We start from the raw sequence: 57,671 nt of genomic DNA, 5'->3' as shown, positions 1-57,671 counted from the left end.
TCACAAATAACCATGGTCTTGCATAACAAAGACATAATACGGGGAGAAAGAGAGTGCCATTCATTGATACGACTTTCAGCCTCTTTGCAGGTGGCTTAGGTCTCGGCAGTTTCTCCGCTATTCTATTATGGCTTCAACTCCCCGGTCAGACGCCTCAAATATCTTACCTCAACCCCACGTTAGCCAAGGGTTTGCTGGGCGTAACGGCCCTGCTTGCATGGAACCTTTGGGCCTATATTTTCGGCCCGATTGGTGCATTCTTCTGCCTCGGTGGCCTGACTATGGCCCTCTTATGCCTACTCCCCATTTGCTGGGCTATTCTTGACACCTATCGCTCATCGCTCTCCTCATGACGACGCCTAACACTCCTTTATGGCGGCGTATCACCATCGGGATAGCATGTTGCACCTTCATCATAGGAGGGAGCATCCCTATAGCAACATGGTTGAACATCCCTCATCATTATGGTGTCACTGGTAGCTCCCTATTTCTCCTCAGCAGCTGCTTTATCGCCCTTATGGGCCTTACAGCCCTCATTGGCACTGGGGTAGGGCGTAATATCCATCGTATCGCGCGCCGTTATCAAACACTCCATGGATGGATTGGCATTACCACAGGCAGCCTCTTAGCAATGGGGTTCCTTGCTGGAGCTCTTACATTATTTGCAGCCCCATTACAGCAATGGAGCATAGCCCGCCTACCTCCTCCCTCACCTCTTGAAACATCTCTCTTACCTCTTGATAAGACGACATTAGATACATTAGGGGTGCACACCCCCTTACAATATCGCATCACATTAACCAGCCCTACCACAGCGCAGCTAAGCCTCCCCCTTGCACCAGAACTCCCCTTAGCTTTACCAGCTGCTCAGATTCTTATACATCAAACCTCCCCTCACACTTCCTCCCTTTATTATCTTGCCCCTACACCAGCCCCTAGCTTTATTGGTGGGTTACATCGCCGCATGGGGCTCCCGCTACCAGAGCCTTGGGCGATGCCCATTATAGGGATTATATGCCTCTTTTATGGGCTGGCACTGCTATCAGGCGTCATTTTACTACTACCCGGCATGTGGCGTAACCTTATGACCGTACGCTTACACGGGCGCGCAAGACGGCGTTGGCTGGACTTACATAGCTTACTCGGCCTTTGCTCCATGCCATTTCACCTCATCATCGCTTTGACAACGGCCCTCTTTGCCTTCTTCCCACTCTTTTGCAGTATCTCTGACACTCATATCGTTTCGGAATCAAAACAAAATACCCACTCCCTCATCTCACCGGAGAGCGTTCTAACGCAGCTCCATACTCTTGCCCCTCACTTTCAACCTTACCGCTTAGACTATATTCTCTCCCCTATCACCGCCGATACATTAGCTGCACGTGTCATGCTCCATGCCCCGCTCTATAGCCCTAACCCTCTCTCATCTAAGCCTCTACAAACTTATCCTTCCTTATTTGTACAGGGTATAGATACTTACAACCCAATGATTGGTCGGGATCGTGCCTCCATCACACTGAACCCTTATACGGGGAGCGTTTTGGAGGAGACGAACTTATCCTCCCACCAAAGCCTTGCACGACGTTTGCTCACATGGTGCCTTGCTTTACATTTTGGAAGTTTCGGGGGCGAGTTTGTTCGATGGCTCTATATTATATTAGCTCTCTGCGGTGTGGGGTTCTTCCATACGGCCAATCAGCTATGGCTTAATACACATCGCAAAACCATAAAGAAAAAAAGCAGCCGACTTGAATCATCAATGACATTATGGCTTGACCGCATAACAGAGGGAAGCCTCATGGGGTGTTTACTTGGCTTATGTGGGGTTATCGCCCTTAGCCCCCTGACCACTCACCTCATCCCCCTTGGGAATATTACAAAAATGGCCAGCTTACCCTCTATAGCCCAAACATCTATGATGCGGCTTTATCAGCATATCACACTATTTTATTATACTTGTTTTGCTCTAAGTATTCTAAGTTGTGCTACTTTCCCACGCTATATCTACCGCGTTCTTATACTCATCTTATCAGCTAGCTTCCTGACCACAGCCCTTACCATCGTAACGCTACGCCACACGGCCATGCAAAACACAGCAACATGCAGTCTAACGCTAGCCCTCGCCCTAGCGACCATAAGCCTCTGGGCGAGTGCAGGCTTTATCCTTACAAAGAGGATGTCTTTTCTGCCTCATCTTTCGGTGAAAGACCCACCCACTCCTGAAGCATAAATTCAACAAGATAAAGCAGGGTCGGACCAACAAAGACACCAGCAAAGCCTAATGTAGCAATACCACCAAAGGCCCCAAACATAATAGTGATGACCGAAATCCTCACATAACGACGAATGACCAAAGCTTGTAAAAAATTGTCATTCGCTACGGCAATCAACGCAAAGACCAATAAAATCAGCGCGTGAGACAAAGGAGCTGTAAAATAAAGCCAAATCGTACTAGCAAATAATACCCACGCACCACCAAATTGTAAGACGCATGATATAAACATCACCGCCGCAATAACGCTACCCATCGGCATACCAGCCAGCATAAGGCCAAGCCAACCAAAAAGAGATTCCACAATGGCGGTTAAGGTTACCCCTAACGCAACACCACGCATTGTGATTTCTGCACGTTTTAGAAAATGACGACCCGCCTCTCCTGCCAAGCGCACGCTGATACGCTCTAGCACATCAATCAACTTTTCTGCATGGAGGAGGATAATCACCATAGCGATCAATGTCAGGCCAAACTCCACCAAAAGAGACCCAAAACTTCCCGCCGAAGAAAGGACCATGCTTATCAGCGTCTCAGGAGGAGGGATAATCTGCTTCAGCAAACTTGGCAGACTATTTTCACGCAGATGGTCCCACAGAGGTACAATATGACTTCCCAGATGCGGGATATGGCCCACCCACGCGGGAACCGCTGGTAACTGCCATGACGGTAATATAGAAATTAAGTGCGAAACATCCTTAACATGTTGCGCAAAAATGAGAGCGATTAGCGCAACGGGCATAAAAAAGACAATCAAGGCGGCTAAGGCTGTGCAAAATACAGCGGCAACACGACTACCAAATAACAGCTTGTGCAATTTTAGCACAAAAGGCCAGAACGTCACCGAGATAGTAATGGCCCCTAATATGGGCAGTAAGAAAGGCTTGAGCACCCATAAAGCCGCCAACAGCAACGTCCCCACCGCAAGGGCCGTCAAAACGGGCTTCAGCTGCCCCTCTGCTTGCTGACCTTGGAAGTTGGCCTCTGGCTGCGTAAAAAAAGACTTTAACCGCGTTATCATACCCTGTCCTTAACCGTGTGCTCCATTATACCATCCCACTATTTCTTTACCAGAGCTTTACTTTTCTTCTTAACAAAGCGTGACCTAGCGTTATAAAACCTGCTAAATGCTCCCAGGGCAGCCAACAGTGCTGTGTGGTTGCTATCATCGCCAGTTTATATGGAAGGAACAAACCGTTATGGCACAAAACGATGTAAACCCCGTTCGTAACATGACACGCGAAGACCTCATCTTTGCTCTTGTACAAGATGTTGTACGGATTGAGGGACCTAACACACAAATCGACCGAGCTTACCTAACAAAGCTCGTTTCCGAAATTGCACGCTCTGTTGACGGCAAATAAGCCTAGAACGGCTCTATAAAGCCGGGGCCCTTTTATAAGGCTCCGGCTTTTATAAGCTTTTACGAAGGCAGAATAAGAGAAATACCCTCACTGTTAAAGCGGTTCATCAAAGCCCCCATCACCGCTGTCGTTACCGCGTCACTACTCGTACCGCGAGCTATATAAACAGACAGTGTAGCTCCGATTGTCTCCCCTGCACTAGGATCAAGCAACGTTTGCGGGGCAGGGTCACGCAGAATGTTCGGTTGCTCATTAGCCACCTGCATGAAAATCTCCTGTATTTTATCCAGACTAACATTAGACGGCACAGCAACAACGAGCTTCACCTTCACAGGGTTTTGCCCAGCACTCCAATTTTGCACGTTGGAGGTAATAAATTGAGAGTTCGGCATAATCACTGTGGTCCCATCGCTCAGGCGGATATCCGTTGCCCGAACATTCACACGCTGAATAACACCTGTAGTCCCACTAATGCTAATTTTATCGCCCGCTTGTGCAGGCCGCTCAGCTAGCAAAATCAACCCAGAGATAAAGTCCTTCACGATGGATTGTAGGCCAAAACCCACACCGACCGATAACGCACTCACCACCCATGTTAGATTCTGAACAGAAATCCCCATCATGGATAACAACTTCAACCCTGCCACAATCCATAATGTATATGTCATGATGCTTAGAATAGATGTCCGCGCACCATTATCTAATGACGTTACGGGAAACAGGCGATTATTTAACCATTGTTGGAGAAACTTAATGCCATAAAATACGCCTATTATCAGCAGGGCGGCATTTACCAACATCCGTGGTGAAAAAGAAATCCCAAAAAAGATGTCTCCCGCAAAAATCTGTTGCAAACCGTCCCATGCACCACCAAAAGAGGCCCCATTTCTCCCCTGCAATAAGGCTACAAAAACCATCACCAACCCCAGACCAACAAGGGCCGTGCTGATAACCTCCACCTGTGCAAGACGGCGTGCGCTTAGGCCAAGCTCATTCCAAATACGCCCTAAATGACTTTGAGCCGAAAACACAAATTGCGCACAATCCCGCCATGCCTGCATGAGCAACATAACAATACCAGCAGCATAAAGCAGGGTCAGCACCCAGTCATTCAACAAAAAGGCAAAAGGAATATAACCACTTAATACAGCTAGGCCCGTTACTAATAGTAACAATGCTGAAACACCATGAAGCGGCAAATATTGGATTAACATTGCACCAATATCCTGAGCCATTCCCCCACCTAGCTCACTTATATCCTCACCGGCATGTTGCTGACGATTTTTCTCCACACGGCAAGGCACATAAAGAAAAATCGCTGATGAAAGAGCCAAAACGCCGCCCAATATGGCATCCAACCCCGGCCCAAGGCTTTTATTCAGCTCGGCTGTTCGTAACGCCCCACAAAAGAGAACCCCTGTGCCTAATAATAAGCTGCAAAGAGGGCAAATCTTCCCGCGGAGTGAGCGTTTTAACGAAACGCCAGCTCCCATCACAAACCCAAACACCGGTAAAGATCGTGTTAAATACTGCCCCGATAAAAGAGGCATCCCATCCTCACTAAACGCAATGAACCCCCACCCTTGCCAAAGAAGCTCCGCCAAAAAGGCGCATAAAATACCGAGCACCACACTCCCTACGGCGCGTTGCGTGCGAATAGCAGCAACCCACCGCATCCGGGCCAATGTGGTATTCAGCATTTTACCTGTTAACCAGCGCACAGCCTCTGCAAAAACAGAAACAAGCCCTATAACCCCTAAAGCCCCAAGGACGATATTTAACTCATCCCGCGTAAGACCTTTAAAGGCGGCGTACCCCTCGGCCCCGATTGTTTGCCAAAAACCTAGACTTAATGGTGTTTCCACATGACGAACGAGCGCACCTTGCTGCACACGGCGGCGCAAACCATCTAGCTGGCCTTCCAACTGGCGCGTCTGCAAATCACACACTCGCATCCGCACTTGCAAAGACGCAATGCCTAATGATGTCTTCCGTGCTGCCCCGCGCTGACGCGTAATCGTTGCATCCTCACCATCTTCAGCCTTGGTGCCGAGCACCTGCAACAAAGATGTGATAGAACCCTCATAAAATTGAATCTGGGCTAAGCCATCCGTAACATGTTGCCGCACAACCTTAACTTGCGCGCTATAAGCATCCAGAGCATTCCCACTAAGAGGGGTTTTTGCACGAGACAACTCCTCCCCAATGCTCCGCAATGTTGCTTGGTCTTGCTCTAGCTGGAGCCGCAAAGCACTTGCAACATTATTCCACCCAAAATCTCCTTCAGGTGTACCAATAACTAAAGGCGAGGCGGTATTGGCAACGGCTTTATCGGCGTCCGCTGCCCCAATGGAGGAAGCTGCCTGTGCAGGAACAACCAGCACAAGAATAAGCCCACATAACGCCCATAACCGAGCTATAACAAGCGGGAGGGGAGAACGATTCATAAAATCACTTGCCACTAATACGCTGCGCTGCACAGCTTCTGACTATAAAGTTAACCTAGCAGGCTCTTTTACAAGAGTGAAGCGTTCAGACGTTCTATGAACATCTCTTCATCATCTGCCCCATCTTCAATATGATGGCTACATTCTCAGCAACCCGGCGGAGGGAAGATGGAGCTTCCTCCAACACCGTTGTTAAATCTGCTGGATGCGAGACCGTATCAAAAACGGCATCAATACCGACCTGATGGACAAGCTCTACATCCTTCCCAGTAGAGCCAACAATGGCAATCACCGGCTTGCCAAAGCGTTTTGCAATCTGCGCAACCCCCATAGGGGCCTTCCCATGGACTGTCTGCCCGTCCATTCGCCCCTCACCAGTGATGATGAGGTCCATCTCTGCAAAATGCTCGGCTAAATGCAGCTGCTCAGCAATAATCTCCACACCCGGCCGTAAGGTTACGTGTGTAAAAGCCAACAGCCCACCACCAAGGCCACCTGCTGCCCCCGCCCCAGATATATGAGCGATATTACGTCCAGATTGAGATGCTAAGAGCGTTACATAATGTGTTAGGGCAGCCTCTAACTGTGCTACATCCTGTGGGGAGGCCCCTTTTTGTGGACCAAATATCGCCGAAGCCCCCTGCGGGCCTGTGAGAGGATTTGTAACGTCACAGGCTCCCTCCAGCGTGACATACGCTAATCGAGCATCCAAGCCAGAAGCATCTATCTGTGCGAGATGAGCCAAGGCAGCACCACCGGGAGGCAAATCACGCCCTCGCTCGTCTAACAATCTTACCCCCAGAGCCTGAGCAAACCCAGCCCCACCATCATTTGTAGCACTACCGCCTAACCCAATGATGATATGCTGGCAGCCATGATCCAACGCAGCACGCACCAACTCTCCCACGCCATAGGTTGTTGTCTGTAATGGTGCATACTCATCCGGTTTTAATAAAGGGAGGCCCGCCGCGGCGGCCATTTCGATCACGGCGGTGCGCCCATCCCCGCTCACGCCCCAAAAAGCAGAGACAGGCTTGCCCAATGGCCCTGTCACGCTGCATGCCATTATCTGCCCACCCGTCCCCTGGGCAAAAGCCTCCACTGTGCCTTCTCCACCATCTGCCATAGGGAGGCAAAGGTAATCAGCATGAGGGAAAATACGCGAAAATCCTGCTTTAATCTCCCGCGCGACCTCTAAGGTGGAAAGACTACCCTTAAAGGAATCACATACAATCGCAATCTTCATGCCAGCTCATCCCTTCAACCACATGCGCGGGATTATGAAACGTAAACGATGCGGCCCTTAATCATCCTCACCATAAAACTCCTCTCCCAAAACAATCGCCGGGCGACCTTTTGAGCGGCGGAAATTATTTGTATCCCGCAAAGAATAAGCACATCCACAATATTCTTGTTTATAAAAACGCTCGCGCTTGCTAATCTCAATCATCCGAGCAGAGCCGCCGCCTTTACGCCAATTAAAATCCCAATATTCTAACCCTTCATAGGGAGCTACAGCGCGCGCACCGCACTCATTAATCTGGGTCATATTCTTCCAACGAGAAATACCAAGGGAACTGGTCATAACGGGGAAGCCATGCTCATGCGCGTACAGTGCTGTACGCTCAAAGCGCATATCAAAACACATCGTACAGCGTATGCCTCGTTCTGGCTCCCACTCCATCCCTTTTGCACGCTCGAACCAATTATCTTTATCATAATCAGCATCAATAAACGGAATATTATGGGCATCTGCGAAGCGGATATTCTCATCTTTGCGTAAAAGATATTCCCGCTCTGGATGAATATTCGGATTATAAAAGAAGATGGTATAATCAATCCCGGATTCCGTCATGGCTTCCATCACTTCGCCAGAACACGGCGCACAGCAAGAATGTAGCAAGACCTTTTTTTGCCCACCGGGGGGCTGAAGTTGCTGACGGCCTGATGGTAATAGCTGAGGCCCCTTCCGGCGATTACGCCGCGCCGCATAGCCGCGTTTGGCCTCTGCTTCCTCCACCATTATGCTCTCCACTTCATTATCACTCATATGCTTTGCCATACTAAAGAATGGACCATGCTGTCGAGCAGCACTCTATGCTCCATGGTTTATTTTTTAGTCATCTCGTTACGATATGAAAACAAATCTCTTACTCAGAGACCGTAACGCCTGCTCGCAGCCATACCCAGCCCATCAAGGCCGCCATGAGAGAGCCGCTCAGAATACCAAGCTTTGCGGATAAGAGTAAATTAGACCCAGCAAATGAAAGGGAGGCCATAAAAAGACTAACGGTGAAGCCAATACCGCACAGCATAGATAAACCAAACACCATATACCATGATGTCTGGCGGGGCAGAGGGCTCAACCGGCAACGCACAGCTAGCCATGTTGCACTGAAAATGCCCGTTGTCTTACCCATAACCAACCCGACCGCTACAGCACAAACCAAACGTACATTCACCGCATGGAGAGGAAGGGTCAGTAACGGTATCCCCATAATCACAAAGCCAAATATAGGCAGAATCACCCATCTCACCCATGGTGTGACGTAATGCTCCATACGCTCTACAGGCGAGGGAAGCGTCTTCACTCGTGCAGGGAGGCACAAGCCTACAACAACGCCCGCTATGGTAGGATGCACCCCTGAGACCAACAAACATCCCCACAACAAACATCCCGCCACGCTATACGGCCAAAGAGCACGAATCCCACGCCTCCCCCAATAGACCAAGCATCCCACCAATACCGCACTAACGACTAAGGGCCCGCACCTTAACGTACCGCCATAAAATAATGCGATGATCAGAATCCCTAAAACATCATCAAAAATAGCAAGGGCCATGAGCCAAACACGCCCTCCTTCGGAAACATATCGTCCCAATGCCAATAAAATCGGCACCGTAAAAGCGGCATCCGTTGCTATCGGGATGGCCCAACCTGCCTGCAAAGCAGGCTCTGACGCGGCAATCACTCTGTATAAAAGAGCAGGCACAACGACCCCACCGAGTGCGGAGACACATGGTAATAAGCACTGACGTAATTGCGATAAATGCCCGCTAACAAGCTCCTTTTTAAGCTCTAAAGTGATAAGCAGAAAAAATAATGTCATCGGGCCAAGCGTGATGGCTTCAATAACGCTAGGTAATGTGAGGGACCATGTGCGCCCGTTCCATCCGGTAATGTGCACATCCCCCATAGGGTGAGCCAATAATGCGTAGTTAGCCTGCCAAGGCGAGTTCGCCGCTATGAGACCTGCAATTGCCATAAAAAGCAAAAGGGATGGGCCGGCTATATCGGCTGTTCGCCACCATGCTTTTTGCATCATGCACATATACTTAACATTACGACATGAACCCTACCTACGCCCCTTATCAGGTTAATAATGAGAGAATATTGCCCCTTGGAATAAATAAGCTAACTTTAGATAATAAGCATTTGTCTCCGCTATATTACGCCCTTCTACTGAATGGGAATAACGGGCTGTTATATTCCACGCGCTATTAATATTCCACATCAGCCCAACACCCAAAGCGACTTCACGGCTGCTTGTATTGGCTACATAATGCCGTAATGTATTATCGCGCAAGCCGGCATTATTCTGCCAATCCAACCCAAAGAATGGCTCCCAATGTGGGGAGGCCTTCCAGCTAAAGCGCAAATTGCTATGGAAGGCCGTTCCCGGATGATAGGAATGTTGGCCTTTATTATGCAACGTAGACGCCACAACCGCCCCTAAATCACCATCAAAGCCGAAATGCTTCCATTCATAATCGAACATAAAGCTTGAAAGATTGGACCAATAATTAGGGTTGAGGCGGTCCCGTGTCGCACTTGGGGTTTGCATAAAGGTCTGTATCCCGAAGGTGCTATGAGCGTTCGGCTTAAACCACACGGCAGGGCCGCTAATAGTTGGGCCTAACCCACCAAAATTAGTCCCATTGGCAAGCTGATAACTCTCTGTCTGAATCACCTCATAAGCAAAGCCAATTTTAGGAATGGATTTAAACGTCCAGAAATGAACATATTTGCTCATCCCTGACCATGTATGAGCCCCTTGGCCGGAATGACGCGCCCCTTGGCCATCATAATGGAAGGTGGCCGCATTACCGTCCCCATACTGCACAAAGACATTAAACGGCTTAAAATCAACCGGTAGATCATATTCATGCGGGCCAATAACAGCAAATGTTATATCCGCAGCTTTCGCGCAAGACACCCGCATAATGGTTGATAGAAGGATGACCCCCCATACAACACTAAGCCACGGACGTGATATTCTCCCACACAGCACGCGGCTCCCCCTCATAAAGCGATACTCCGCTCACAGCGTCTCTCACTCTATAAAAGAAGTATCGCCCCCTTAACAAGATAGGCTAATCATAAATATAAATGTACCTTATCAGTCCTTATTAGCCTCTCAGATTTAGGCCTTGCGCTGAAGGTGACGTACAAACCTATAATAGGCCCCGCCTGTTACAATCAAACTAACAATCCAAGAGATATCCACGCCATGAAGCAAAGGCACTAGAGGACCCGTGTAAGGGCCTGTCTTCATAAAGGGAAGCTCAACAAAGACACCTAATACATAAACCGCCACGGCAAGACCATTAAACCGCCCGTAAGGCCCGCCATCAGCGGCAAAAAACGCGGCAACATCATATTGACCATCGCGCAATATATAGTAATCGCATAGATTAATCGACGTCCACGGTACGAGAACAGCCATAAGAATATCCAGAAAGGACGTATAGGCCTTTAGGAAATCCCCCATCATGCCGAGGCTCATTATCAGCGCGATGGCGAGCAAGAGAAAGGTCATCAATAACCGTCCCCCTAAACCAGAACGCCAAGCAGGGCGGAAGGTTTGCACAAGGGTTAGGCTGCATAATGCGCCGCAATACACACTCATCGCATTAGCAAGAGGGATGGCCAAAGCCAACACCAACAATACAAGATTACCCACCCGTCCACCAGCATGGGCCAAAGCCCCAGCAAGAGGAAGTGAGGGATAGCTTAAAGAAAGCAAACTCCCCAAGACCATAGGCAAAACAGCCCCGATAACAGTCCCCCCATAGGTTGCCCAAAATGCCCGCCGACCAGAACTTGCCTCATCCGGTAAATAACGTGATGAATCAGAGACATAAGGCGCGTAAGCTATCTGCCACAATGCTGAGACTGAAAAAGCCCCAAAAAAGCCCGCTAAGGAGCCATGCGTATCCGCCAGCAAACTACGCGAGAAACCACCAAGCCCGCAGCCAATCGCATATACAACCGCAATGATAGAGACCCAGCTCGCAAAACGAGAACATATGTGAATCGCACGATAGCCCATCACGCAAGGGACAAGCGTTAAGATAGCGACCAACCACACCCCTTTGCTCCCGCTAAAAACTGGAAGAACATGTGCTAGGGCTCCCCCCCCAACCACGCAGTTAGACGCCGCAAAACCAATATACATCAACACAACGAGCAAAATGATCGGCACTGACCCGTAAATGCCGAACTGCCCGCGACTTTGCACCATTTGAGGAACGCCAAGCCTAGGGCCTTGGGCTGCGTGGAGGGCCATAAAGATAGCCCCCACCATGTTGCCTAACAGCAACGCTAAAACAGACCATAAAAATGAAAGCCCAAAAACGGCTGGACCTAAAGCCCCTGTAACGACCGTTAGCAGCGTCATATTCGCGCTAAACCATACAGAAAAGAGGTCTGCCACCCGCCCATAACGGTGCGTGTGGGGGATGGGGTGAATCGTGTGGGTTTCCAAATGGGTCGTCATAGCTCACTTCTCCCACACTACTCATAATTTTGCCAGCTCTCTGCTGGCTAGATTTTCATAATTATGTCGCCATAACAAACAGATAAGCTTTGATCTTCCTGTTAAAATTCTTTAGCTCTTCAGAGAGCGTTTTATGTTAGTCATCAATGCCTAAACAGCGTCTTTACAATACCGGGAGCCTTCATGACGATGTATCCTTTACGCCTTAATGGCATGAAGCCCTCTCGCCCCTCACGCTCATATATCAAGCTTATAAAGCATATTGCATTATCTACTCTATGGGTAGGGTGTGCATGGCTCGCTGTCCCTTCTGCCAAGGCACAGGTTTTAGATGAGATTATCGGCAATGAGCCAATGCTCCGCGTGGATACGCCCTTGCCTGCCCGTGCTGACTATACAACCTCCGTCCCACCTTTTGCCCGGCCTGAAGCTTTGTTCCCGCGCGGGTTTGGCATGACTGACTGGCTCCGCAAACGGGGAATCGCCTTCCTCCTTGATAATACGAACGAATTTGCCGGGGCTATTACCCCCCCTACGAAGTCCTACCCCAACTCCCAGCATTTTGCCCGTTATAAGCAAGGGGCAAGTAATGCTGGGCAATATGCGGCCTCTGTTAATGTCAACTGGGAGCAGCTCATCGGCTTACGCGGCTTCTCCACCCATAGCATTATTGTAGGGCGGTACGGAACAACGGCAAACCGTATGTTCGGTGATTGGCTTAACCACGCCTCGGAAGATTATGGCGGGGGTGGTAACGTAGTAGTCCATCTCGTCATGGCCTATGGGGAGGAAACCCTGTTCGGGGGACGTCTCTCCATCGCGGCAGGGCGTATGTCTGAGATGTCAGACTTCCAGAACAGCCCGCTCTTTTGTAACTTCCAAAATGGTAGTATTTGCGGCCGTCCTAAAGCAGCAACAGATAGCAGCTTTACCAGTGGCTACCCCGCCGCTGTATGGGGGGGGCGTATACGCGGCCGTCCGTCCCGCTTCCTCTATATGGAGCTTGGCCTCTATGCGGGGGAGAATGGGATTTATAAAAACGAGCAGCACCGTACGGGCTTTAAGTTTAATGGCGGGAATATCAATGGATTCCGCCTGCCTTATGAGATGGGATGGGAGCCCATCTTCGGCAAAAATCATCCCGGCCATTATAAAATTGGTGGCGTCTTAATGACGGCCCCTAATCCTGATAATTATTATGATGTTAATGGTCAACCTTATGCCTTAACCCATCGCAGAGCAGATCTCCACCACGATGGTTATGGAGCTTGGTTTATGGCTGACCAGCATCTCCTGAACCATTATAAAGACAGCAAGCGCGGTATTACAGCACTTTGGGGCTTCCTCTATAACGATAAACGCATCGCCCTGCGTGAATGGGAGGCCTATGGAGGGGTCATCGATCGCGGGCTTATCCGCTCCCGCCCCTTTGATACGCTTGGCATCTCTTTTACTTATGAGAAAATTGCTCCCGGTGTACAAGCAACCGAAACAATGATGCTAGATAATGCACAATATAACCGTCTCCCTAATCATGCCACAGGTGTGCAACGTCATGCAGCGGTTTTAGAGGTCAACTACGCTATCCATGTTTATCGCGGCGTTATCTTCCAGCCTTTGATGGAATATTTCTTTCGCCCCAATGGGCAGGGTAATTTACGCGATGCCGCTTTGCTTGGTTTTAAAAGCCATGTTGAAATCTTTTAAAGCACAGCAAAAAACAACATAGCAGCTTCCCGGTTCCTTCCCTTGCACCTTTATAAGGCTTAGGCTCTCATGAGAGTGGTGATAAGGGGGGCTCCCCGACTATCTAATAGAAAGGATAATCACATGCAGTTTACCACGCTATCACGGGGTTTGACCCTCTCCGCTTTAGGACTAAGCCTTCTGGCTGGGTCTGCTTTTGCCGCTGATGCAACAGCAGCACAGGACCATAAAAGCCTGCACAAAGAGCATGCTGAGGAACGCAAAGAGCATCGCGCTTTCCATCATCTCTCCGACCACGGGCAGAAGGCGATGGTGGAGATTGTGGATGCTCAGCATCTGCTCGCCGCAGGTCAAGATGAGAAGGCTATCCCTGCCCTCAACGCAGCCCTCTCCCATTTGGATTTAGCCGCTAAAGCGCGTGAGCAATTCACCGCAGCAGAGGCAGACTTGCACCCAGCCCCGCAGCATCCACTCCCCAAAAACCACACAGTGGCAGGCCCGACGGATTGGATTCCGGTTGGGGGTGAGGTCATCGCTACAACAGAGCTAGAGCCAGCCAAGAAAAGTGCCATTGCTACGGCAAATGCTCAGCTTAAAGCTGGCCAGACCGACCAAGCCGCCCAAACGCTACAAATTGTTGGGCAGGATATTGACTTTGTCATCGCCCTGGCACCGCTCTCCCAGCTTCAAGGTTATGTCAATCGCGCGCTTATTTTTGCCCAAGGCCATCACCCTGAAGCGGCAGCTGTGGCTTTAAATGATGCGATTGATAGCCTTGTCTTCGTCTCCGAGACTGTGGTGACAGAAGCAACAACAGCCACTCAGAAGTAAAACGCTCTTTCCTCTATGGGGATACTCCATCCCTATGAGTTCTTTACTAAAAAACCGGCACTCTCGTCGTGCCGGTTTTTTTTATAGTCCCCTAAATCATCCCCATAAGGCATATCCATACTACCCTCATTTGGGGATAATCCTACTCATTTCTTAACAAGAAGGGCAGTTTTCTGCGCCGTAGGCCTGTGGAAAACCTTGTGCACAAACTTACTGCCCTTGACAACGAGTCTCCTTTGCAAAACTAAGGAGTCGCTCTCTCTATAACCCGCCATCAGGGCTGTGATGATGATGCTTTTTCCTTTTCTGCATCAGGCAACACATCAGACCAACCACCCCCCAGAGCGTTATAAAGACGTGCAAGGTCTGTTGCGAAGGCAACATCACTACCTGCGAGGTCGAGTTGAGCATTTTGCAACCGTTCTTGAGCCTCCAAAACAGCAAGATAAGTAGCAAGACCAGCTTTATATTGGCTGGTTGCCAAAGCAAGCGCGCGCTGTTGGTCCTCTACAGTGCGGGAGAGGCCCTCACGACGGACTTGTTCATCATGATAAGCTTGTAACGCGTTATCGACCTCATTCCACGCTTGTAAGACTGTTTGGCGATATTCCACAGCGGCAGCGCGTTGGGCGGCCTTTTTCAACTTCAACTGCCCATAAAGCCGTCCACCTTGGAAGATAGGCAGAGAAATACTCGGCCCGACATTCCAAGCCCGTGCATTCCAAAAACCAAGGTCACGAAACGATAAGGTCTGGAAACCAAAATCCGCCGTGACCGTCACTTTAGGGTAGAAATCCGCTGTAGCTTCACCAACCTCTGCCACAGCTTCACGCAGATGGTCCTCTGCTTCACGAATATCGGGGCGACGATGGGCGAGTTCTGACGGCAAGCCAGCGGGCACAAAAGGCGGCACAGTCGGCACGGTTGCTGTACGGCCTAGCTCCTCATTCAAGCTCTGAGGGGGTTGGCCAAGCAGTAAGGCGATGGCATTTTGTTCCCGCGCGACAGTCTCATCCAAATTAGCCTGCTGGGCTTCTACACCATGCAGACGCGCTTTAAGACTATCGACATCAAGCTCGGTCACCAAACCACTCTTATAGCGGCTTTGCGCTAACGAGAGCAGATTTTGCACGGTTGCATGACTATTTGCTAAAATGCGCTGGCGTGTTTGGTCCCCGCGTAGCTCCAGATAATCACGCGCCATATCGGCTTGGCGGGCAATAAGGATGCTACGCCTTTCCTCCTCGCTCATCTTCATCAAATATTTTGCCGCGCGATATTGATACGCCACCCGACCCCAGAGGTCGATTTCGTAAGTCGCGTCAATTTTATCCTGCCATTGATTCAGCAAAGGAACAGAGGCTTCCTGCGAGGCTTGAAGAAAATTCGCCTCTTGTGAGGGAAGATCAGGAACACCTTTACCAACGCGTTTAAAAATCTCCTGTAATTGCTTAGAGCTATGCTGCGAACGAACATACGTCCCCGTTGCGGAGAGATTGGGGAAGCGTTCTGCCCCGGCAATCAGCATTTGTGCGCGGCTTTGGGCTAGATTTTCCGTCGCTAAGAGAAAGGATAAGTTCTGGGTGGCTACACGCTCTTCCAAAGAGGTGAGCTCTTGGTCATGGAAGGAGGTCCACCATTTATCGGCCATCGGCAATTCTGTCACGATGGAGGACGGCGAGGCTTTTGCCTGTGTTTTATCCTCTGGGGCGGCATTAGCCCCGTGCGGGCCCGCTTGCGTGCTTTTCGGCGAGGGCTGATTCTTCCCATTATGGAGGTCATAATGCGGTGGGGCCCAATCCTTGGGTTGATGATATTTTGGCCCGACCATTAAGCAACCCGCTAAACCAAGCGAGGCAACCCCACATAATAAATGCCGGCTAAACTGCGATAGAAACATGACCCCACCTTTAGGACGGACGGAACGAAGGGAATGAGCGTCTTTCACAGTGCAGCTCCTGCGTAATCATCACTAAAAAACAAAGAAGAAATGAGGCTCCTATATGGACCCCTCCCCCCGCGCGGCTTATCATGCCCCCTTATGAGCAGGAACAACCCTCCCCTAAAGTAATGACACAGCCTACCAAACCGGCCCCTAAGACCAGTCCAATCCAACACCGCCTTGTCCCAAACAAGGGGAAAAATGCCCCCCGTAAATGTGAGCAAATCCTCACCAGTGCAGGGCAGCTTTTCCTCCAACAAGGATATGAGCGGACCTCCATGTCCCAAATTGCACAGCTGGCGGGGGTCTCTAAAGGCTCGCTCTATAATCATTTTGAGAATAAAGCCGATTTGTTCACTGCCTTTTTTGAAGAACGCAGCCGCACACGGCTTGATACGCTCAAAGCGGTATCCCGCACCCCCCAACCGGATTTGCGTACCGCCCTCATCCAAGCCGCATCGACCATTATTACACTGCTGATCGACCACGAGGCTATCGGGCTGTATCGCATTGTTGTCGCGGAGGCGAATGAGTTCCCCCATCTGGCTGATACGCTCTGGCATTATGGCTTCTCCCGCACGCTGAGCAGTCTCACAGAATGGTTTACCCACAAGCATGAGGCGGGTTTGCTGAAGGTTGATGATGCCGCTTTTGCCGCTGAGCAATTCTTGATGATGAGCCAGACGCGTATTGTCCAACGCACGCGCTTGTCCTTGCCGGTTGATCGCAGCCCAGAGAACATTAACCGTGTCGCCAGTGCAGTGGCGGACCATTTCCTCAAAATATACGCGCCATGAGGGCTGTATGAAGCGGCTCTTATAAAGGGGAGACTGCATCATTAATGCCCTCCCCCACTATGGCCACTCCCTTTCATCGGGGAGAGCAGGAAGCAGAAGGGCACCACGCACAAAGCCATAATCCCCAGCACGTTAAAGAGCTGATTATAAGCTAGCATCGCCACTTGCTTTAGGAAGTCCTGATACATATGCGTAATCGCAAAGGCATGAGCCCGTAAAGGAGCCAGACCATGCGCCTCAGCTAGTTTTTGCATCTGGAAAATATAAGCGCGGAACTCTGGCTTCGCGGCAATCGCATGGGCGGAGACATCAGTTTGTTGGACCTGCCGCATCTCCGTGAGAGCCGCTGTGGAGAGAGAGATAGCCTGTGAACCAAAATAATTCCGCACCATACTGAATAAGGCCGATGCATCACCATTCAACTCGCGCGGGAGGGTGGAATAGGCAATGGTGGAAATGGGCACGAACAAAAAGGCCAGCGGGGCCGTTTGCCGCACGCGGCATAGCACCAGATACCAAAAATCCACATCCGCATAGAGGGTTGCTGCAAAGAAGCAGGATAGTGCCATGAAAAAAAAGCCTAGTGCGATGATATAGCGCACCTGCATATGCTTCATCAGCATCCCCACAAAGGGGATAAGCACCATCACAGCCATACCACCCGGTGCCATAAGCTGACCAGCAATGGTAGCCGTATAGCCCTGCACCTGCTGGGCAAATTGCGGCACAAGCACTGCCGAGGCGTAAAGCAACACGCCTACCGCGCCTATCATGAAGGTCCCAAGGGCGAAGTTACGGTCCTTCAAGACAGTAAGATGGAGGAGGGGCTTTTTGGTCTTTAACAACCAAATAATGGCCCCAATCGTACAAATACCCCCAATAAGAGCCATCGTGGTGATAAAGGATGAGCCAAACCAATCATCATCCTCCCCACGGTCAGCCATAATCTCTAAACAGCCCAACCCTAATGAGATAAGGCTAATGCCAATAACATCGACCTGCTCTTTAGTGGGTTTGAGCCATGGCGGGTCTTCCACCAAAGCAATGACAGCAATGACGGTAATAATCCCAAAGGGCACATTAACGTAAAAAATCCACCGCCATGAATAAGTATCCGTCAGCCACCCACCTACAAGCGGACCAAGGACAGGCCCGACCACAATAGCCAGAGCTGTTAGCCCAAAAGCGGCACTACGTTTTTCCGGTGGGAAAATATCCAAAATGATGGCTTGTTGGACTGGTTGTAGCCCTCCCCCAAAGAAACCCTGCATTAAGCGGAAAATCACCAACATAGGCAATGAGGTCGATAACCCGCATAAAAAGGAGGAAAGGGTGAACATCGCCACGCAAATGAGGAAATAACGCTTCCGCCCAAAGCGTTTTGACAACCAGCTTGAAATGGTCAGCACAATCCCATTGGCCACAAGATAGGAGGTCAGTGCCCATGTAGCATCATCGTAGGAACTCCCTAAAGAGCCTGCAATATGCGGGAGGGCCACATTTACGATGGTGGTATCAAGCACCTCCATAAACGCAGCCAAGGTGACCACGACAGCCACAAGCCAAGGGTTATGGCGTGGCCGCCAGCTATCATGGTCGATAGGGGGGGATTGCTCAGCCATAGCGGGCCTCACTCACCCACATACACAGTTGGCTCAACCGACATCCCCAAAGAGAGGGGCAGCTTATCATCTAACCCATCATCAATAAGAATCTTAACGGGAATACGCTGCACCGTCTTTACAAAATTGCCGGTCGCATTCTCCGGTGGGAAGGCACTAAAGGATTCCCCAGAGCCTTTTTGGATACTATCCACATGCCCTTTAAGACGTAGTTGCGGATAGGCATCAACCTCGATCTCGGCCTTCTGTCCCGGTCGCATATCAGCAAGTTGCGTCTCTTTATAATTAGCGACAATCCACACATCTTTTGCAACGATGGAGAACATCTCTTGGCCAATCTGCACAAAATTGCCTTGCTCCACGGTACGTTGAGAGACCCAACCATCACGCGGGGCGCGAATATCCATCCAAGCAACATTCTGCCGTGCAAGCTCTAATTGGGCTTGGGCTGCTTTAAGGGAGGCTTCAGCTTGGCTGTAATGCGCATAGGCATTGCCGATATTGGCATCCACCGGCTCGGCCTGTGTTAATTGACCTTGCGCTTGGATGACGGCTGCTTTGGCCTCATCCAACGCTGCGCGGGCATAGTCGATATCTTGTTGGGTTGTTGCCGCACGCTCAACCCGATGTTGGCGGGTATAATCTGTTTGCGCCCGAAAGAGCCGCGCTTTTGCATCATCCAACGCCCCTTGTGCGGCCATCAACTGACCGGGGAAGTTCTTCTGTGCAACAGCATAAGCCAGATTATAGGACATCATATCCGCTTGCGCCTGTGCTACGGCCGCCTCGGCTTGATGAAGCTGGGCGATATAATCCCGCCCATCAATTTGCGCTAACAAATCCCCTTTATGGACAAACTGGTTATCATCCACATAAAGATGCTCCACATACCCACTCACATGAGCCGCTATGGAGATTTTACGCCCTGTTACGTAAGCATCGTCCGTTTCCACATGATTGCGATTGAAAAAGAGGTAAAGCGCACTACCCAGCACAGCCATAACCAGAATAAGCACCAGAAGAATCTTCCGTGCCCCACGGTCCTTAAACGGTTTAGAGGCTGCTTTCCCCTGCCCCGCCTGTGCCTGCTGGCCCCCTGCACCCTTTTGTGCCGCAGAGTGAGTGCCAGACTGTGTATCGGACTGCGCCATAATGCCCTCAAATATCAATGAAACTGGCATGATGGCCTAGATGGGCTCCATCACCAAAGCCGTGCCAGATTGTACGAATATGCTAAAAAGAAAATGACCAGTCGGTCATTCTGACTAGAAAGGCAATATACCAACTTGATAGAACAATCAAGAGATTGTTCTATCTCATACGCTCTTACGCCATAAAATCGCGCTAAAAGACGTGCTTAACCCTCAGGCTTCATCTTATGACGGCTTGCCGTTTGGAAGGTATTATGCAAGAGGCACGCAATCGTCATCGGCCCCACACCACCCGGCACGGGCGTGATATGACCTGCCACCCGACACGCATCCTCAAACACAACATCCCCTACGAGGCGGCTTTTGCCCTCCGGGGTTTGGATGCGGGTAATGCCGACATCAATCACCGTTGCCCCCGGTTTAATCCAACTGCCCTTCACCAGCCCAGCTTTCCCCGTTGCTACAACGAGAATATCTGCCTCGCGCGCGATTTTCTCAATCTCGCGTGTGTGAATATGCGCTACCGTAACGGTACAATTCTCTCTAAGGAGAAGCTGCGCCATGGGCCGCCCCACCAAATTAGACGCCCCGATAATAACGGCATGTAAGCCCGTCATATCTTTATGAACAGACTGAAGCAATTTGAGACAGCCCAGCGGTGTGCAGGGAACAATACCGTTATTCATCCCCAAGGCCAGCCGCCCAGTATTCACCTCACCTAGTCCATCTACATCTTTATCAGGATGAATGGCATTGGTGACCGTAGCGGCATCAATTTGGGGCGGTAAAGGCAACTGGACAAGAATCCCATCTACCTTAGAATTCTCATTCAGCTCCTTGATTAACGCCAAAAGCTCCTCCTGCGAGGTGCTTTCGGGCATCATCTGCATGAAGGATTTCATCCCCGCGCGATGGGTTTGGATGGCCTTATTCTTCACATAGACTTCCGAGGCGGGGTCATTACCCACAAGGACAACAGCAAGGCCGGGAAGCTCGTGCCCTTGCTCGACAAGCTGTTCCACCTGCTGACGAATCTCCGCCGTCATCTGCGCGGCCATCGCCTTGCCATCAATTAACTTAGCTGTTCTGCCTGACTGCTCGGTAGATGTTGGTGCTGTCATGCTCATAATCTCCGCCAAACCCATAATCCCGCCTCTCTATGCTTATTGGACAAGACATGACAAGCCCCGTTCTTTCCGCTAGAGACAGAAACTTAAAGAGGCCCCCTCTCAAATAAGGATGAAGGAATACCCCCGTGCGTGATGATATACGCAAAAACTTTGCCAGCGATAATGTAACCCCCGCCTGCCCCGCTGTTATGCAGGCCATCGCTGATGCTAATGTGGGCAATGTTCCCTCCTATGGCCATGATACGCTCTCTCTTACCTTAAACCAACGTTTTGGTGAGGTTTTTGGGGCGGAAGTTGCAGTTTTTCCCGTTGCCACGGGGACCGCTACAAACTCCCTCGCGCTCTCAGCCATGGTGCCACCTTATGGGGCTGTATTATGCGACCAAAGTGCGCATATCAACACAGAGGAAGGCGGCGCGCCGGAGTTCTTCACACAAGGGGCAAAGCTTATTGGGATTCCCTCCCCAGAGGGCCGGATGGACCCCCAAGCCCTGCCCCCCGTTCTACAACATAATCGCGAAAAGGGTGTCCTTGCTCCGCCTTTTGCGGCACTCTCCCTCACCCAAGCGACAGAGTGGGGCACGACTTATCCTTGCAAGACCATTACTCAACTCGCCAGCATCGCGCATGAATATGGGTTAACAGTCCATATGGATGGCTCTCGCTTGGGCAATGCGATTGCTTTTCTTGATTGCACACCTGCTGAGACCACATGGCAAGCAGGGATTGATGTTTTAAGTTTTGGTGGCACAAAAGCTGGCGCAATGGCTGCCGAGGCGATTATCTTCTTCCTCAATGAGCGGACGCGCCCGATGGTCGCTAGTATGGCTCATCGTATTAAACGCAGCGGTCATTCTTGGTCGAAGCAACGCTTCCTCGCAGCACAATTACTCGCTTTGATAGATAATGACGTCTGGCTAGAGAATTGTCGCCACGCCAATATTATGTGCCAAAGGCTGCTCCATGGGCTGCATAAACATCCTGCGGCGCATCTCCCTTTTGCAACGGAAAGTAACGAAATATTCGTTGTGCTGCCGGAGCCTCAACTCGACTCCCTCCGCGAGGAGGGCTATCAGTTTTATACCTATCCTACACCACAGGGCGTGCCGGGCAAGCTCGTCCGCTTCGTCACAAGCTTCTACACACGCCCTGAGGATGTTGATGCTTTGCTAACCAGCCTCGTAAGCTGAGGCTGGCGCATGGCCTACCCCCTTAGGGGGTATCGCCATCACTATCATCATCACCATCAGCCCCTCCATTAGGGGAGACAGCGACAAAGAGTTGTTGTCCGTCCCGTAGGATACGCAACAAAGGAGGCTGGTGTTGTTTAAGGGCCTTTTGCACCAAGGCCACTACGGCATGAGGATTAGCGGTGAGCTGATTACCCACAGCCACGATAATATCACCGGGGCGAATCCCGGCATGGTCCGCGGGGCTGCCTTGTGTAACATCGGCTACAACACAGCCTTGCACGCTATCATCCAACCCCAACTCCTGCCGGATACGCGGTGTTAGAAGCCCCAAAGCAAGGCCAAGCTTGCCAGATGGGGCCTCAGCATTCGTGCTACCATCACTCCCCTCTTGCCCGTTGCGTGTTTGATTACCGATAGTAATGGTCACGCTTTGAGGTTTACCATCACGCAAAATGCTGAATGTCCCCTGTGCGCCGGGAGCTAGAGCAACGACCTTCACGGCGAGGTCATGCGCGCTATGGACATCATGACCATTCAAAGCGAGAACCACATCGCCGCTCTTTAACCCAGCCTTATCCGCTGGGCCACCTTTGATGAGATTCGCCACCAATGCCCCATGAGCCGGAGCCCCCGGATGGTCACCATTTAACCCAAGGGCACGGGCCATTGTGGGTGTGATGTCTTGCGTCTCTACCCCAATAAAGCCCCGCACAACATGGCCCGTTGTCCGTAACTGCTCCACCACAGCACGCACCGTAGCGGAAGGAATCGCAAAGCCAATACCGATCGAGCCGCCCCCATTTGGCGACATAATCATGGAGTTTACGCCAATCACCTTCCCATCTAACGTAATAAGCGGACCGCCGGAATTACCACGATTGATAGGCGCATCAACCTGAATAAAATCATTATACGCACCAGAATGGAGGTCACGGCCTAGGGCAGAGATAATGCCTGCTGTTACCGTGCCCCCGAGGCCATAAGGGTTCCCAACCGCGACAACCCATTGCCCCGGCTGTACATCATCAGAATTACCAAGCTCTACATAAGGGAGATGATCCGCCTTAACGCGCAACAAGGCGATGTCTGTCTTAGCATCATGACCGATGACTTTAGCAGGCAGGGCAGTACCGTCATCTAATTTAACCGTGACCTTCGTAGCCCCGTTAATCACATGGTTATTTGTAACGATGTACCCATCAGCAGAGATAATAAACCCTGAACCACGCGCCTCAACCATACGGTTAGACGGGGCTCCCGGCATCATCTGAAATGGAAAAGGGAAAGAAAACGAGAATCCTTGCGGGCCATTACCACCGCCATTCATCTCGCCATTATCGTCATCATCCATCCCCTCACGAATACGCGCTGTGATGGAAACCACCGCTGGCTTTACTTGCTTTACGATTTGCACGAAGTCTGGAATACCCTGCCCGCCAGACATTTGCGGGCGGATAGGAGTTGCCTGCGCCATAGCTGGCAAGGGCGAAGCTGCCAGCCCAATGACAGGCAAAGCCGCTAGACACGCCAAAGAAAAACGAGAAGGCATCATCATAAAGAGATAATCCTGACACTCTAAATTAAAAGGTACATCACCAAAACGTGCCATTAAAATAAGGATGAAATGCCCTATTCTGCAAGAAAGCAGTACCTAAAAGATATGTAAGGCAGGTCTCTCCCCATTCTCCTCTTGCTGATTAAACGACAGACTTTTACACTCACTCTCATGCAGACCACATCTCCCCCCTCTGGGAAGGGAGCGTTCCTCACGGAGGTCATCCGTGGTGTGAAGGCCTCCTTACCGCTTCTCATCGCATTTATTCCCTTTGGCCTCCTCCTTGGGAGTCAGGCTGTCCAACAGGGATTCTCCGCTTTAGAAGTCCCTTTATTGACGGGGCTTAATTTTGCGGGAGGCTCTGAGTTTGCAGCGGTAGGGTTATGGTCTATCCCCCCGGCGATTATGCTCCTAGCGAGTGTGACATTCCTCATCAATAGCCGTCATATCCTCATGGGAGCGGCCTTAACGCCCTATCTGCGGCATCTCCCTCGTTGGAAAGTCTGCATCCTTCTTTTCTTCCTCTGTGATGAGGTTTGGGCTCTAACGCTCACAGACCTCCAAAGCCGTACTAATAAGCGATTCAGCCCCGGATTTTATATTGGTATTACAGTCTGCCTTTACCTCTGTTGGGTGATTTTTACCTTTATCGGCGCACGTACGGGTAATCTACTGGGAGACCTAACACGCTATGGTATAGATATGGCCTTCCCCGCTGTTTTTATCATGCTCCTTAAAGGCATGTGGCGGGGCGCACGCAACGCTATGCCTTGGGCCATGAGCCTCGTTGTTGCTGTACTGGCTTATCGTCTCATACCCGGTGCATGGTATGTTCCCCTTGGCACATTAGCGGGCATTGGCATGACCATCCTTGTCGTGGATAAGGAGCAAGAAGAGGCATGACCATCCATCTCTCCGCTCTCATCGCCATTCTCGCTATGGCTTTTGTGACCTATCTCACACGTATTTCGGGCTATTTTCTCCTTGCTGGGCGGTCCCTCTCCCCACGCGCTACGGCGATTATGGACCTCATCCCCGGTTGTGTGTTGGTCGCTGTTCTGGCTCCTAGTTTTGCCTCTGGTCGTCCAGCAGAATTACTGGGCCTTGTTGCCACCATGTTAGCGGCAACGCGTTTTTCTCTCCTGCCCACTATGCTTTGCGGCATTATCGTTACGGGGGTTTGCCGCGCTTTGCTGGGATAAGCACACAACTATCGTAAGGCTTGGAAGAAAGCCCTTAATTGGGCCGCTGCCTTACACTCTTGCAGCCCGCTAATAATCTCTGCTGGCCGGTGCAAACAGCCGGGTTGTTGAAAATGCCGTGCCCCGTGATCCACTGCCCCTCCCTTAGGGTCATACGCGCCATATACGAGCCGCCGAATACGAAAATGGCTCATCGCCGCAGCGCACATCGGGCAAGGCTCTAACGTCACAATCACGGTACAATCCATCAGACGAGAGGAGCCACAATATTGCGCGGCCTCTCTCATCGCTAATAGCTCGGCATGGGCACTGGCATCACAATCTTCTTCCACACGGTTGCGCGCCGCCGCGAGCATCTGACCTTGTTCATCCAGCACCACCGCCCCTACGGGCACCTCTCCCGCACGAGCCGCCTCCTCCGCTAAGGTAAGGGCGTGGTACATCGCTTGACTTATGGTCATAACCTGCACAGGGGGCATCTCGGCTTGGCTCATCGCTTTATCATACGGAGAATGAGGATAATAATGGCTGTAAAGCTGCTTTATCCTGCTGTAAATGGATTGCCAAGAAAAGGCTCAGCGCGGTATGTCGCATAATATGACTGACGACCTCTCCTCTCCCCCCTCAACGCAACGTGGCGAGCGCATCGCTAAAGCCCTAGCCCGCCGTGGTGTAGCGAGCCGCCGTGATATTGAGCGTATGATTGAGGAAGGGCGCATTACCCTTGATGGTAAGCCCGTGACCCATCCGGCTACCTTCATCCTCCCCCATGACCATGTTTGTGTTGATGGCAAACCGATAGACCCGCCTCAACGGACGCGCCTATGGCGTTACCACAAGCCAGCGGGGTTAGTGACCACGCATCATGACCCTGAGGACCGCCGCACTGTTTTTGCCTCCCTCCCCAAAGCTATGCCGCGTGTTGTCAGCGTGGGGCGGTTGGACCTGAACTCCGAAGGGTTATTGCTCCTCACCAATGATGGTAGCCTCGCCCGTGAGTTAGAACTCCCCTCCCGCCAATGGATACGCCGTTATCGGGTACGCGTCTTTGGCCTTGTGGATGAAAAGAAGCTCCAAGCCCTTGCTAAAGGCTGTGTAATAGAGGGTGTGCATTATGGCCCTATTGACGCTACGCTGGATTCTACCAAAGGGGATAATTCCTGGCTGACCGTAAGCCTCCGCGAGGGGAAGAACCGTGAGATTCGTAAGGTGATGATGGGGATGAACCTCCATGTCAGCCGGCTCATCCGCCTCTCTTATGGCCCGTTTGCTCTTGGTAATCTCAAGCCGCATGAGCTTGAGGAAGTGGCTCATAAAACACTGATAGACCAAATCCCCTCCTTAAAGCCAAAGAAGGCACGGTCCTAAGGTGATGAGAATCATCGCTGGTACAGCCCGTAATCGCCGCCTACAAGCACCGCCCGGCCTTACGACCCGCCCGACAGCCCAGCGCGCGCGGCAGACCTTATTTGATATGCTCATGCACGCCCCATGGTTTGGTCGCGATGCTTTAGAGCAAGCCATTGTGTTGGATAGTTTTGCCGGTACTGGTGCGCTGGGGTTGGAAGCTCTCTCCCGCGGGGCACAATTTGCTACCTTTATGGAAGGTAGCCGCCCCGGCATTGCAGCCTTACAACATAATCTCCAAGCCTGCGGCATGACACAACGCGCAAGGCTGCGCCATTGTGATGTAACACGCCCGCCTAAGGCCCCGCAGCCTCATACGCTCATTTTCCTCGACCCGCCTTATCATAAAGGCTTGGTGCAAAAGGGATTGCGGGCCTTATGGCGTGCTGGATGGGTAGCTGATGGGGCCCTCATTATCGCAGAGACAGAAAGTGCGCCCTTCACCCCGGATGGCAAAGAGCCAGAAGAGCCTTTCCAGCCCTTCCATGCCCATCTTTTACCCAGCCTCACCGCACCACCGCCCCCGCTGCTTGCACAACGAAGCTTCGGGGCGGCGAGCATACATATTTGGCGGCATGATAATAGCGTAACAGGGACCCGCCCTCCGCTACCTTTATAGGGTCTGAGGGGTTCATTATTTCAGAATCAGGTAAAATAGGTTATCCTTGCTCTCTCATACCATGCCTATAGCCTGCCAGAGGATACGCCCCTGTGCTTTCTCGCTTTCGTTTATCTCCTAAGCTGCGCTCTTTGCTGCCATCCTCTTTACGGGGAAGCAATGGCACGATTGAGCCGCCCCTAGGGGGTATGATAGCAGATGATGAGGAGATTCCTGCATGGCATGAATCTCCCCTCTCGCGCATCCTCTCCGCGCGGATGATGGAGGTACTGGGCGTTATTTTACTTGCTATGGCTCTTGCCATTGCTGCTTCTCTCTTTAGCTTTAACCCGCATGACCCCTCCTTCAACACCGCAACGGGAACGGAGCCAACCAATTTACTCGGCCGTTTTGGCGCGACGATTGCCGATGCTCTTACCCAGCTCCTAGGGCTTTCTGGCATCCTACCAGTACTCATCCTACTAGCATGGACATGGCAGCTCTTACGTTACCACCATTTAGGCCTGCCTCTTTTACGACTAGTTGGGGCAATCATCTTCCTCCCCACAGCCGCGATGATGATTGGTCTGCTCCAACTCACCTTGCCCGGTTGTGATGTCCCATGGCCGACAAGTAGCGGATTAGGAGGGGAGAGCGGTGTCTTCTTTGCCCGCAAGCTCCTCGCCCTAACCACGCAGGAAACAGGCAGCATGGGGGGGATTGTGGCTGCCTTCCTCACTCTGATTCTGCTCGCTATTCTATGCCCTTTAACTATGGGGTTAAGTGGGCGAGAGTGGCGGTCCCTTGGCAAGGGGATGAGTGCTATCATCGTGATACCGCTTCATGCCTTATTACGCACACGCAAACCAGTAGAAGACACCACGCCAGAGACGGCCTATCCCTCCACAATGGGAGGGCCTGTCCGCTATAACCGCCCCGTGCCCGGCAATGGGCCTCGTCCATCTGGTTTTATTATACGTAATCTTAACCGCCAAGCAGAGGCTCTACCCCCGCATAATGTCGCTCCGTGGCAAAAGCCGCTCTCAACCCAACCACAACACCCCCCTGCGCCCCCCCCTGCACCACAGACTGAGGCAGACCCCACGCCCGATGCAGCAGAGGCCGACAACCCCTATGCGCGAATGCTTGCCCATATTCGCCATGACCCCGGCCGAACCCAACAAGCCCAAAAGCTGCATGAGGCCCATGAGCTAGAGGATATTACGCATCATGTAACGATGCCGCCTCATCCTACACAGCCTGTAGCAACAGCTTTTGCCTCTGTGCCAGACAGTCATAAAGCAGCGGAACCCCTTATAACCCCCACCGCCCCCCTTGCTGGCCATGCTTCACCCTCATTCAACGGGCCGGTTCCTGTACCATCGCAGCCCTCTGCGGCCCCTCATGCCCCTATAACGGGTATGACGGCACCCTCAACATGGCTTCCTCCTGCTGTCAGCCTCCTCAACCCATTGCCAGACCATAATGAGACTGGGCCTTCTGACGAAGCCTTACAAGCTAATGCGCAAATGCTGGAAAAGGTGCTTGATGATTATGGCGTACAAGGGACCATCACAGATTACCGCGCCGGGCCTGTTGTCACGCTTTATGAGCTAGAGCCAGCCCCCGGCATACGCTCCTCCCGCGTGATTGGCTTAGCCGATGATATTGCCCGCACGCTTGCGGTATTGAGCGTCCGCATTGCCACCGTACCGGGGCGTAATGTCATTGGGATAGAAGTCCCCAACGCTACGCGTGAGACGGTCTATTTCCCCGAACTTCTTCTCTCCTCCGCCTGGAAGGAACATCGCGGTAAACTGCCCCTCGCTTTAGGGAAAGATATTGCTGGGGAGCCTATTTTTGCAGACCTCGCCCGGATGCCTCATCTCCTTGTGGCTGGGACGACAGGCTCTGGTAAATCGGTGGGGATTAATGCGATGATCCTCTCACTACTTTACCGGCTAAGCCCAGAGCATTGCCGCCTCATCCTCATTGACCCGAAAATCCTAGAGCTTTCCATCTATGAGGGTATCCCTCATTTGATGACCCCAGTTGTAACGGAGCCGCCTAAAGCCGTCAGTGCCCTCAAATGGGCTGTGCAAGAGATGGACCGCCGCTATCGGCTTATGGCGGACCACGGGGTGCGTAATATCAGCAGCTATAATGACCGCATCCGTCATCTTAAAGCGACAGGGGAAACCCCAACACGGCGCATCCAAACCGGCTATGACCCAGAGACGGGCCATCCCGTTTTTGATGAGCATCGCCTCCCCCTTGAGCATCTGCCTTATATCGTCATCGTCATTGATGAAATGGCCGATTTGATGATGGTTGCCGGTAAAGAGATTGAAGCCTCCGTCCTCCGACTGGCCCAAAAGGCCCGTGCGGCGGGTGTGCATGTCATCATGGCAACACAACGGCCCTCTGTTGATGTCATCACAGGGACGATTAAAGCGAACTTCCCAACGCGTATTTCTTTCCAAGTTACCAATAAATATGACAGCCGAACCATCCTAGGTGAACAAGGGGCAGAGCAGCTCCTCGGCCGTGGGGATATGCTCTTTATGCAAGGCGGTGCGCGTATTACCCGCGTGCATGGGCCGTTCATCAGCGATGAAGAGGTTGAAGCTGTGGTGGCGGACCTTCGCTCCAAAGGGGCACCCGTTTATAATACGGAAGTCCTCGCTGATGAGACGGATGAAGAAGAGCAAGCCCCCAGCAAGGGGAATCGCGCTACAGATGATGACCAAGACGCCGCCCTTTATGAGCAGGCCACGGAGCTTGTCATCCGCGCGCAACGGGCCTCCACAAGCTTTGTCCAACGCCATCTCCGCATTGGGTATAATCGCGCCGCTAATATCATCGACCAAATGGAGCGCGAAGGCATCATCAGTGCTGCAAACCATGTGGGCAAACGTGATGTCCTCGCAAGCAAGGAGTCTCTCACCGCTGATTATGATGATGAGGATGATGCCTAACCTATGGCTCCTCCTCCCCTTTTCCGCCCCGGATTCGCCTTACCCCTCTTATGGGAGGACCGGCATTTTATCGTCATCAATAAGCCCGCAGGTCTAGCCGTCCACCCCGGGCCGCAAACGCGCGATAGTGTGGAGAGCCGCCTCACACCGCAAAAACGTGGAGGGCCATGGCTCGTCCATCGTTTAGATACTGATACAGCGGGCTGTTTGCTGGTAGCCCTCCGCAAAACGGCTTTAATTGCTGCACAAAAGGCCTTTGCCACCCATCAAACCACCAAACATTATTGGGCGTTAGTCTCTGGCAAACCAACAGAGCCAACAGGTAGCCTCACCACCGCTATAAAGCGCGTCTCCTCCCCTCAACAAGGTTGGAAGATGGTTTGTGAAGCCCCCCATGAGGGCACAAAGGCTGCGGCACTTGCTCGTACATCATGGCGGGTTTTAGCCCATGATGGCAGCACAAGCCTGCTTGAACTCACCCTCCATACAGGCAAAACACATCAAGCACGGGTGCATTGTGCCGCATTAGGGACACCTATTATAGGCGACCACCTTTATGGTCGAGCAGAGGCCACCGCACCCCTCGCCTTACTAGCACGCTCCTTAGATGTACCACTCCCGCTAGAGGATGGCACGGCTCATACAGCCCCTCATCGCCGCATCCATGCCATAGCGCATCATGAGCAGATGGACGCTTTCTTGCAGAATTATAAGCTCTAATCCCCCTATATAGGGTCCATAAGCATCCGCGTTACGGCCCGCTTAAAGGGGGTGAGACGGTTAGCCAGCATCAACCCCGCCCGGCGCGCGAGAGGAAAAGGCCCATCATCACGCGTATAGGCCACAGCAATCGCGTTTGTTGCGGTAAAGAGCGGGAAGGTCGCCCGGCGATGCCGTTGCTCAAACCGCCGCAACGCTGCTGCCTCACCCGGGTCACCAGAGCCTGCGCTCAACTCCTGCACCAAACATTCTTGCCCGCGAATCCCAAAATTGAAGCCATGAGCGGTAATAGGGTGCATCCCCACAGCGGCATCACCAATCAAAGCCACACGCGGCCCGTGGAAACGGTGCGCATAAACCGCTTTAAGGGGGTAGGTGATGCGGTCACTCACAACACGCAAAAGGCCGAGCCGCTCATCCGTACGTTGGGTGATTTCTGCGTTAAACGCCTCATCCGCCGCGCTGCGGAGGCGGGCAATCTCATCGGGCGGGAGGGTCAAGACCAGAGAGGACACATCCCCCATCCCGCCATCTGATGCAACAGGCAGCAAAGCGATGGTTTGCTTCTCAGAGAACCATTGCAAGGCGGTATTGTCATGCGGTGTGAGATGTCGCATCCGGCAGACAAGAATGCTCATGCCAAAATCATGCACGATAGCCCCAATCCCGGCCATCTCGCGCACGGCTGAGAACCGCCCATCCGCTCCCACTAAAAGCCGCGCTTGTATAGTACCCCCGCTAGCAAGCTGAATATGTGCGGCCTCACGCGTGGTGTGATAGCCCGCTACGCGCTCCTGACAACAAAGCGTAATGCCCGCTGTGCGCCGTACAACATGATAAAGCGCACGGCGAATCAAATGATTAGCCACAAGATAGCCCAGCGGCTCACCCTCTGGGGTTGCTTCAGATTGTTGAGGGGCATGGAAGATTAAGGGTGGGCCACCAAGGCTGCCACTCTCCACCCGTGCAACATCTAGGGGACAAATTGCCTCAGCAGGAATCTCCTCCCACACACCATATTGCTTCAACCAATGGACGGTATGATGAGTGAGGGCGATTTCACGCCCATCAAAGGCAGGGGACGCCAGCACTGTATGAGGGGCAGGCTCCACCACATGCACGGCCCAGCCCTCCCGCGCGAAGGATAAAGCTGCGGCTAAACCCGCAGGGCCACCGCCTGCAATAACAACATCGCTCATTACAGTCTGCTGCATCACGCTCACCTTAATGCGACTCCTCATCCGCCCGGAATGTAACAGGATGTTCCGCCTCCCATATCGCCATATAATCAGCAATATCAGGCCGTTTATGAAGCTTGCCGGGTTTTTCTGGCGTACCGACTAATAAGAAACCTGCCAGACGATGCGGCTTCTTCAACCCTAAGTGACGGAGTAAGGGGCGGTCCTCACAAAAAGCCCCGCTAATCCATACCCCACCAAAGCCCTCCATATGCAAGGCATTCAGCACATTCATAGCCCCAGCCGCCACGGCCATTTCTTGCTCTATGACGGGGACTTTATGTTTGGGGCGTATATGCATCCCAAGGGCAATAATCATGGGGGTTTCGCTAAAACGCGTGCGGCGTTTCTCACGCTTTTTCTCTGGCGCATCAGGCTCTTGCCGGGCTACAGCCTCCACCACATGCGCAGCAAAAGCGGGCCGTTCCGCCCCGGTGATGACAATATAACGCCACGGGCATAAATGGCCGTGGTCAGGCGCGCAAAGACCTGCGGATAAAATACGCATCAACACATCGCCTTCTGGGGCAGGTGCGATAAGGTCCCCCGTGGAGGACCGCCCCAATAGCGCAGAGAGAGGCGAATCAGATATAGCCTGTGTCATGATATTAACCCTCTCCATCGTCATAAGAATATCAGATACAAAACACTCTCCCCCAGACGAGCGCGATAAGCAAGTTTGGATTACGCCCGAAACTGGTATAATTAGGACGCATGACAACACAGACACCCCGCACCGCTACGCTGAATCGCCAAACAAACGAGACAGACATCGCCCTCTCACTCTCCCTCGATGGAGAAGGGAAAAGCTCCATCCAGACTGGGATTGGCTTTTTTGACCATATGTTAGAGGCCCTTGCCCGTCATGGTGGGTTAGACCTTGAGGTGCGCGTCAAAGGGGACCTGCATATTGATGACCATCACACCATTGAGGATGTCGGCATCACCTTAGGGGAGGCCATTCATCGTGCCCTTGGCGATAAACGAGGAATCGAACGCTTTGGCTTTGCCCTCGTCCCGCTTGATGAAGCCTTGTGCGAAGCGGTGGTCGATATTTCTGGCCGGCCCTTCCTTGCGTGGAACATCACCTTCCCCCGTGAGATAATTGGCACAATGGCAACCGAAATGGTGGAGGAGTTCTTCCGCGCCCTCTGTATGGCAGCGCGCATTACCGTCCATATGAATGGCCGTGCAGGGACTAATGCCCACCATATTGCCGAGAGTGCCTTTAAAGCTTTTGCCCGTGCCCTCCGCATGGCCTTAGCCCGTGACCCGCGCAGTGCAGGGCGCATCCCCTCTACAAAAGGTGTATTATAAAAAAACCTTATATAATTTTTGCTTGCTTTACCGCCCTCACATGCCTGAAAGAAAAGCAAGTGTCTCGTAGGCTGAGGGGGAAATGTTCATGCGCGTTGTCGTAATCGACTATAATGGCGGCAATCTGGCCTCCGCTGCACAAGCTGCCCGCCGCGCCGCAGCTCTGCGAGGGATTAAGGCCGATATCCTCATCAGCCGTGAGGAAGCGGACATCCTCAGCGCGGACCGGCTCATCCTACCTGGGCAAGGGGCGTTTGCAAATTGCGCTCATGGGCTGGATACTGGCAATCTCCGCCCCTTATTGGAGAAAGCCACAGCGGAAGGCACACCCTCTTTGGGCATTTGTGTGGGGATGCAGCTCATGGCTCGCTATGGGCTAGAACATGGCCGTACAGAAGGCCTAGGCTGGATTGATGGGCATATCGCCCCTATGGATGAGAGCGCAAAAGCGGGATTGCAGCTCCCTCATATGGGGTGGAACACCCTTAGCTTCACCCCCGGTGCCCACCCCCTGACAGAAGGGTTGCAGCCGGGGGAGCATGGCTATTTTGTCCATTCCTACGCTCTAAAAGAAGCCCATGAGGATGAGGTCATCGCCACAGCGGATTACGGCATGACTATACCTGCCATCGTAGCGAAGGGGAATCGCTGTGGTACGCAATTCCATGTTGAGAAAAGCCAAGAGGTTGGGCTGACCATTCTTGGTAATTTCCTCCTCTGGCAGGCTAGGTGATATCACTATGCCCTTATTTGACCCACCCGCCCAATATAAGGCGGAACGTCTGCATGATACGATTGAGGAAGACGACCTAGAAAGCCTCATAGAAAGCACAACAGCCGCTATTCTCAATGAAGGTGTTTTTAATTGGCATACCCCGCCAGAGGCAGGGGTGTTACGCCGTTTCTTCCAAGGGTTGCTCCTCGTCCCAGAGCGAGACCTGTTCATCGTCCGTGCCCCAGATAACAGCATTTGCGGGGCCGCCATTTTAGCCCATGCTACAGCACGCTCCGAGCTTTACGGAGCTAGTGCAACCATCACCGCCTTTTTCATCGTTCCCTATGAGCGCAATAAAGGGCTAGGAACGCTACTCCTGCATAAGGTCATCGCCTGCGCACGCGCTGGTGGGGCGCATGTGCTGGATTGTCGCGTGCGGGAAACTCTACCCGATGCTATTGCCCTACTTACATCATTGGGCTTCACCCATTGGGGCACGCACCCCTATTTTGCACGAATCGGAGACCGGACAGTGCGCGGATTATTCTTCTCCAAACTTCTGGTCCCAGAAGGCGGCACAATCCAATGGCAAGTAGCAGGAGGAGCCACAACTATGCCTCATCACACGCCACAGGCCCCTACACCTACCTCTACAGGGCTAACCCTCTATCCTGCGATTGACCTCAAAGGCGGGGCGTGTGTACGCCTACGCCAAGGTGAGATGAATGATGCCACCCATTATTCAGATGACCCGCCAGCACAAGCCAAACTTTTTGAGGCCGCTGGCTGCCGCCACCTCCATATTGTGGATTTAGATGGTGCTTTTGCTGGTCGCTCCGCCAATATAGATGCCGTTGAAGGCATTATCGCCAATACCTCCCTCCCCGTACAGCTTGGTGGAGGATTGCGCGATATGAAAACAATCGAACGCTGGTTAGAGGCCGGTGTGAGCCGGGTTATTCTTGGCTCGGTTGCCGTTAAAGACCCGGACCTCGTCCGCCAAGCAGCCCGCGCATGGCCCGGCCGTATTGTCGCGGGGATTGATGCCCGCCAAGGCCGTGTTGCTACAGAAGGCTGGGCAGAAGTCTCCGAACTCACCACGACAGACCTCGCCCGCCATATGGAGGATGCCGGGGTTGCGGCTATCATCTTCACCGAGATTACTCGTGATGGCATGTTAGAAGGGCTTGATATTGAGCAAACAGCGGCCTTAGCGCGACATGTTTCCATCCCTATCATCGCCAGTGGCGGGGTTGGCACGTTAGAGCATCTCCACGCCTTACGCCGTGCTGCTGAAGAAACACCGGGCATTACGGGGGTGATTGTTGGACGCGCCCTTTATGATGGACGCATCTCCCTCCCAGAGGCCCTACAGGTGTTGGAGGGGACATGCTAAAGCTACGCGTCATCCCCTGCCTTGATGTTTGTGATGGCCGTGTTGTCAAAGGGGTTAATTTTGTCTCCCTCCGTGATGCTGGCGACCCTGTCGAGCAAGCACGCCTTTATGATGCTGCTGGGGCAGATGAGCTAACCTTTTTAGACATCACGGCAAGCTCTGATAACCGTGAAACCATCTTTGATGTTGTCGAGCGCACAGCCGCCGAAGTCCAGCTTCCCCTTACAGTTGGGGGCGGGGTGCGAAGCTGTGGGGATATGCGGAAGCTCCTCCTCAGCGGGGCTGATAAATGCGCTATTAATTCCGCTGCGATTCGTACGCCCCATTTCATCAATGAAGCAGCCGAACGCTTTGGCAGCCAATGCGTTGTTGTCGCTATCGATGCCCGTAGCAATAGCCGGGGTGGTTGGGAGGTTTATGCCAAAGGTGGGCGCGAGCCTACAGGGTTAGATGCCCTCACTTGGGCTGAACAAATGGCAGAGCGTGGGGCGGGGGAAATCCTCCTTACCAGTATGGATCGTGACGGCACACGCTCTGGCTTTGATTTAGACCTCCTCCGCGCTGTGTGCCAGCGTGTCTCCATCCCCGTTATTGCCTCTGGCGGGGTAGGGGAACTTACTCATTTTGTCGAAGGGGCGCAGGCTGGTGCGAGTGGACTTCTCGCCGCGAGTGTGTTCCACTTCGGTCAATTTAAAATTAACGAGGTCAAGCAAGCCTTACACAAGGCGCATCTGCCAGTACGACTTGGCCGCTAACGGCTTGGGAGAATCATCATGTCTAAAGAGAAGAAACAAGCCGCACTCACCCGCAATGATATATTAGAGCGGCTCTACCATACCGTTATGGACCGGAAGGATGCCTCCCCCTCTGTAAGCCATTCGGCCCGTCTCATGGCCCGTGGACGGAGCAAAATTGCCCAAAAATTTGGGGAAGAAGCCGTTGAATGTGTCATCGAAGCCATTGGCGGTACGCGTGAGAGCCTCATTAGTGAGAGTGCGGATGTGCTCTACCACCTCATTGTAATGTGGGTTGATGCTGGCGTTGCCCCTGCCGATGTTTGGGCCGAGCTAGAACGCCGCGAAGGGACAAGTGGGATTGCGGAAAAAGCCTCCCGCCCGAAAGAGACCTTCTAAAAAGCAAGGCATGGGTGGGTTGCCCCCCTTCCCCCCTTGACTTACCCCCTCCCTCCTCCCCAATCATATGAGGAGGAAAAGAAGGATCCATCTTATGCCGATACCCAACCCTGCTTACGATAATAACAACGTCTTCGCCAAAATCTTGCGTGGGGAAATCCCAGCCGAGCGCGTCTGCGATAGCAAACATTCCTTTGCTTTTTATGACATCTCTCCCGCAACGCCGATCCACATCCTTGTTGTCCCCCGTGGGGCCTATACCGACCTGCACGACTTCACTTCCCGCGCGAGTGATGAGGAGATTCTCGATTTCTGGAAGTTGGTAGATAAAATCACAGCCGAGCAATCCCTCATCCCCAGCGGCTTCCGCCTCATCAGCAATTCTGGCCCTGATAGTGGGCAGGAAGTACCGCATTTTCATGTTCATTTGCTTGGCGGGCAAAAACTTGGCCCCATCCTCTGCCCCCCTAAAAACTAACTTTTACATATAAACTGTTGCGAGAAGCTCCCTCATGGGGGCTTTTTGCTTATTATCTGCAATGGTTTTGTAAAAAAATCTCCTCCCCCTCTTGCGCTCCTGCCCTATCCCCTTTAGAGAGAACCCACGCCTTTAGTCCCGTTCGTCTAGAGGCCTAGGACACCGCCCTCTCACGGCGGCAACACGGGTTCGAATCCCGTACGGGACGCCAGTCGCTTTATCATCTTCCTTAAAAACTAAATCATCTCATAATAATGGCATTCGCTGGTGATAGCGTTTATACCCGCTTAGTATATGTCACAAGCCCTATAAAAAGGGCCTCTCCCTTTCATAAGGAGAGGCCCAGCTTGGCCAGCTTAGAAGGACTTTACTGCCTTACTGCTTCTTCCCCATAGCTTCTGCCATCATAGGGGCATCATAACGGGGGGCTATAACCTCTAGGTAGGCCCCTTGCCCCGGTGTTACTGCTGCAAGAGCCTGTCGCAAAGCCTTGGGCGTGCTGACACGTTCGCAATGCCAATCTTTCCCACCAAAGGCACGGGCTAGAGCGGTATAATCCCAGCTGGCAACATCGTTATAATAACGCTCCCCATCATCACAGAGCAGACGCTCAATCAGATAGCCATCATTATTAAGCACCAAAATGAGGGGGTGGCAGCCAAAGCGGGCAAACTCACCAACAGCTTGTACTGTAAGCTGATGAGACCCCTCCCCTGTCAACAAGATAACCCGTTTATGCGGGGCTGCCATAGCCATACCAAAAGCAGCGGGTGTGGCCCAACCAATGGCCCCCCATAAACTTTGCTCCTCATAGCGTACACCCTCTGGTAAGCGGATAAACCCCATACCCATGGCTATGGTCCCGGTTTCACTCACCACAATATCCCCCGCCCGGAGATGATCCTTCACAGCGGAATATAGCGTGTGAGTCCGAATAGCCCCATCATCGCCTTCATCAGCCTGCTGGGGGGCAAGTTCCGTCCCCAAATAACCCGGCCCCGTATAGGCAGGCAGGGTCCCCGCTAACGCGGCAAGAGCTTCCATAACCTCTACCAAGGCGACTGCATAAACCGCACCATCACCAAAGCGCACCTCATGCGGCATGACACTAATAACACGCTCCGGATTCAAGTTCTGCGTGAATGTCCCGGTGTTAAAATCCGTCATCTCGGCACCCAATGTGAGGACAAGATCCGCTTGCTCCACAAAATGAGCAACAGCCTCCTGGACGAGATGCCCGCTATACATCCCTATAAAACCGGCATCCTGCTCATCCACCACGCCTTTATCCATATACATCGTAGCATAAGGCAGGCCCGAGCGTTTTAAAAACTGTTGCATGGCCTCTTGGCCGCCAAAACGAGCGGTAAGAATACCCGGTAAGACACATGGCGTTTTGCTCTGCTCAAGCTGAGCAATAATACGCTTGGCCACATGCTCGGCTTGTGCCTTGTTCGGCTGGGCGCGAGGGGGTTTATGCCCCTCCACTATGACCACTTCATCATGAGCTGCATCGGAGGGAATACCGATATAAATAGGCCGCCGCTCTCTATGCAATGCAGCAAGGACGCGCTCCACCTCCTGCACGCAATTCTGGCCATCTAAAATCGTCTGAGCGCACACAATATGAGCCGCTGCATCATGAAATGCCATGAACTGACCATTGCCTAACGTATGATGCACGAGCCGTTTTTCATCTATCACAGCGCGTTTGGGAAGCCCAACCAGATGGATAACCGGTAGATGCTCCGCATATGCCCCGGCAACGCCGTTAATGGCACTTAACTCCCCAACACCGTACGTTGTGTTAAGGGCGGCAATCCCCCGCACACGCGCATAACCATCAGCAGCATAAGCGGCATTCAACTCGTTAGAGCATCCAACCCAGCGCATATCTTTCCGCGCGGTAATGGCATCATTAATCGGGAAGGCATAATCGCCCGGCACCCCAAAGACATGCTCGATGCCTAGCTGAGAAAGCTGCCCCAAAAGATAATCAATCACTTTTGTCATTTTATGGTCCTTTCCTCTTATGCACGTCCCTTCGTGCATACAAAGAAAGCCTATCGAACCGTTCTGCAATATGATAATATTATATTTATATATAAACTATAGGCTTTTCCCTATGCCCTATCCCCAAATCACCCTCCGTGAGCTTCATTATTTCATGGCCGTGGCCACGCAAGGCAATTTCAGCCACGCAAGTGATATGCTGCATATCAGCCAGCCCTCCCTCAGCATGGGCATCCGCTCTTTAGAGAATAAATTAGATGTGCGCCTTTTTGACCGGACACATAAAGCCATCACCCTTACCGACAAAGGCAAGACCTTTTTCCTCCATGCAGAACGTCTCTTAGAGGCAGAACAGAATCTTCAACGGGCTATGGCTGATGAATCCGGCCCCTTAAAAGGGACTGTCCATTTAGCCCTCCCGCCTATCCTTGGGGCTATCTATTTCCGCCCTATCATCCGGCAATTTTGCAGCTTATACCCAGAGGTCGTGCTCACGATTGAGGAATACCCTTCCGACAGGATCGTAACACAGCTTCTAGGTCATCATACCAATATCGCTGCACTCATAGAGCCTATCCATAATAAGCAATTACACACCATCGCTTTTGCAGAGGAGGAGCTATGCTTGCTCATGGCGGACACACACCCGCTTGCAGGCCGGCCTATATGTTCCTTCACCGATATTTTGGAGGAAAAATTTGTCCTCATGAATGAGGATTTCAAAATTAACCAATTTATCTCAGAAGCCTTTGCCTCTCACGGGGTCACACCGCAGGTTACGGGGCGGACAAGCGATACATCGCTCTTACTAACCATGGTGCAGGCGGGTGTTGGCATCACTATCCTTCCCGCAGCTTTTCATAATCCTATCCAACATGACGGGCTTTATTGCTGCCCCTTACAAGACCCTACCCTCCGCATCACTATCTCACTCGCTATCCGCCGTAATAGCCCCTTAAGTAAAGCGGAGGAGACATGGCTACAACACAGCCTTAATAATCAGTCCTTCCAGCCTCCCTCATCGCCCTCACCGCAGCCATAAAGAGAGGTCGTCTATTCTATAAAAACCCTTGCTGTCTCATCCAACGCTCTGCGAGATGAGGCCATTTTTGTGTGGGGCCTGTTGCACGGCCTAGGCCGAAGCCATGCCCGCCCGTAGCAAATTGATGAACCTCATAAGGCCGATGATGCCTCTGATAAGACTGCACCAGATACTCATCTTGCGGGGGTGAAACAATGGAATCATCCGCCGCATAAGCCAAAAATAATGGAGGGGCATGAACACCAACATGAGGCGGCAAAGACCATCTCATTATCTGCTCTCTTGTCGCAGAATGGTCACCAAGGCAGGCACGGCTTGTACGCGTTCGCTCAAAAGGGGGGCCAACCATCGTCACAGGGTACAGCAGCATTAATAAAGCAGGGGGCATAGTATGAGCCTCCAAGGCAGTTAAGCCCGCCAAATGCCCCCCCGCTGAAAAGCCCATAAGAGCAACACGCTGTGCATCAATACGCTCATTATACAGGCCCGATTGTAACAGGGAGAGAGCCCGCCGCGCATCAGCTAATGGAGCCTCCATCATTCCCCCCTCATCAGGCAAACGATATAGCAAAATCGCGGCGGTAATCCCTAAAGAGGCGAGCCAGTGCGCCGCAGGAAGGGCCTCTTGCGCCACCGCGATATGCCGATACCCTCCACCTGCGGCAATAATAACAGCCGCCCCATTGGGATGCTCAGGCCGTATAATATGCAAACCCGGCGCACTTACACGCACTATACGACCACGGCGTGATGTATAAGCAGGGCTTGCCATGCTACCCTCTGGCCATAGAGGATAGACATCGCGAGCATTACCTAAACGCATCCTATCTGCTGCCATACAGTCTTGCCCATATGCCCTATAAGCTAGAGATGACAAGGCACAGCATTCTCGTAAAAAAGAACGGCGTGTCCTCATCACCATCAACAGCTCCTTCACTCTTAAATGCATCTACCCTTAACAAGGTGCGCCACCCTGCGGAGATGAAATATTTATGACAACTACGTTAAATATAAGAATATTACCTTAAAAACGGCGGAAAAACAGCGGTTTTTTGCCAGTTTCTCCACCTCTTGCGGCCTGTTCCCGCTCTTACAGAATTAGGCTAATATCGCGGCAAAAGGGAGAGGCTATGCCGCAACAAGGCCAACATATTGTACAACGTTATGGGGAGGACCTCCGCCGCCTACGCTCATTTATGGAGGAGATGGGCGGCCTTGTGGAACATCAATTATCGCTTATCCTCACCGCTTTTACCGAGACCGATGCACAAGCCATCTCCCAAGTCATTCATCATGATAAAGCCATTGATGCCTTAGAGCATGAGGTAGAAACACAAGCCATCCGCCTCCTCGCTCTCCATGGCCCTATGGCCGCAGATTTGCGTGAGATTGTCGCTAACATCCCCATGGCTGGCACATTAGAGCGCATTGGCGATTATGCGCGCTCCATCGCACGGCGGCTAGAGCAGATGGAGCAGCCCATCCCCCCTCATGACCGGCTCGCTTTGAGTGAAATTGGTCGCATGGTCCTCGAGCATCTCCGCCGTGTGATGGACGCTTTAGAGCATCAAGATGCAACGGCGGCTCATTCTGTTTGGCAGGCTGATCATCGCGTGGATGAATATTGCGCTACCATGACCCATAATTATCTGGAGCGCATGACCCAACAGCCCCGTGCGCTACGCTTTTATATCTCCCTCTTATTCATCATTAGGAACCTAGAGCGAATAGGAGACCACATAACTGATATAGCCGAGCGCATCATCTTCATCGCAACAGGTACGTTACCGCCGCCCACAGCCCGACCGCACGGCCATGCAGCACAGAGCATCGCCACAGAGCAAGAGGCCAGCACCCCATGATGCCGGCTCCACCGGCTACAAATACCACTAAAGGCTTTGTCCTCGTTGTAGAGGATGATGCCGCCCTGCGCCTATTGCTTGAACATAGCTTGCAGCAACGTGGTTATCAGGTGCATGCTGTTGCAGATGCGGAACACGCTCTTACCTTTCTTGAGGGGACAAGACCGGATGTCGCCCTTCTGGACTGGATGATGCCCGGCCTCTCCGGCCTAGAATTATGCCGCATCATAAGGCAGAAGCCGGGTTTAAAGGACCTGCCTATCTTATTCCTCACTGCACGAACGGAGGAGCAAGATCTTATTAATGGGCTTGATCACGGGGCGGATGCTTACCTCACTAAGCCATGCAGTGCTGATAAGTTAGACGCCCGCCTCCGCGCCTTATTACGCCGCGCTCGCCCTAGCCAAGACCAAATTCGTTTCGGCCCCTTACTCTTAGAGCCAGAAAATCACCACGTCACACGCGCTGGCCGCGTCATCACCTTAGGGCCAACGGAATATCGCCTCTTAGACATACTTATCCGCCAACCCCGTAAAGTCTTTTCCCGCGAACTCTTATTAGAGCGCATTTGGGGAGCCAATGTTCATGTGGAACTCCGGACGGTGGATGTCCATATCCGCCGCTTACGGAAGGCCCTAAATGAGCCGGGGGAGGCAGACCTTATCAGGACCGTACGCTCGGCGGGATACGCGCTAGATGATAGCCGCATAGAGCATGATGCCTCCCCTTCTGCCCCCACTGCGCCTTAAATGATAGGGCATATCCTATGGCTGGGCGGTGGTGCCGTTTTATGCTTCTGCTGCCTTTATATAGGATGGGTGCTAGCCCGTTATTATCAGGACAACCCACCTCGCAGTGCACACACAGCTCCATACTCATCCGCTAAAGCCCCCCTTCATCAGATGGCATTAGATGAGTTAGTGGAACTCATCCCCGGTATGGCTTTAATCCTTGACCCGATGGGGCAGATTCTCGCCTGTAATCAAGCCGCGCAAGAGCATTATAAAGAGAGCTTACGCGCCATCCTTCGTCACCCTAATAGCCGCACTATATTGCACGAAGCCTTAGCGACCTCACCTTCTACCGGCCCGCATGCCATCCATACCGCCATCGTTCATCTGGATGTCCCCATCAAGCACACGATCCGCTTAGCGATGCGCCAGTTAAGTAGGCCACAAGGGCGGGATAAGGTGGTCCTCACCCTCCTTACCGACCATAGCACAGAGCAAGCAATGGACCGTATGCGGGCCGATTTTATTGCCCATGCAAGCCATGAGCTACGCACCCCGCTGGCCTCACTTAGTGGGTTTATCGACCTCCTAAAAGACAATGAGGGCACAACAGACCAAGCCCCCCGCACGCTTTATCTACAGATAATGAGCCAACAAGCCACGCGTATGCAACGGCTAGTGGAGCGACTTTTATACCTCTCTCATCTCCAACTCCGCAGCCATAACCGCCCTCATACACGCCTTGATGTTGGGGAGTTATTCGCCCTTATCGTGGGGGAAGTCCTACCTCGTTTTACCGATAACACGCGTAACCTCACTGTAGAGCAAGAGGAGGATCATCTTACCCTCCTCGCTGATGAGGATGAGATGATCCAGCTCTTTCTCAATCTCATCGAAAATGCCATCCGCTATGGTACGACACCAGACCACGCTTTGCAGGTCCGCCTCTGTGCGCGTAGGGAAGGTACGGGCATTTTATTATCTGTAAGTGATAATGGCCCCGGCATTGCGCCTCATCATCTCCCCCGCCTTACCGAGCGTTTTTACCGCGTTACCGATAATAAGCAGACCAATCCCGCGGAAGTGGAAGAAGGCACAGGGTTGGGATTAGCCATCGTCCAACAGATTGTAGAACGCCATAAAGGCCATCTACGCTTTCTCAGCCCCCCTCATGAAGGCACGATATGCCGTATCTGGCTCCCTGCCGCACCCGCTTTGTAAGGTAAAAACATTACAACATCATCACCCCCCTTGCAGGAAAACGAGGCTCCACACCATCTTACATGAAAGACGCCTAGTGAAGGCCGTATTAGGGAGATTCTTCGATGCCCCATATTACCACGAGCGACCATGTCAAACTCTATTATGAGGAGCATGGCCAAGGGCGGCCCCTTGTCATGATTCATGGTTGGACATTTTCCGGGCGGTTCTTCCACCGTAATGTCGCCGCTTTTGCACAAAAATACCGTGTCATTACGCTGGATTTACGCGGGCATGGGCACTCTGACAAACCGCATCATGGCTATCGTATCGCCCGCCTCGCAGCGGACCTCCGCGATGTGTTGGAGGCTTTGGACCTTCATGATGTTACGGTTCTTGGCTGGTCCATCGGCTCACCCATCATCTGGTCTTATATGGAGCTTTTTGGCACAAAACGCCTCCGCAGTGCCATTTTCGTCCAGCAGACACCAAAGCAATTCTTCTCGCCTGACTGGAAGCTAGGCCACGCTACATGCTACGATGAGGCCGGGTTAACCTTCCTCCAACAACAGCTTACCTTTAACCGCAGCGCGTTTGATCAACAAAATCTCGCTGATTGCCTCAGCACCTCCCTGCCTGAGGATGAAAAAACCATGCTGCTTAACGAGATGGCCGCATGCCCTAGCTATGCCGCTTCCCTCATGATGGCTGACCATACAACGCAAGATTGGCGAGATGTCCTCCCCCATCTCTCACTGCCCTCCCTCATGATGATTGCTGGGAAGGATAAAGTCCTCCCCGCTGCTGGGCCTCGGTGGGTGGCAGAGCATATGCCGCATTGCCAAGCCGTAGAGTTTGAGGAAAGTTCCCATATGGTGTTCCTTGATGAGACAGAGAAGTTCAACCATACTGTTCTCACCTTTATGGAAGAGGAAGCCGCCGCATGAGCCACTTTCCCTTCGCCTTTGGCATGAACGAGTTTACCACCCAACCGTGGTCTTTTGAGGAAGATATTCAGCATTATGCAGCCCTAGGGGTTGAGACGATCGAACTATGTGAGAACAAACTCGACCCCCATCGGTTGGATGAGCAAATGGCATTGCTGAAGGAAAGCGGGCTGAAGCTTAGCTCCTTCCAACCATTAGTCCGCACATTTGGGGCCAGTAAGATGGTGCCCTATCCCCAAGAGGCTGAACGCCGCTTCGCCCGCTTAGAAGAAAGCCTGCATCGCTTTGCGCCTTACGCCCAAAATGTACCGTTTGTCGTCAATACAGGGGCACCTGATAACGGCGATGTATATGGTTGCATCCACCATACGATAGACTCCCTCCATCGCCTCTGCCCCCTAGCGCAAGAACTCGGCGTTACGCTCTCCTTAGAGCCGCTCAACCCCACATCCATCAATTATGAGACCGCTATTTGGACGATTGACCAAGCCTTAGACATCATCAAAGCCGTCAATCATCCTGCCCTAGGGCTATGCCTTGATTATTGGAACATCTGGCAACAACCTGATGTATGCGCCGCCATCCGCCGGGCGGGAACGCTGATTAATGTTGTGCAGATTAGCGACTGGCGCACACCACGCTCCGCTGCAGATAGGCTCATACCGGGAGCAGGGTGCATCCCCCTCCATGAGATGCTCCATGCTACATGGGATGCGGGCTTCCGCGGGGCCTGCGCGGTGGAGATTTTCTCCTCCGATGTCAGCGATAGCTTGTATCAAGGGGACCTATCCGCCCTCATCACACAATGCCGCCTTGCTTTGGAGACACTCTGGGCACAACCAACTTCCCCCTCTTAAAAAGAGGGGGCATAGTGGGGAGTGTCCCTTATAGCAAAGTTTCTTATTTGTTGCATTATCAGAATAATTTATTTTTTAAGGCTTATAACAGAACGGTTTTTACCCCATAAAGGAAGAAGGATTCACAGGACCAAGGGCCCGTTTTCATGCTCAGCCTCTTTGACCTATTCAAAATAGGGATTGGCCCGTCCTCCTCCCATACAGTCGGCCCTATGCGTGCAGCACAACGCTTTACCGATGTGCTGGCAGACCTCCCTGATGGCCCCTTAGAGAAAGACCCCGCCCGTATTGTCGTCACCCTTTATGGCTCGCTCGCCCTCACTGCGGAAGGGCACGGCACCATCAAAGCGATTCTGCTTGGCTTAGCGGGCGAAACGCCAGAGCATGTTAACCCCGATACAGCCCAAAAGCTCGTCCAGCATATTGAAAGCACACATCTGCTGAACCTCAATGGCACGAGCTTCTCCTTCGATTATCAAAAAGATATTTGCCTTGATACCAGCACCATCCCGCCCATCCATCCCAATACTATGCAGTTTGAAGCTTTCAGCCGAGATGGCAGCCTCATCACACGTCAACGCTTTTGCTCTGTCGGAGGTGGATTCATTACGCCAGAAGAACAAGCGCGCACTATGTCTTATTCTCTACCGGATGTGCCTTACCCTTTCCGCAGTGGGGCGGCTTTGCTAGCCCATACGAAGAAACATCATACCGATATTGCCAGCATCGTTTTAAAAAACGAAACCGCCATCCGCCCCCTATGGGATGTTGAGCGAGGGATGGACCGCATTGCTGATGTTATGTTCGCCTGTATTGAGGCTGGGTTACATCATACCGATACACTCCCCGGCCCACTAAAAGTACAAAGACGTGCAGCAAAATTATATGCCCGCTTACAAGCCAAAACAAACGCCGCCCCCTCCCCCCATAATGTGATGAACTGGATCAGCCTCTTTGCCATTGCGGTGAATGAGGAAAATGCCGCTGGCGGGCGTGTTGTCACCGCCCCTACCAACGGGGCCGCTGGCGTTATCCCCGCTGTAATGCGCTATTATCGCGACTTCTGCCCCGAATATAGCAAGGCTGGGTTACGCACCTTCCTCCTCACAGCAGCAGCGATTGGGGGGCTGTTTAAACTCAACGCTTCTATCTCCGGGGCGGAGGTTGGCTGCCAAGGTGAAGTTGGCGTTGCCTCCTCTATGGCTGCTGCGGGCCTAACCGCAGCCCTTGGTGGCTCACCAGAGCAATGTGAACATGCTGCTGAAATCGCTATGGAGCATCACCTCGGCATGACATGCGACCCTGTGGCAGGGCTTGTGCAAATCCCCTGTATTGAGCGCAATGCCTTTGGGGGTGTGAAAGCCATTAACGCGTCCTCTTTGGCGATGAGTGATGATGCAAACGCGCATTATGTCTCCCTTGATCATGTCATCAAAACCATGGCGGAGACAGGACGGGATATGAATCATCGTTATAAAGAGACCGCCTTAGGCGGCCTAGCAGTGAATGTCCCTGCTTGTTAAGGGAGGCCATTCCCTTACCGTGACGCATACAGTATTGTGAATCTACATCGTCTCTTTTTTGCGTTACGGTCGGCTTTATGAAACGCCTTCTCCTCCCTGCTCTGATTTGTGGGGCTGCTAGCCTCTCCCCTCTCTATGCTGAGCCGGGCGACCCTTTGCCAGCCTCCCAACGCCCACCGGCTCCAGCCCTTTTGGAGCCCAAATTACCGTGCCAAAAGATGGCCAGCACACCGATTATCTTCGCCTCTAAACATAGTGATGATGCCCTCCATATGCGGGTACAATGTGTGATGGACAAAGGCCAAGATGGGTTATGGCGCGCCCAGAGCTGCTCCTACCATTCCCATTGGAACGGCTTTTACATGCCCCGCCCCCCAAAAGTGCGCCATTATCGTGATGTCGTCACAAATTATATGGATAATGCTTGCTTTACTGATGGGCAGCTCACCCCTTATCTTTCTGATGAGCAAAATGAACAGCCTGATTCTATCTCTGATGAAGATGCTTGGACCTCCCGCACCATCACCCCATGGCGTGAGGACCAATTTGCCCATGGCATCAGCCCCGCGCAGGATGAAAAATTGGGGGCGATTTACCTCAATAATACGCGTGTGATGCTCAAACTCAGCTTCACTCATCGTCCCCCCGTCACGGCGGAGGAAAATGATACAGATAAAGCCGCACATTCACCCCACCGTTTTGAGCCTGCACCAAGCATCATCAATCTTGATGCCGTCTCGGCAGTAACGAAATAAGCCCTCCCCTTACCGTACAGTGCGGAAGGTGAGATTATATCGCCAGCCTAGCCCCACAACAGCAGGGCCGGGCTTAATGGGCATAATCCCGTGGAAGTTATGCCGGCTTGGCCCGCCCCACACCACTACATCCCCATGATGGAGGGGCACTTTACGACATGGGGCGTTGCGCGTCGCCCCACCCCATTGGAATATCGCTGATAACCCAAGAGAGACCGAAATAATCGGGGCTTCAACGACCTGTTCATCACAATCCTGATGCAGCCCCATGCCTGCACCGGGGGCATAGCGGTTAATCAACCCAGATTGCGGCATAAACTGCTTATAGCCTGCCTCTTGCGCCGCTCGCACCGCAAGTGATTGGAAGATAAGCGGCATAGTCGGCCAAGCACGCCCGGTCAAAGGGTCTAGCTCATCATAACGATACCCTCGGCCATCACTCACCCAACCATAACGACCACATGCCGTCATGGCCGCAGCAAGCTGGCCTCCTCGGGCTGTTTTATACTGCCGCAAAGGGGCTTGTTTTAGAACATCCTCAATCGCCTGCAACAAAGCGGGAGCATCTGCTTTAGCAAAACCACCCAACACCACAGCCCCGGGGGCTAAAACCTGCCGGGTGCGTGTCTCTGGGAATAAATCATCCATCATTGCCGATGGAAGAAACGAATCTGCCTTGTTGTAATGGCAAGCTCCTTCAACGCATTACGAAATACCGCAAAATGAGGGGCCGCCTCATGCGCTTGGAAGGCCTTCTCATCCTTATACACCTCATAAAGAGCGACAAGATAAGGCTCCTCAACACTGCGTTGGATGAGGAACTCCAAACAGCCCGGCTCATCCGTTTTGGAGCGCAGCGCATCATACTGACACACCTCAAGGAACTTCGCCAAACTAGCCTCTGTTGCTTCAAACTCAGCAAACACAACGAGCGGTTGGGACATCGACTCCTCCTGCGTAATAACGCCTTATCCAGCCTTTATGATACGCCTTGCCCTGCGCCCCAACAAGGCAGGGCTGCATAGGCCTCGCTTGTCCCGCCGGCTAAAACACGCTTGATAATGGGCGATCATCATATCGTTGTAGCGTTCCACGCGATTGAAAGGGTTGCATGATGCACATAGACACCTCCCAGCATGACGAGACCGCCGCTACGCTGTTCCTCGACCAAGCGGGGGTTTCTTACGAGACGCGCCATTATGATTATGCCCCGCAAAAAGGCCATATTGGCGAGCAAGCAGCCCACGCCATTGGGGCCAAACCATCGGCTGTGTTTAAAACACTTGCTGTTAAAATAGACCGCAAACAGGCGGCTTTTGCTGTCATCCCCGTAGCCAAACGCGTCAATTTTAAGGCCTTAGCCGCAGCCTTAGGCGGCAAAAATGCTAAAATGATGCAAGCGGAGGAAGCGCACGAGCGCACCGGTTTTGTCTCTGGTGGGACAACGCCTTTTGGCTCCCGTGAATCATTTCCCACTATCATAGACCGCAGCGCACAAAAGCATAAAACAATTTGGATTAATGCTGGGGCGCGGGGGTTTTTAGCCTGTATGACCCCGCACGATATTCAAAATGTCCTGCAAGCCCATTTTGCCGCGATTGCCGAGTAAGGCACGGCCTATTCTACATGACTATTTCGTGACGTTTTTTTCACTACCCTTATACCCTATTCCAGCGTTACTATCTGATGCGTTGAGGTTAGTCCCACACAGGGGGAGAAAATGCGGTTTACCATCGCTGGGCTTATCTGTGCTCTCGCCTTTGGGGTGTTAAGCCCCCATGCGGCAGAAGCGCATCGCGGCTATTACCATCATGGTTATTATTACGGCCATCATCACAGCTTTGGCCATAGCTTCGCCCGCGGCTTTGGTTATGGCGTTGGCTCAGGCCTCGGCTATGGTGTCGTTAATCGCGTTTTTTCTGGCGGGCCTTTTGGGTACGGTTATAGTGGTGGTTATTATGATGGTGGCTATGCCATCCCATATGCTGTCCCTAGCCCTAGCTACAGCCCTCCGCCGCCGCCCAGCACCAATGTTGTTATTGTGCAACCACCTGCACCCCCCGCAGGTCCCCCCGGCTATCCTTATCCCGTCCCCGGCTATACGCATTACCAACCGGGGCAGGGCTATGTAGCCCAGACAACGACCTATGTGCAGGGCTATGGTTATGTCCCCACACCCCAACCTATTACGCCTTAATCATAAAATATCTGGCTTTACAAAGAGTTAAGAGTATATTACCGCACGGCATAATCACCCATCCTTTATACTCAATAGAGTAACACGAAAGGGCATATTGCGAGCTTATGGTCTTCTGCCGGCTTTTTATTGATCGCCCCGTGGCGACCACTTTGCTGGCCTTAGCCATCTTCCTCTCCGGGTTAGTGGCGTTACCCTTTCTCCCTGTTGCGACCATGCCGGACATGACGGCGACCGCCATTATGGTGGTAGCCAGCCAACCCGGCTCAGACCCGCAACAGATGGCGACTTCTGTCTCCACCCCGTTAGAACGCCGCCTTGCCACGATTGCCGATGTCCAATCGCTAGAATCCACTACAGGCAGCGGCAAAACCTCTATCTTTATTGATTTTGCCCCATCACGTAATATTGATGGGGCATTGCGGGATGTCCAAGCCGCTTTACGTGCCGCCCGAAGTGACCTGCCAACAGGTACATTAGATTCAGACCCACAAGCCTTTAAGCTTGATGGGGATAGGCCTATCTACCTCCTTCATTTAACCTCTAAACAACAATCACGCGACCAGCTTTATGACCTCGCCCTCATCCGCATACGGCCCATATTGGCCCAAATTGGCGGGGTTGGCCGGGTGGAAATATTCGGGGCTTCCAACCCTGCAGTGCGAGTCGAGCTTAACCCTTACCCCCTGTATAAATGGGGCTTAAACCCAGAGGATATTCGCTCCGCTCTGGCCTCTGCTAATGCTTATACACCCAAGGGTTTTTTCACCCTTGGTGACCAACGCATCCAACTCCAAACGAATGACCAAGCCATCAATGCGGCACAATATCGCAACCTCATTGTTGCCTATCGTAACAAGTTCTACCCTATCTATCTGCGCGATATCGCTAGGGTGCATGATGATGTGCAGGATATTTACCAAGAAAGCACATTAAACGGGCAAACCGCTATTACACTTGCTGTTATGCCACAACCCCACGCGAACACAGTCGCTATCGTCAACGATATTACTCATCGTCTTCCACTTCTCCAACAAACAGTCCCAGCGACTGTGCAGATCCATACAGGGCTGGACCTCTCTCGTACAATTCGCTCCTCCCTGATTGATGCGAAGCTCACACTTATTGTCTCTATTATCTTAGTCGTCCTAGTTATTGCTCTCTTTTTCCGCCATCTTTTTAGTACACTTATCCCCGCTATTACGATCCCCATTGCCCTCTCTGGCACACTCACAGCAATGGCGTGGTATCACTTCTCACTAGATGTTCTCTCCCTTATGGCCCTAACGATTGCCGTGGGTTTTGTCATTGATGATGCCATTGTCGTGCTCGAAAATATCGCTCGTCATATGGAAGCAGGGATGGATCGTTACCAAGCAAGCCTTATTGGAACAACTGAAATTACCTTTACAATTCTCTCTATTAGCCTCTCTTTAATTGCGGTTTTTATCCCTCTCCTTTACATCCCCGGAACATTAGGATCGATTTTTAACGAATTTGCCATGACGATGATTATCGCCATCATCATCTCAATGGTTTTATCCCTTACCCTTACCCCTATGCTATGCGCCCATTTTCTCACAATACACACACAGCCGCACGCCACATTACCCTCCCGCCCCCAACGCACCATGTGGCGCGCTCCATTGGGATGGCTACTCTATAGGGGCCATCAGCTCTTTCACGTCACAGAAACAGGCCTCCAACGCCTCACACGAGCTTATGAAAACTCCATGAGCTGGAGCTTGCGGCATCCCATCCTTATTGGTCTTACCTTACCAGCTAGCCTCCTCTTACTCATCGGGGGCATTACCATCCTACCTAAAACAACTCTTCCAGCAATGGATTTGGCTATCCTACGAGGGCGCATAGTTGGGGAGCCGAACCTCTCCTTCCAAGCATTATTACGCCGCTTACGGCAGGTCGAAGCAATTATCCAAAAAGACCCTGCTGTCCAAACAGTCGTTACATTTAACCGGAATAGCTACACGGGCGATCTCTTTATTTCCCTCAAAGATAAAGCCCAACGCGCTAGCCCTCGGACGATATTAGCACGGCTCCATAAAAGCATCCCCCAACAAGCTGGGGCAGAAGCCTTCTTCTGGGCATTAGGGAGCGACCGTCAAGGGGGGGGCGATACAAGCAATACAGGTAATTATCGTTATGTCCTCCAAAGTGATGACAGCACCCCTCTTTATAACGCGACCCCGCCCCTCCTAGCGCAGCTCCGTGCTAGCGGGGTCTTTCGTAACCTTTCAACCAATGCAGAAGATGTTGAAATCTCATCCAATATTATAGTCCATCGAGACCTTGAGGCCCGCTATAATGTTACACCACAATTAATCCAAAATGCTCTTTTTGACTCTTTTGGGCAAAGCATTGTCTCGACCATTCATCTTCCCCTTACCAACCACAGAGTGGTCATGGTGGTTGATGCGCCTTTCCGCCAGTACCCCAACACACTCCACCATCTCTGGCTTTCCACCTCTGCTGGGACAGCCGCCGGGGGGATTGCCTCTAACCTGATCCGTGTCCGCAGCAAAGGGACATTAAGCGCACAAGCCTCCATCGCCCAAGATTCTGTGACGAACTCTTTTGCCAATAAACTCTCGGGCAATAATTCCAACGGTGCAGCGGTGTCTTCATCCCAAGAAACGATGATCCCTCTTGATAATGTGGCCAGTATTGCCAAAGCACCTATGCCCCTGACTATTGCTCATCACAATGGTTATTACGCCACAACCCTCTCTTTTGACCTCACAGCAGGCCACACATACACTGATGCTGTCGAAACGATCAAAAAATCCCTCGTAAATCTCCATGTCTCAGATGTCATCCATGGGGAGTTTACTGGCACAACGGGGGAAACCTCATCTCTTATGAACAACGCCTTAATCGCGTTTATGGTCGCTATTGCTATTATGTATATTACTTTAGGTATTCTCTATGAAAGTCTCATACACCCTATTACCATCCTCTCTACCCTGCCTTCTGCCGGGGTGGGAGCTGTTCTAGGACTTTGGGTTGCAGGGGAGAACTTTAGCTTAATTGCCGTTATCGCCATTATTCTCCTCACCGGCCTTGTGAAAAAGAACGCCATCTTGGTGATTGACTTCGCCTTACAAACCCATAAATCCAACCCTGAGATGACAGCCGAGCAAGCCATCCAGCAGGCCTCTATCATCCGCTTCCGCCCCATCCTGATGACAACATTAGCCGCGGCTTTAGGCGGGGTGCCTCTACTCATCGGCGATGGATATGGATGTGAGCTACGCCGCCCCTTAGGGGTAGCGATTTTAGGAGGGATGGCTGTCAGCCAATTCTTAACCTTCTACACCACACCTGCAATTTATCTTTTGATGGAACGGCTAAAACATCGTTGCCATCATCTCACAAAAAAGCTGATTGCACGGGCCTAATACCCCATAAGGCGGCTTCTCTACATTGCGTCACTTTATCGCTATTTCTATAAAGAAAAGCCTGATAAGGAGCGCGCCCATGACCCAGCAGAACGATACCCCCCCGCCGCACCCAGCTTTGGATGACGCCCCCCTTTTCCCTCGTCCTACGCGGCGGCGGATCCTAACGGCAAGCTCTCTCGCTTTAGGCGGAGCTGGGGCCTGCACGCTCGCTGCGCCCTTCCTCAATAGTCTCCGCCAGACTGAAGCACGCTCTGCGGAGAACACGCATGAGCACGCCATTCTTGATGTTACTGTGCAGGATTTAGAGCCGGGTAGCCACAAAATAGTCGTTTGGCAGGGCCTTCCAGTGGCTATTCAACGCCGCACGCCAGAGATGCTCCGCGCTTTGGAGGACCCTACCCTCCTTGCCCAGCTGGCTGACCCGCACTCACACATCCATCAACAACCCGCCGAGGCTGCCAACCCCCATCGCTCCCTGCGGGCTGACTATGGGGTTTATATCACCATTTGCACCCATCTAGGCTGCGTCCCCAATTATCAAGATAGTGCAAACTTACCGGCCTCTGGTGGGTTCTTCTGCCCGTGTCATGGCTCACAATTTGATGGGGCGGGGCGTGTCCTACGCAATATGCCCGCCCCTTATAATTTGCCCGTCCCGCCCCTTCATTTTGTTGATGATAACACCATCCGCTTAGGGGAAAGCCTGCTCTCCCCTCATTACGACATCACCAAAATCCAACAACTGTAAGGGACGGCCTCTATGATGAATCACACCCCCACACCGCCTTCCCATTGGCTTGACCGCCGCTTGCCTTTCCTACGGCCTTTCTGCCGCCATATGGCGCGCTTCCCCATGCCGCCGGTAAATCTGCTCTGGACTATCGGGGCCTGTTTGATCGCCGCCTTCGGCCTCATGATTGTAAGCGGGATTTTTCTTGCCCTCCACTACCAGCCCGATATGACGCAGGCTTTTGAAAGCATTGAAGCGATTGAACGCCGCGTCCCCTCTGGCTGGTTGGTCCGTAGCATCCATACAGGCGGGGTCAGCATGCTCTTTGCAGCCCTCTATCTCCATATAGGGAGAGGGCTATGGTATGGCTCCTACAAGGCCCCGCGAGAGCTTGTCTGGCTCTCTGGCCTTATTGTGATGCTCCTTTTTATGGTTACAGCCTTTGCAGGGTATGTTTTACCATGGGGGCAGATGTCCTATTGGGGCGCAACCGTTATTACCCATGCGGTGGACGCCGTGCCAGCTATTGGGCATCCGCTGCTTGTTTATCTCCTTGGGGAAGAGACGTTAGGCAATATTGCGCTGCACCGCTTTTTCATCCTGCATTTTACCCTTGGCTTCATTATCGCCGCTCTGATTGGCCTGCATATCATCTGCCTCCACGGGACAGGCTCTAGCAATCCAACCCTAGATAGCCCCCAGCCTGACAAAACAACACGGCCTTTCGCACCGTTTTATGTTGTCAAAGATAGCTTAGCCGTCTGTATTTTTCTGGCGTTATTGGCGGGGTTAATCTTCTTCCTCCCCGGTTTATTAAGCAAGATTGATAACATTACCCCTGCCAATCCCCTCAAAACCCCTGCTGATATTACGCCAGAATGGTATCTTGCCCCGTGGTTTGCCATGCTGCGCGCTATTCCCTCCCGCCTTGGGGGGCTTATCATAGCGGCCTCTAGCTTACTCGTCCTTTTTGCTCTCCCTTGGTTGGATATCTCCCCCCGCCATAATGCGACCTATCGGCCTTTTATCCGCATCGGGATGGGGCTTTTCTTCCTCGCCTTCCTCACCCTCATCGTAGCAGGGCTACAACCAGCTACCCCCTTATGGGCATGGATAAGCCGAGGCGCATTGCTGGTATGGTTCCTCGTGTTTCTCGTTCTACTTCCCTTCACCGCATGGCAAGAGCGCAAAGCCGCACAATCCTCACAAAAGGATGTACAGTCATGATGCCACACCGTCTGTTATGGGCTCCTTTTGCTCTATTCACCCTCATCAGCGGGGCCTCTAGCCCTGCTCTCGCCGCCCCTATCACGGCGGCATCCCCTACTCCGCCCCCCATTATGAAGCCGGAAGAACGCGGGTTGCTTATCTTCCAGCAAATATGTAGCTCCTGCCATAGTATGGACCATGCCCATTATGGGGATATGATTGCGTTACAACTAGATGTTGCCGCCTTGCAGCATTGGGCACAACAACGCCATACAGGGTTAGAAAGCCCCATTGCCTCCCCTTATCCTAGTGTCGCTGTGGGCAAAGCGAATAATGGGGGAGACTACCCGCCAGACCTCTCCCATATTGTCCGCACAATACGCGGTGGGCCGGATTATATCCGCCACATGCTTGCAGATTATCGCCCTGCTCCCCCCGGCGTTACACTCGCCCCACATACTTATTACAACCCCACGGCACTCACGCATCATCACAAGTTCAAAATGCGGCCGCCTTTGCAAGAGGGGGCTATCAACTTCCCCGATGGGACAAAAGCGACCATCCCCCAAATGGCCAGCGATGTCACAGCCTTTCTCCAATGGGCTGATGATAGCCATAAACGCACCCGCCATTTTATCGGCACGGCTGTGCTGCTTTATCTCGCACTACTAAGTGGGATTTTGCTTGCCCTGTGGCGCGTCTTAAAAAAGGATGCCCCCTAAAAGACGAGCCGGAACATAATGATGCTCCGGCTCTACCGTTACTTTATATACTTCCCCTTAAGGGGCAGGGTTGGCGTTTAGCTGATGGATGGCGTTAATCTTCTCCTCCAGCTCCGGCGTAATGGTAAGATTGACGGATGTTAGAGCCGTCTCAAGCTGCTGCAAATTAGTTGCCCCGATGATGTTAGAGGCCACAAAGGGACGGGTGGTTACAAACGCAATCGCCATTTGGGCGAGGTCTAACCCGCTCTCTTTCGCAAGGGCCTGATAAGCACGAATCGCATCATCAACGCCCGGTTTTTCGTAACGCTGCCCCCGCTCAAAGAGGGTTGTCCGCGCCCCCGGTGGGCGGGCACCATCCAGATATTTGCCCGTTAAATAACCCTGCGCGAGTGGAGAATAAGCCAATAAGCCGACATCCTCCCGCAAGCCCATCTCGGCAAGGCCAATCTCATAAGTGCGGTTCAACAGATTATAGGCGTTTTGGATAGAGGCAATACGCGGCTGTTTTTCCTCGCGTGAAACACGCAAAAACTCCGCCACACCCCATGCGGTCTCGTTAGATAAACCTACATGACGGACCTTGCCTTCCTTCACCAACTCCCCCAATGCGCCTAATGTCTCAGCAATCGGCACTTCATCAGCATCAGAGAGGGTTTGGAAGGTCGTCCCTCCCTCACCAAAGATGTTAATCTTACGGTCTGGCCAATGGAGCTGATAAAGGTCCAAATAATCCGTATTTAACCGCTTGAGCGATTGCTCGATCGCATATCGAATCTGCCCCGGTGTCAGACGTGGTTTCTCCCCATCGGGGCGGAACCACTCATTCTGGCTACGCCCAACCACCTTACTGGCTAGGATAATTTTATCACGATTACCGCGTGCCTTTAGCCAACTCCCCACAATGCGCTCGGTCGAGCCTTGCGTCTCTGCACGCGGAGGGATGGAATATAATTCCGCCGTGTCGATGAAATTTACGCCATGTTCGAGGGCCATATCGAGCTGGGCATGACCTTCTGCCTCGGTATTTTGTTGTCCAAAGGTCATGGTTCCTAAGCATAGTTCACTTACTTTAAGGCCAGTTCGCCCTAAGGGTCTATATTGCATGGCTATTCCCCTCTCCTTACAATCACAGTGTCTCCAGCATCCTAACATGCCCGTAATATGAGGCAAGAAAGCCCTCTATGAGTGACCTTCCCTTTTCCCCCAGCTTACCGCTATCCTAGGCGCACAAACGCTCTAATAGAGCAGACTAGACGAAACAGGCAGGACCAATGCATATCTTACTGGTTGAGGATGATCCCACCGTTCGCTCCTTTGTCCTTAAAGGCCTTAAAGAAGCAGGGCATGATGTAGACCATGCCGATAATGGCAAAGATGGGCTCTATCTCGCTGTGGGAGAAAAATACGACATCATCATCTTAGACCGGATGCTCCCCGGTGGGGTTGATGGCTTGCATATTCTTGAGACCCTTCGCAGCCAGAAGA

General features: G+C 52.3%; 54 protein-coding genes and 1 tRNA gene (1 of these 55 cut by a window edge). 35 read left to right on the top strand and 20 right to left on the bottom strand.

Annotation, left to right across the window (positions count from 1 at the left end; all coding sequences use genetic code 11):
• Positions 1 to 53 precede the first annotated feature (53 nt).
• Together GM556_RS01085 and GM556_RS01080 are read left to right on the top strand one after the other, a co-directional pair.
• The gene (locus tag GM556_RS01085; RefSeq protein ID WP_155578992.1) at positions 54 to 353 is read left to right on the top strand and encodes a hypothetical protein; all 300 of its coding nucleotides are present in this window, start codon (positions 54 to 56) and stop codon (positions 351 to 353) included.
• On the top strand, positions 350 to 2,230 hold the full coding sequence (locus GM556_RS01080; protein ID WP_155578991.1) for a PepSY domain-containing protein: 1,881 nt from the start codon (positions 350 to 352) through the stop codon (positions 2,228 to 2,230). The genes GM556_RS01085 and GM556_RS01080 overlap by 4 nt, the downstream gene beginning before the upstream one ends.
• Here GM556_RS01080 and GM556_RS01075 read toward each other — a convergent pair.
• A complete protein-coding gene (locus GM556_RS01075) occupies positions 2,166 to 3,293 on the bottom strand; it encodes an AI-2E family transporter (protein ID WP_155578990.1) in 1,128 nt (375 codons plus the stop codon). The genes GM556_RS01080 and GM556_RS01075 overlap by 65 nt on opposite strands.
• 178 nt (positions 3,294 to 3,471) lie before the next feature.
• Between GM556_RS01075 and GM556_RS01070 the strand changes: the two genes are divergently transcribed.
• Positions 3,472 to 3,636, top strand: coding sequence for a hypothetical protein (locus GM556_RS01070; protein WP_155572716.1), 165 nt, complete (start codon positions 3,472 to 3,474; stop codon positions 3,634 to 3,636).
• 59 nt (positions 3,637 to 3,695) lie between these two features.
• Here GM556_RS01070 and GM556_RS01065 read toward each other — a convergent pair whose 3' ends face one another.
• The 6 genes from GM556_RS01065 to GM556_RS01040 form a co-directional block, all read right to left on the bottom strand.
• On the bottom strand, positions 3,696 to 6,083 hold the full coding sequence (locus tag GM556_RS01065; protein WP_155572715.1) for a mechanosensitive ion channel family protein: 2,388 nt from the start codon (positions 6,081 to 6,083) through the stop codon (positions 3,696 to 3,698).
• Between the two features lie 94 nt (positions 6,084 to 6,177).
• Positions 6,178 to 7,329 (bottom strand): glycerate kinase, encoded by a 1,152-nt coding sequence (locus GM556_RS01060; protein WP_155578989.1) that lies wholly within the window; start codon positions 7,327 to 7,329, stop codon positions 6,178 to 6,180.
• Between the two features lie 57 nt (positions 7,330 to 7,386).
• Positions 7,387 to 8,133: an epoxyqueuosine reductase QueH gene (locus tag GM556_RS01055; RefSeq protein WP_230873231.1), complete on the bottom strand. Its 747-nt coding sequence runs from the start codon at positions 8,131 to 8,133 to the stop codon at positions 7,387 to 7,389.
• Between the two features lie 100 nt (positions 8,134 to 8,233).
• Entirely contained in the window at positions 8,234 to 9,409 is a 1,176-nt protein-coding gene (nhaA, locus tag GM556_RS01050) for a Na+/H+ antiporter NhaA (RefSeq protein WP_230873230.1), read from the bottom strand.
• A 51-nt stretch (positions 9,410 to 9,460) separates the two neighbouring features.
• Entirely contained in the window at positions 9,461 to 10,306 is an 846-nt protein-coding gene (locus GM556_RS01045) for a transporter (protein WP_230873229.1), read from the bottom strand.
• A 201-nt stretch (positions 10,307 to 10,507) separates the two neighbouring features.
• Entirely contained in the window at positions 10,508 to 11,863 is a 1,356-nt protein-coding gene (locus tag GM556_RS01040; protein WP_155578987.1) for a cytosine permease, read from the bottom strand.
• 183 nt (positions 11,864 to 12,046) lie between these two features.
• Here GM556_RS01040 and GM556_RS01035 point away from each other — a divergent pair, with 183 nt between their 5' ends.
• Complete coding sequence (locus GM556_RS01035; RefSeq protein WP_230873228.1) at positions 12,047 to 13,570, top strand: carbohydrate porin; 1,524 nt, start codon at positions 12,047 to 12,049, stop codon at positions 13,568 to 13,570.
• 123 nt (positions 13,571 to 13,693) lie between these two features.
• Positions 13,694 to 14,401, top strand: coding sequence for a YfdX family protein (locus GM556_RS01030; protein ID WP_155578986.1), 708 nt, complete (start codon positions 13,694 to 13,696; stop codon positions 14,399 to 14,401).
• A gap of 274 nt (positions 14,402 to 14,675) precedes the next feature.
• On the opposite strand, the gene GM556_RS01025 is transcribed toward GM556_RS01030, so the two are convergent.
• Complete coding sequence (locus tag GM556_RS01025; protein WP_155578985.1) at positions 14,676 to 16,301, bottom strand: efflux transporter outer membrane subunit; 1,626 nt, start codon at positions 16,299 to 16,301, stop codon at positions 14,676 to 14,678.
• Between the two features lie 170 nt (positions 16,302 to 16,471).
• On the opposite strand from GM556_RS01025, the gene GM556_RS01020 reads away from it, so the two are divergent.
• Complete coding sequence (locus tag GM556_RS01020; RefSeq protein WP_155572710.1) at positions 16,472 to 17,140, top strand: TetR/AcrR family transcriptional regulator C-terminal domain-containing protein; 669 nt, start codon at positions 16,472 to 16,474, stop codon at positions 17,138 to 17,140.
• Between the two features lie 41 nt (positions 17,141 to 17,181).
• Here the strand turns inward: GM556_RS01020 and GM556_RS01015 are convergent, their stop codons facing one another.
• The 3 genes from GM556_RS01015 to folD all read right to left on the bottom strand — a co-directional run bounded on the left by GM556_RS01015 (position 17,182) and on the right by folD (position 21,040).
• Positions 17,182 to 18,762, bottom strand: coding sequence for a DHA2 family efflux MFS transporter permease subunit (locus tag GM556_RS01015; protein ID WP_155572709.1), 1,581 nt, complete (start codon positions 18,760 to 18,762; stop codon positions 17,182 to 17,184).
• 8 nt (positions 18,763 to 18,770) lie between these two features.
• Positions 18,771 to 19,913: an HlyD family secretion protein gene (locus tag GM556_RS01010; RefSeq protein WP_155579025.1), complete on the bottom strand. Its 1,143-nt coding sequence runs from the start codon at positions 19,911 to 19,913 to the stop codon at positions 18,771 to 18,773.
• Between the two features lie 206 nt (positions 19,914 to 20,119).
• A complete protein-coding gene (gene folD / locus GM556_RS01005) occupies positions 20,120 to 21,040 on the bottom strand; it encodes a bifunctional methylenetetrahydrofolate dehydrogenase/methenyltetrahydrofolate cyclohydrolase FolD (RefSeq protein WP_370513408.1) in 921 nt (306 codons plus the stop codon).
• A 128-nt stretch (positions 21,041 to 21,168) separates the two neighbouring features.
• Between folD and GM556_RS01000 the strand changes: the two genes are divergently transcribed.
• The gene (locus GM556_RS01000) at positions 21,169 to 22,233 is read left to right on the top strand and encodes a beta-eliminating lyase-related protein (protein ID WP_266106802.1); all 1,065 of its coding nucleotides are present in this window, start codon (positions 21,169 to 21,171) and stop codon (positions 22,231 to 22,233) included.
• Positions 22,234 to 22,255: 22 nt separating this feature from the next.
• Here the strand turns inward: GM556_RS01000 and GM556_RS00995 are convergent, their stop codons facing one another.
• Complete coding sequence (locus GM556_RS00995; RefSeq protein ID WP_370513561.1) at positions 22,256 to 23,791, bottom strand: Do family serine endopeptidase; 1,536 nt, start codon at positions 23,789 to 23,791, stop codon at positions 22,256 to 22,258.
• Positions 23,792 to 23,962: 171 nt separating this feature from the next.
• Between GM556_RS00995 and GM556_RS00990 the strand changes: the two genes are divergently transcribed.
• Together GM556_RS00990 and GM556_RS00985 are read left to right on the top strand one after the other, a co-directional pair.
• On the top strand, positions 23,963 to 24,694 hold the full coding sequence (locus tag GM556_RS00990) for an AzlC family ABC transporter permease (RefSeq protein WP_155572707.1): 732 nt from the start codon (positions 23,963 to 23,965) through the stop codon (positions 24,692 to 24,694).
• Positions 24,691 to 24,993, top strand: coding sequence for an AzlD family protein (locus GM556_RS00985; protein WP_155572706.1), 303 nt, complete (start codon positions 24,691 to 24,693; stop codon positions 24,991 to 24,993). The genes GM556_RS00990 and GM556_RS00985 overlap by 4 nt, the downstream gene beginning before the upstream one ends.
• Positions 24,994 to 25,001: 8 nt before the next feature.
• On the opposite strand, the gene GM556_RS00980 is transcribed toward GM556_RS00985, so the two are convergent.
• Entirely contained in the window at positions 25,002 to 25,454 is a 453-nt protein-coding gene (locus tag GM556_RS00980; RefSeq protein WP_230873226.1) for a nucleoside deaminase, read from the bottom strand.
• A 136-nt stretch (positions 25,455 to 25,590) separates the two neighbouring features.
• Between GM556_RS00980 and GM556_RS00975 the strand changes: the two genes are divergently transcribed.
• From GM556_RS00975 to GM556_RS00960, 4 genes are all read left to right on the top strand, one after another.
• Positions 25,591 to 26,361, top strand: a complete 771-nt coding sequence (locus GM556_RS00975; RefSeq protein ID WP_099026674.1) for a pseudouridine synthase — start codon at positions 25,591 to 25,593, stop codon at positions 26,359 to 26,361.
• 4 nt (positions 26,362 to 26,365) lie between these two features.
• Complete coding sequence (locus GM556_RS00970) at positions 26,366 to 27,019, top strand: RsmD family RNA methyltransferase (RefSeq protein ID WP_155579021.1); 654 nt, start codon at positions 26,366 to 26,368, stop codon at positions 27,017 to 27,019.
• A gap of 92 nt (positions 27,020 to 27,111) precedes the next feature.
• Positions 27,112 to 29,976 carry a DNA translocase FtsK gene (locus GM556_RS00965; protein WP_370513560.1) on the top strand — a complete coding sequence of 955 codons (2,865 nt, stop codon included), beginning with the start codon at positions 27,112 to 27,114 and terminating at the stop codon, positions 29,974 to 29,976.
• Between the two features lie 3 nt (positions 29,977 to 29,979).
• On the top strand, positions 29,980 to 30,696 hold the full coding sequence (locus GM556_RS00960) for an RluA family pseudouridine synthase (RefSeq protein WP_155572705.1): 717 nt from the start codon (positions 29,980 to 29,982) through the stop codon (positions 30,694 to 30,696).
• Between the two features lie 5 nt (positions 30,697 to 30,701).
• Here GM556_RS00960 and ubiM read toward each other — a convergent pair whose 3' ends face one another.
• Both ubiM and GM556_RS00950 read right to left on the bottom strand, forming a co-directional pair.
• Entirely contained in the window at positions 30,702 to 31,910 is a 1,209-nt protein-coding gene (ubiM, locus tag GM556_RS00955) for a 5-demethoxyubiquinol-8 5-hydroxylase UbiM (RefSeq protein ID WP_155572704.1), read from the bottom strand.
• 10 nt (positions 31,911 to 31,920) lie between these two features.
• Complete coding sequence (locus GM556_RS00950) at positions 31,921 to 32,538, bottom strand: nitroreductase (protein WP_099026399.1); 618 nt, start codon at positions 32,536 to 32,538, stop codon at positions 31,921 to 31,923.
• 110 nt (positions 32,539 to 32,648) lie between these two features.
• On the opposite strand from GM556_RS00950, the gene hisB reads away from it, so the two are divergent.
• From hisB to GM556_RS00915, 7 genes are all read left to right on the top strand, one after another.
• Positions 32,649 to 33,251 (top strand): imidazoleglycerol-phosphate dehydratase HisB, encoded by a 603-nt coding sequence (hisB, locus tag GM556_RS00945; RefSeq protein WP_155578984.1) that lies wholly within the window; start codon positions 32,649 to 32,651, stop codon positions 33,249 to 33,251.
• An 88-nt stretch (positions 33,252 to 33,339) separates the two neighbouring features.
• On the top strand, positions 33,340 to 33,984 hold the full coding sequence (gene hisH / locus GM556_RS00940; protein ID WP_155578983.1) for an imidazole glycerol phosphate synthase subunit HisH: 645 nt from the start codon (positions 33,340 to 33,342) through the stop codon (positions 33,982 to 33,984).
• A 7-nt stretch (positions 33,985 to 33,991) separates the two neighbouring features.
• Positions 33,992 to 35,362 carry a 1-(5-phosphoribosyl)-5-[(5-phosphoribosylamino)methylideneamino]imidazole-4-carboxamide isomerase gene (gene hisA, locus GM556_RS00935; protein WP_155578982.1) on the top strand — a complete coding sequence of 457 codons (1,371 nt, stop codon included), beginning with the start codon at positions 33,992 to 33,994 and terminating at the stop codon, positions 35,360 to 35,362.
• Positions 35,356 to 36,117, top strand: coding sequence for an imidazole glycerol phosphate synthase subunit HisF (gene hisF, locus GM556_RS00930; protein ID WP_155578981.1), 762 nt, complete (start codon positions 35,356 to 35,358; stop codon positions 36,115 to 36,117). Before hisA ends, hisF begins: the two co-directional genes overlap by 7 nt.
• 18 nt (positions 36,118 to 36,135) lie before the next feature.
• Positions 36,136 to 36,495 (top strand): phosphoribosyl-ATP diphosphatase, encoded by a 360-nt coding sequence (locus tag GM556_RS00925; RefSeq protein WP_155572699.1) that lies wholly within the window; start codon positions 36,136 to 36,138, stop codon positions 36,493 to 36,495.
• Between the two features lie 94 nt (positions 36,496 to 36,589).
• Positions 36,590 to 36,973: an HIT domain-containing protein gene (locus GM556_RS00920; RefSeq protein WP_155572698.1), complete on the top strand. Its 384-nt coding sequence runs from the start codon at positions 36,590 to 36,592 to the stop codon at positions 36,971 to 36,973.
• A gap of 135 nt (positions 36,974 to 37,108) precedes the next feature.
• Positions 37,109 to 37,184: transfer RNA gene (locus GM556_RS00915), tRNA-Glu, on the top strand.
• Positions 37,185 to 37,348: 164 nt separating this feature from the next.
• Here the strand turns inward: GM556_RS00915 and GM556_RS00910 are convergent.
• On the bottom strand, positions 37,349 to 38,986 hold the full coding sequence (locus GM556_RS00910) for an alpha-keto acid decarboxylase family protein (protein ID WP_155578980.1): 1,638 nt from the start codon (positions 38,984 to 38,986) through the stop codon (positions 37,349 to 37,351).
• Positions 38,987 to 39,098: 112 nt separating this feature from the next.
• Here GM556_RS00910 and GM556_RS00905 point away from each other — a divergent pair, with 112 nt between their 5' ends.
• Positions 39,099 to 40,028, top strand: coding sequence for a LysR family transcriptional regulator (locus GM556_RS00905; protein ID WP_196424750.1), 930 nt, complete (start codon positions 39,099 to 39,101; stop codon positions 40,026 to 40,028).
• A 16-nt stretch (positions 40,029 to 40,044) separates the two neighbouring features.
• Here GM556_RS00905 and GM556_RS00900 read toward each other — a convergent pair whose 3' ends face one another.
• Positions 40,045 to 40,866, bottom strand: a complete 822-nt coding sequence (locus GM556_RS00900) for an alpha/beta hydrolase (RefSeq protein WP_196424749.1) — start codon at positions 40,864 to 40,866, stop codon at positions 40,045 to 40,047.
• 292 nt (positions 40,867 to 41,158) lie between these two features.
• Here GM556_RS00900 and phoU point away from each other — a divergent pair, with 292 nt between their 5' ends.
• From phoU to GM556_RS00865, 7 genes are all read left to right on the top strand, one after another.
• Positions 41,159 to 41,890, top strand: coding sequence for a phosphate signaling complex protein PhoU (phoU, locus tag GM556_RS00895; protein ID WP_155578977.1), 732 nt, complete (start codon positions 41,159 to 41,161; stop codon positions 41,888 to 41,890).
• A complete protein-coding gene (locus GM556_RS00890) occupies positions 41,890 to 42,639 on the top strand; it encodes a response regulator (RefSeq protein WP_155579019.1) in 750 nt (249 codons plus the stop codon). The genes phoU and GM556_RS00890 overlap by 1 nt, the downstream gene beginning before the upstream one ends.
• A 153-nt stretch (positions 42,640 to 42,792) precedes the next feature.
• Positions 42,793 to 43,842 carry a cell wall metabolism sensor histidine kinase WalK gene (locus GM556_RS00885; protein WP_196424568.1) on the top strand — a complete coding sequence of 350 codons (1,050 nt, stop codon included), beginning with the start codon at positions 42,793 to 42,795 and terminating at the stop codon, positions 43,840 to 43,842.
• Positions 43,843 to 43,946: 104 nt separating this feature from the next.
• Complete coding sequence (locus GM556_RS00880) at positions 43,947 to 44,768, top strand: alpha/beta fold hydrolase (RefSeq protein WP_155578976.1); 822 nt, start codon at positions 43,947 to 43,949, stop codon at positions 44,766 to 44,768.
• The gene (locus GM556_RS00875; protein ID WP_155572689.1) at positions 44,765 to 45,625 is read left to right on the top strand and encodes a sugar phosphate isomerase/epimerase; all 861 of its coding nucleotides are present in this window, start codon (positions 44,765 to 44,767) and stop codon (positions 45,623 to 45,625) included. Before GM556_RS00880 ends, GM556_RS00875 begins: the two co-directional genes overlap by 4 nt.
• 146 nt (positions 45,626 to 45,771) lie before the next feature.
• Positions 45,772 to 47,148, top strand: a complete 1,377-nt coding sequence (locus GM556_RS00870; RefSeq protein WP_155578975.1) for an L-serine ammonia-lyase — start codon at positions 45,772 to 45,774, stop codon at positions 47,146 to 47,148.
• Between the two features lie 77 nt (positions 47,149 to 47,225).
• Complete coding sequence (locus GM556_RS00865; protein WP_155578974.1) at positions 47,226 to 47,903, top strand: hypothetical protein; 678 nt, start codon at positions 47,226 to 47,228, stop codon at positions 47,901 to 47,903.
• A 9-nt stretch (positions 47,904 to 47,912) separates the two neighbouring features.
• On the opposite strand, the gene alkB is transcribed toward GM556_RS00865, so the two are convergent.
• On the bottom strand, positions 47,913 to 48,554 hold the full coding sequence (alkB, locus tag GM556_RS00860; protein ID WP_196424748.1) for a DNA oxidative demethylase AlkB: 642 nt from the start codon (positions 48,552 to 48,554) through the stop codon (positions 47,913 to 47,915).
• Entirely contained in the window at positions 48,551 to 48,847 is a 297-nt protein-coding gene (locus GM556_RS00855; RefSeq protein ID WP_155572685.1) for a putative quinol monooxygenase, read from the bottom strand. Before GM556_RS00855 ends, alkB begins: the two co-directional genes overlap by 4 nt.
• A 167-nt stretch (positions 48,848 to 49,014) precedes the next feature.
• Here GM556_RS00855 and ybaK point away from each other — a divergent pair, with 167 nt between their 5' ends.
• From ybaK to GM556_RS00825, 6 genes are all read left to right on the top strand, one after another.
• Positions 49,015 to 49,512 carry a Cys-tRNA(Pro) deacylase gene (gene ybaK / locus GM556_RS00850; protein WP_155572684.1) on the top strand — a complete coding sequence of 166 codons (498 nt, stop codon included), beginning with the start codon at positions 49,015 to 49,017 and terminating at the stop codon, positions 49,510 to 49,512.
• Between the two features lie 111 nt (positions 49,513 to 49,623).
• Entirely contained in the window at positions 49,624 to 50,100 is a 477-nt protein-coding gene (locus GM556_RS00845; RefSeq protein ID WP_155572683.1) for a hypothetical protein, read from the top strand.
• Between the two features lie 107 nt (positions 50,101 to 50,207).
• Positions 50,208 to 53,519, top strand: coding sequence for an efflux RND transporter permease subunit (locus GM556_RS00840; RefSeq protein WP_155572682.1), 3,312 nt, complete (start codon positions 50,208 to 50,210; stop codon positions 53,517 to 53,519).
• 79 nt (positions 53,520 to 53,598) lie between these two features.
• On the top strand, positions 53,599 to 54,270 hold the full coding sequence (gene petA, locus GM556_RS00835) for a ubiquinol-cytochrome c reductase iron-sulfur subunit (protein WP_155572681.1): 672 nt from the start codon (positions 53,599 to 53,601) through the stop codon (positions 54,268 to 54,270).
• 12 nt (positions 54,271 to 54,282) lie between these two features.
• A complete protein-coding gene (locus GM556_RS00830) occupies positions 54,283 to 55,479 on the top strand; it encodes a cytochrome b N-terminal domain-containing protein (RefSeq protein ID WP_230873224.1) in 1,197 nt (398 codons plus the stop codon).
• Positions 55,476 to 56,183 carry a cytochrome c1 gene (locus tag GM556_RS00825; RefSeq protein ID WP_196424747.1) on the top strand — a complete coding sequence of 236 codons (708 nt, stop codon included), beginning with the start codon at positions 55,476 to 55,478 and terminating at the stop codon, positions 56,181 to 56,183. The genes GM556_RS00830 and GM556_RS00825 overlap by 4 nt, the downstream gene beginning before the upstream one ends.
• Before the next feature lie 57 nt (positions 56,184 to 56,240).
• Here the strand turns inward: GM556_RS00825 and GM556_RS00820 are convergent, their stop codons facing one another.
• The gene (locus GM556_RS00820) at positions 56,241 to 57,290 is read right to left on the bottom strand and encodes an NADP(H)-dependent aldo-keto reductase (protein WP_099026420.1); all 1,050 of its coding nucleotides are present in this window, start codon (positions 57,288 to 57,290) and stop codon (positions 56,241 to 56,243) included.
• 167 nt (positions 57,291 to 57,457) lie between these two features.
• On the opposite strand from GM556_RS00820, the gene GM556_RS00815 reads away from it, so the two are divergent.
• On the top strand, positions 57,458 to 57,671 hold the beginning of the coding sequence (locus GM556_RS00815) for a response regulator transcription factor (protein ID WP_099026421.1). 473 nt of this gene lie beyond the right edge of the window; 214 of the gene's 687 nt are visible here — the first part of the coding sequence; the start codon lies at positions 57,458 to 57,460; its stop codon lies beyond the right edge, outside the window.

It is taken from the genome of Bombella sp. ESL0378, from assembly GCF_009725845.1.
Classification (GTDB): Bacteria; Pseudomonadota; Alphaproteobacteria; order Acetobacterales; family Acetobacteraceae; genus Bombella; species Bombella pollinis.
This window is presented reverse-complemented; position numbering and strand designations above follow the sequence as displayed.

Excerpts from the sequence above, each read along its gene's own strand:
- GM556_RS01080 (WP_155578991.1), top strand. The coding sequence starts at position 350 with ATGACGACGCCTAACACTCCTTTATGGCGGCGTATCACCATCGGGATA.
- GM556_RS01075 (WP_155578990.1), bottom strand. The coding sequence starts at position 3,293 with ATGATAACGCGGTTAAAGTCTTTTTTTACGCAGCCAGAGGCCAACTTC.
- GM556_RS01070 (WP_155572716.1), top strand. The coding sequence starts at position 3,472 with ATGGCACAAAACGATGTAAACCCCGTTCGTAACATGACACGCGAAGAC.
- GM556_RS01065 (WP_155572715.1), bottom strand. The coding sequence starts at position 6,083 with ATGAATCGTTCTCCCCTCCCGCTTGTTATAGCTCGGTTATGGGCGTTA.
- GM556_RS01060 (WP_155578989.1), bottom strand. The coding sequence starts at position 7,329 with ATGAAGATTGCGATTGTATGTGATTCCTTTAAGGGTAGTCTTTCCACC.
- GM556_RS01055 (WP_230873231.1), bottom strand. The coding sequence starts at position 8,133 with ATGAGTGATAATGAAGTGGAGAGCATAATGGTGGAGGAAGCAGAGGCC.
- nhaA (WP_230873230.1), bottom strand. The coding sequence starts at position 9,409 with ATGATGCAAAAAGCATGGTGGCGAACAGCCGATATAGCCGGCCCATCC.
- GM556_RS01045 (WP_230873229.1), bottom strand. The coding sequence starts at position 10,306 with ATGCGGGTGTCTTGCGCGAAAGCTGCGGATATAACATTTGCTGTTATT.
- GM556_RS01040 (WP_155578987.1), bottom strand. The coding sequence starts at position 11,863 with ATGACGACCCATTTGGAAACCCACACGATTCACCCCATCCCCCACACG.
- GM556_RS01035 (WP_230873228.1), top strand. The coding sequence starts at position 12,047 with ATGACGATGTATCCTTTACGCCTTAATGGCATGAAGCCCTCTCGCCCC.
- GM556_RS01030 (WP_155578986.1), top strand. The coding sequence starts at position 13,694 with ATGCAGTTTACCACGCTATCACGGGGTTTGACCCTCTCCGCTTTAGGA.
- GM556_RS01025 (WP_155578985.1), bottom strand. The coding sequence starts at position 16,301 with ATGTTTCTATCGCAGTTTAGCCGGCATTTATTATGTGGGGTTGCCTCG.
- GM556_RS01020 (WP_155572710.1), top strand. The coding sequence starts at position 16,472 with ATGACACAGCCTACCAAACCGGCCCCTAAGACCAGTCCAATCCAACAC.
- GM556_RS01015 (WP_155572709.1), bottom strand. The coding sequence starts at position 18,762 with ATGGCTGAGCAATCCCCCCCTATCGACCATGATAGCTGGCGGCCACGC.
- GM556_RS01010 (WP_155579025.1), bottom strand. The coding sequence starts at position 19,913 with ATGGCGCAGTCCGATACACAGTCTGGCACTCACTCTGCGGCACAAAAG.
- folD (WP_370513408.1), bottom strand. The coding sequence starts at position 21,040 with ATGAGCATGACAGCACCAACATCTACCGAGCAGTCAGGCAGAACAGCT.
- GM556_RS00995 (WP_370513561.1), bottom strand. The coding sequence starts at position 23,791 with ATGATGATGCCTTCTCGTTTTTCTTTGGCGTGTCTAGCGGCTTTGCCT.
- GM556_RS00990 (WP_155572707.1), top strand. The coding sequence starts at position 23,963 with ATGCAGACCACATCTCCCCCCTCTGGGAAGGGAGCGTTCCTCACGGAG.
- GM556_RS00985 (WP_155572706.1), top strand. The coding sequence starts at position 24,691 with ATGACCATCCATCTCTCCGCTCTCATCGCCATTCTCGCTATGGCTTTT.
- GM556_RS00980 (WP_230873226.1), bottom strand. The coding sequence starts at position 25,454 with ATGACCATAAGTCAAGCGATGTACCACGCCCTTACCTTAGCGGAGGAG.
- GM556_RS00975 (WP_099026674.1), top strand. The coding sequence starts at position 25,591 with ATGACTGACGACCTCTCCTCTCCCCCCTCAACGCAACGTGGCGAGCGC.
- GM556_RS00970 (WP_155579021.1), top strand. The coding sequence starts at position 26,366 with ATGAGAATCATCGCTGGTACAGCCCGTAATCGCCGCCTACAAGCACCG.
- GM556_RS00960 (WP_155572705.1), top strand. The coding sequence starts at position 29,980 with ATGGCTCCTCCTCCCCTTTTCCGCCCCGGATTCGCCTTACCCCTCTTA.
- ubiM (WP_155572704.1), bottom strand. The coding sequence starts at position 31,910 with ATGCAGCAGACTGTAATGAGCGATGTTGTTATTGCAGGCGGTGGCCCT.
- GM556_RS00950 (WP_099026399.1), bottom strand. The coding sequence starts at position 32,538 with ATGACACAGGCTATATCTGATTCGCCTCTCTCTGCGCTATTGGGGCGG.
- hisB (WP_155578984.1), top strand. The coding sequence starts at position 32,649 with ATGACAACACAGACACCCCGCACCGCTACGCTGAATCGCCAAACAAAC.
- hisH (WP_155578983.1), top strand. The coding sequence starts at position 33,340 with ATGCGCGTTGTCGTAATCGACTATAATGGCGGCAATCTGGCCTCCGCT.
- hisA (WP_155578982.1), top strand. The coding sequence starts at position 33,992 with ATGCCCTTATTTGACCCACCCGCCCAATATAAGGCGGAACGTCTGCAT.
- hisF (WP_155578981.1), top strand. The coding sequence starts at position 35,356 with ATGCTAAAGCTACGCGTCATCCCCTGCCTTGATGTTTGTGATGGCCGT.
- GM556_RS00925 (WP_155572699.1), top strand. The coding sequence starts at position 36,136 with ATGTCTAAAGAGAAGAAACAAGCCGCACTCACCCGCAATGATATATTA.
- GM556_RS00920 (WP_155572698.1), top strand. The coding sequence starts at position 36,590 with ATGCCGATACCCAACCCTGCTTACGATAATAACAACGTCTTCGCCAAA.
- GM556_RS00910 (WP_155578980.1), bottom strand. The coding sequence starts at position 38,986 with ATGACAAAAGTGATTGATTATCTTTTGGGGCAGCTTTCTCAGCTAGGC.
- GM556_RS00905 (WP_196424750.1), top strand. The coding sequence starts at position 39,099 with ATGCCCTATCCCCAAATCACCCTCCGTGAGCTTCATTATTTCATGGCC.
- GM556_RS00900 (WP_196424749.1), bottom strand. The coding sequence starts at position 40,866 with ATGGCAGCAGATAGGATGCGTTTAGGTAATGCTCGCGATGTCTATCCT.
- phoU (WP_155578977.1), top strand. The coding sequence starts at position 41,159 with ATGCCGCAACAAGGCCAACATATTGTACAACGTTATGGGGAGGACCTC.
- GM556_RS00890 (WP_155579019.1), top strand. The coding sequence starts at position 41,890 with ATGCCGGCTCCACCGGCTACAAATACCACTAAAGGCTTTGTCCTCGTT.
- GM556_RS00885 (WP_196424568.1), top strand. The coding sequence starts at position 42,793 with ATGGCATTAGATGAGTTAGTGGAACTCATCCCCGGTATGGCTTTAATC.
- GM556_RS00880 (WP_155578976.1), top strand. The coding sequence starts at position 43,947 with ATGCCCCATATTACCACGAGCGACCATGTCAAACTCTATTATGAGGAG.
- GM556_RS00875 (WP_155572689.1), top strand. The coding sequence starts at position 44,765 with ATGAGCCACTTTCCCTTCGCCTTTGGCATGAACGAGTTTACCACCCAA.
- GM556_RS00870 (WP_155578975.1), top strand. The coding sequence starts at position 45,772 with ATGCTCAGCCTCTTTGACCTATTCAAAATAGGGATTGGCCCGTCCTCC.
- GM556_RS00865 (WP_155578974.1), top strand. The coding sequence starts at position 47,226 with ATGAAACGCCTTCTCCTCCCTGCTCTGATTTGTGGGGCTGCTAGCCTC.
- alkB (WP_196424748.1), bottom strand. The coding sequence starts at position 48,554 with ATGATGGATGATTTATTCCCAGAGACACGCACCCGGCAGGTTTTAGCC.
- GM556_RS00855 (WP_155572685.1), bottom strand. The coding sequence starts at position 48,847 with ATGTCCCAACCGCTCGTTGTGTTTGCTGAGTTTGAAGCAACAGAGGCT.
- ybaK (WP_155572684.1), top strand. The coding sequence starts at position 49,015 with ATGATGCACATAGACACCTCCCAGCATGACGAGACCGCCGCTACGCTG.
- GM556_RS00845 (WP_155572683.1), top strand. The coding sequence starts at position 49,624 with ATGCGGTTTACCATCGCTGGGCTTATCTGTGCTCTCGCCTTTGGGGTG.
- GM556_RS00840 (WP_155572682.1), top strand. The coding sequence starts at position 50,208 with ATGGTCTTCTGCCGGCTTTTTATTGATCGCCCCGTGGCGACCACTTTG.
- petA (WP_155572681.1), top strand. The coding sequence starts at position 53,599 with ATGACCCAGCAGAACGATACCCCCCCGCCGCACCCAGCTTTGGATGAC.
- GM556_RS00830 (WP_230873224.1), top strand. The coding sequence starts at position 54,283 with ATGATGAATCACACCCCCACACCGCCTTCCCATTGGCTTGACCGCCGC.
- GM556_RS00825 (WP_196424747.1), top strand. The coding sequence starts at position 55,476 with ATGATGCCACACCGTCTGTTATGGGCTCCTTTTGCTCTATTCACCCTC.
- GM556_RS00820 (WP_099026420.1), bottom strand. The coding sequence starts at position 57,290 with ATGCAATATAGACCCTTAGGGCGAACTGGCCTTAAAGTAAGTGAACTA.